This is a genomic window from Candidatus Zixiibacteriota bacterium (assembly GCA_018820315.1).
Taxonomy (GTDB): Bacteria; Zixibacteria; MSB-5A5; order JAABVY01; family JAHJOQ01; genus JAHJOQ01.
Genome location: JAHJOQ010000111.1, coordinates 1 through 57,671, shown reverse-complemented (window position 1 = coordinate 57,671; position 57,671 = coordinate 1). Strand labels below are relative to the sequence as shown.

General features: G+C 50.7%; 54 protein-coding genes (1 of these 54 running past the window's edge). 15 read left to right on the top strand and 39 right to left on the bottom strand.

Features of this window, described 5'->3' with window-relative positions; genetic code table 11:
* From KKH67_11335 to KKH67_11300, 8 genes are all read right to left on the bottom strand, one after another.
* A protein-coding gene (locus KKH67_11335; GenBank protein ID MBU1319772.1) for a cohesin domain-containing protein crosses the window boundary here: on the bottom strand, nucleotides 1-388 show its beginning. Its footprint begins 452 nt before the window's first position; the window shows 388 of its 840 coding nt (coding positions 1-388); the start codon lies at nucleotides 386-388; its stop codon lies beyond the left edge, outside the window.
* Entirely contained in the window at nucleotides 385-1,524 is a 1,140-nt protein-coding gene (locus KKH67_11330; GenBank protein MBU1319771.1) for a hypothetical protein, read from the bottom strand. The genes KKH67_11335 and KKH67_11330 overlap by 4 nt, the downstream gene beginning before the upstream one ends.
* 15 nt (nucleotides 1,525-1,539) lie before the next feature.
* On the bottom strand, nucleotides 1,540-2,850 hold the full coding sequence (locus tag KKH67_11325; GenBank protein MBU1319770.1) for a tetratricopeptide repeat protein: 1,311 nt from the start codon (nucleotides 2,848-2,850) through the stop codon (nucleotides 1,540-1,542).
* Nucleotides 2,851-2,859: 9 nt separating this feature from the next.
* A complete protein-coding gene (locus tag KKH67_11320) occupies nucleotides 2,860-3,885 on the bottom strand; it encodes a hypothetical protein (protein ID MBU1319769.1) in 1,026 nt (341 codons plus the stop codon).
* A gap of 89 nt (nucleotides 3,886-3,974) precedes the next feature.
* The gene (locus KKH67_11315) at nucleotides 3,975-5,801 is read right to left on the bottom strand and encodes a protein kinase (protein ID MBU1319768.1); all 1,827 of its coding nucleotides are present in this window, start codon (nucleotides 5,799-5,801) and stop codon (nucleotides 3,975-3,977) included.
* 120 nt (nucleotides 5,802-5,921) lie between these two features.
* Nucleotides 5,922-7,634 carry a hypothetical protein gene (locus KKH67_11310; protein MBU1319767.1) on the bottom strand — a complete coding sequence of 571 codons (1,713 nt, stop codon included), beginning with the start codon at nucleotides 7,632-7,634 and terminating at the stop codon, nucleotides 5,922-5,924.
* Between the two features lie 358 nt (nucleotides 7,635-7,992).
* Nucleotides 7,993-8,166 carry a hypothetical protein gene (locus KKH67_11305; protein ID MBU1319766.1) on the bottom strand — a complete coding sequence of 58 codons (174 nt, stop codon included), beginning with the start codon at nucleotides 8,164-8,166 and terminating at the stop codon, nucleotides 7,993-7,995.
* A gap of 75 nt (nucleotides 8,167-8,241) precedes the next feature.
* Nucleotides 8,242-8,595: a LuxR family transcriptional regulator gene (locus KKH67_11300; protein MBU1319765.1), complete on the bottom strand. Its 354-nt coding sequence runs from the start codon at nucleotides 8,593-8,595 to the stop codon at nucleotides 8,242-8,244.
* A 193-nt stretch (nucleotides 8,596-8,788) separates the two neighbouring features.
* Here KKH67_11300 and KKH67_11295 point away from each other — a divergent pair, with 193 nt between their 5' ends.
* A complete protein-coding gene (locus tag KKH67_11295; GenBank protein ID MBU1319764.1) occupies nucleotides 8,789-8,989 on the top strand; it encodes a hypothetical protein in 201 nt (66 codons plus the stop codon).
* 188 nt (nucleotides 8,990-9,177) lie between these two features.
* Here the strand turns inward: KKH67_11295 and KKH67_11290 are convergent, their stop codons facing one another.
* The 4 genes from KKH67_11290 to KKH67_11275 all read right to left on the bottom strand — a co-directional run bounded on the left by KKH67_11290 (nucleotide 9,178) and on the right by KKH67_11275 (nucleotide 15,237).
* A complete protein-coding gene (locus KKH67_11290) occupies nucleotides 9,178-9,756 on the bottom strand; it encodes a hypothetical protein (protein MBU1319763.1) in 579 nt (192 codons plus the stop codon).
* A gap of 267 nt (nucleotides 9,757-10,023) precedes the next feature.
* Nucleotides 10,024-12,591 (bottom strand): T9SS type A sorting domain-containing protein, encoded by a 2,568-nt coding sequence (locus KKH67_11285; GenBank protein ID MBU1319762.1) that lies wholly within the window; start codon nucleotides 12,589-12,591, stop codon nucleotides 10,024-10,026.
* Nucleotides 12,592-13,022: 431 nt separating this feature from the next.
* Nucleotides 13,023-13,760: a YceI family protein gene (locus KKH67_11280; GenBank protein ID MBU1319761.1), complete on the bottom strand. Its 738-nt coding sequence runs from the start codon at nucleotides 13,758-13,760 to the stop codon at nucleotides 13,023-13,025.
* A gap of 508 nt (nucleotides 13,761-14,268) precedes the next feature.
* Nucleotides 14,269-15,237, bottom strand: a complete 969-nt coding sequence (locus KKH67_11275; protein MBU1319760.1) for an ROK family protein — start codon at nucleotides 15,235-15,237, stop codon at nucleotides 14,269-14,271.
* 194 nt (nucleotides 15,238-15,431) lie between these two features.
* On the opposite strand from KKH67_11275, the gene KKH67_11270 reads away from it, so the two are divergent.
* The 4 genes from KKH67_11270 to KKH67_11255 all read left to right on the top strand — a co-directional run bounded on the left by KKH67_11270 (nucleotide 15,432) and on the right by KKH67_11255 (nucleotide 17,586).
* Nucleotides 15,432-15,755: a metalloregulator ArsR/SmtB family transcription factor gene (locus KKH67_11270; GenBank protein ID MBU1319759.1), complete on the top strand. Its 324-nt coding sequence runs from the start codon at nucleotides 15,432-15,434 to the stop codon at nucleotides 15,753-15,755.
* Between the two features lie 112 nt (nucleotides 15,756-15,867).
* The gene (locus KKH67_11265; protein MBU1319758.1) at nucleotides 15,868-16,734 is read left to right on the top strand and encodes a TPM domain-containing protein; all 867 of its coding nucleotides are present in this window, start codon (nucleotides 15,868-15,870) and stop codon (nucleotides 16,732-16,734) included.
* Between the two features lies 1 nt (nucleotide 16,735).
* Nucleotides 16,736-17,137, top strand: a complete 402-nt coding sequence (locus KKH67_11260; GenBank protein MBU1319757.1) for a TPM domain-containing protein — start codon at nucleotides 16,736-16,738, stop codon at nucleotides 17,135-17,137.
* A 74-nt stretch (nucleotides 17,138-17,211) separates the two neighbouring features.
* Nucleotides 17,212-17,586 (top strand): hypothetical protein, encoded by a 375-nt coding sequence (locus tag KKH67_11255; GenBank protein MBU1319756.1) that lies wholly within the window; start codon nucleotides 17,212-17,214, stop codon nucleotides 17,584-17,586.
* 148 nt (nucleotides 17,587-17,734) lie between these two features.
* Here the strand turns inward: KKH67_11255 and KKH67_11250 are convergent, their stop codons facing one another.
* The 6 genes from KKH67_11250 to prfB all read right to left on the bottom strand — a co-directional run bounded on the left by KKH67_11250 (nucleotide 17,735) and on the right by prfB (nucleotide 23,830).
* Complete coding sequence (locus KKH67_11250) at nucleotides 17,735-18,958, bottom strand: aminotransferase class I/II-fold pyridoxal phosphate-dependent enzyme (protein MBU1319755.1); 1,224 nt, start codon at nucleotides 18,956-18,958, stop codon at nucleotides 17,735-17,737.
* A gap of 161 nt (nucleotides 18,959-19,119) precedes the next feature.
* A complete protein-coding gene (locus tag KKH67_11245) occupies nucleotides 19,120-19,647 on the bottom strand; it encodes a hypothetical protein (GenBank protein MBU1319754.1) in 528 nt (175 codons plus the stop codon).
* A 321-nt stretch (nucleotides 19,648-19,968) separates the two neighbouring features.
* The gene (locus tag KKH67_11240; GenBank protein MBU1319753.1) at nucleotides 19,969-21,342 is read right to left on the bottom strand and encodes an FAD-binding protein; all 1,374 of its coding nucleotides are present in this window, start codon (nucleotides 21,340-21,342) and stop codon (nucleotides 19,969-19,971) included.
* A 21-nt stretch (nucleotides 21,343-21,363) separates the two neighbouring features.
* Nucleotides 21,364-21,633: an FmdB family transcriptional regulator gene (locus KKH67_11235; protein ID MBU1319752.1), complete on the bottom strand. Its 270-nt coding sequence runs from the start codon at nucleotides 21,631-21,633 to the stop codon at nucleotides 21,364-21,366.
* Between the two features lie 101 nt (nucleotides 21,634-21,734).
* The gene (gene pta / locus KKH67_11230) at nucleotides 21,735-22,730 is read right to left on the bottom strand and encodes a phosphate acetyltransferase (GenBank protein MBU1319751.1); all 996 of its coding nucleotides are present in this window, start codon (nucleotides 22,728-22,730) and stop codon (nucleotides 21,735-21,737) included.
* A gap of 17 nt (nucleotides 22,731-22,747) precedes the next feature.
* Nucleotides 22,748-23,830, bottom strand: a complete 1,083-nt coding sequence (gene prfB / locus KKH67_11225) for a peptide chain release factor 2 (protein ID MBU1319750.1) — start codon at nucleotides 23,828-23,830, stop codon at nucleotides 22,748-22,750.
* A 539-nt stretch (nucleotides 23,831-24,369) separates the two neighbouring features.
* Here prfB and KKH67_11220 point away from each other — a divergent pair.
* The 7 genes from KKH67_11220 (at nucleotide 24,370) to KKH67_11190 (ending at nucleotide 30,647) form a co-directional block, all read left to right on the top strand.
* Nucleotides 24,370-25,047, top strand: coding sequence for an outer membrane beta-barrel protein (locus KKH67_11220; GenBank protein ID MBU1319749.1), 678 nt, complete (start codon nucleotides 24,370-24,372; stop codon nucleotides 25,045-25,047).
* A 32-nt stretch (nucleotides 25,048-25,079) separates the two neighbouring features.
* Complete coding sequence (locus KKH67_11215; protein MBU1319748.1) at nucleotides 25,080-25,877, top strand: undecaprenyl-diphosphate phosphatase; 798 nt, start codon at nucleotides 25,080-25,082, stop codon at nucleotides 25,875-25,877.
* Nucleotides 25,874-26,896 carry a glycosyltransferase family 9 protein gene (locus KKH67_11210; protein ID MBU1319747.1) on the top strand — a complete coding sequence of 341 codons (1,023 nt, stop codon included), beginning with the start codon at nucleotides 25,874-25,876 and terminating at the stop codon, nucleotides 26,894-26,896. The genes KKH67_11215 and KKH67_11210 overlap by 4 nt, the downstream gene beginning before the upstream one ends.
* A complete protein-coding gene (locus tag KKH67_11205; protein MBU1319746.1) occupies nucleotides 26,889-27,473 on the top strand; it encodes an HAD-IIIA family hydrolase in 585 nt (194 codons plus the stop codon). The genes KKH67_11210 and KKH67_11205 overlap by 8 nt, the downstream gene beginning before the upstream one ends.
* A gap of 251 nt (nucleotides 27,474-27,724) precedes the next feature.
* Complete coding sequence (gene amrS, locus KKH67_11200; GenBank protein MBU1319745.1) at nucleotides 27,725-28,714, top strand: AmmeMemoRadiSam system radical SAM enzyme; 990 nt, start codon at nucleotides 27,725-27,727, stop codon at nucleotides 28,712-28,714.
* 31 nt (nucleotides 28,715-28,745) lie between these two features.
* Nucleotides 28,746-28,949 carry a hypothetical protein gene (locus KKH67_11195; GenBank protein ID MBU1319744.1) on the top strand — a complete coding sequence of 68 codons (204 nt, stop codon included), beginning with the start codon at nucleotides 28,746-28,748 and terminating at the stop codon, nucleotides 28,947-28,949.
* Between the two features lie 264 nt (nucleotides 28,950-29,213).
* Nucleotides 29,214-30,647 carry a tetratricopeptide repeat protein gene (locus KKH67_11190; protein ID MBU1319743.1) on the top strand — a complete coding sequence of 478 codons (1,434 nt, stop codon included), beginning with the start codon at nucleotides 29,214-29,216 and terminating at the stop codon, nucleotides 30,645-30,647.
* Between the two features lie 77 nt (nucleotides 30,648-30,724).
* Here KKH67_11190 and uvrC read toward each other — a convergent pair whose 3' ends face one another.
* The 4 genes from uvrC to KKH67_11170 all read right to left on the bottom strand — a co-directional run bounded on the left by uvrC (nucleotide 30,725) and on the right by KKH67_11170 (nucleotide 34,773).
* Complete coding sequence (gene uvrC, locus KKH67_11185) at nucleotides 30,725-32,548, bottom strand: excinuclease ABC subunit UvrC (GenBank protein MBU1319742.1); 1,824 nt, start codon at nucleotides 32,546-32,548, stop codon at nucleotides 30,725-30,727.
* Between the two features lie 2 nt (nucleotides 32,549-32,550).
* Entirely contained in the window at nucleotides 32,551-33,234 is a 684-nt protein-coding gene (locus KKH67_11180; protein ID MBU1319741.1) for a hypothetical protein, read from the bottom strand.
* A gap of 1 nt (nucleotide 33,235) precedes the next feature.
* On the bottom strand, nucleotides 33,236-33,763 hold the full coding sequence (locus KKH67_11175) for a C40 family peptidase (GenBank protein MBU1319740.1): 528 nt from the start codon (nucleotides 33,761-33,763) through the stop codon (nucleotides 33,236-33,238).
* 74 nt (nucleotides 33,764-33,837) lie between these two features.
* Nucleotides 33,838-34,773, bottom strand: coding sequence for a UbiA family prenyltransferase (locus KKH67_11170; protein MBU1319739.1), 936 nt, complete (start codon nucleotides 34,771-34,773; stop codon nucleotides 33,838-33,840).
* Between the two features lie 288 nt (nucleotides 34,774-35,061).
* On the opposite strand from KKH67_11170, the gene KKH67_11165 reads away from it, so the two are divergent.
* Both KKH67_11165 and KKH67_11160 read left to right on the top strand, forming a co-directional pair.
* The gene (locus KKH67_11165) at nucleotides 35,062-37,719 is read left to right on the top strand and encodes a DUF3857 and transglutaminase domain-containing protein (protein ID MBU1319738.1); all 2,658 of its coding nucleotides are present in this window, start codon (nucleotides 35,062-35,064) and stop codon (nucleotides 37,717-37,719) included.
* Between the two features lie 117 nt (nucleotides 37,720-37,836).
* On the top strand, nucleotides 37,837-38,964 hold the full coding sequence (locus tag KKH67_11160; GenBank protein MBU1319737.1) for a hypothetical protein: 1,128 nt from the start codon (nucleotides 37,837-37,839) through the stop codon (nucleotides 38,962-38,964).
* 28 nt (nucleotides 38,965-38,992) lie between these two features.
* Here the strand turns inward: KKH67_11160 and KKH67_11155 are convergent, their stop codons facing one another.
* From KKH67_11155 to KKH67_11110, 10 genes are all read right to left on the bottom strand, one after another.
* The gene (locus KKH67_11155) at nucleotides 38,993-39,817 is read right to left on the bottom strand and encodes a phosphatidate cytidylyltransferase (protein MBU1319736.1); all 825 of its coding nucleotides are present in this window, start codon (nucleotides 39,815-39,817) and stop codon (nucleotides 38,993-38,995) included.
* Between the two features lies 1 nt (nucleotide 39,818).
* Nucleotides 39,819-40,496: an isoprenyl transferase gene (locus tag KKH67_11150; protein MBU1319735.1), complete on the bottom strand. Its 678-nt coding sequence runs from the start codon at nucleotides 40,494-40,496 to the stop codon at nucleotides 39,819-39,821.
* A gap of 80 nt (nucleotides 40,497-40,576) precedes the next feature.
* Complete coding sequence (gene frr / locus KKH67_11145) at nucleotides 40,577-41,134, bottom strand: ribosome recycling factor (protein ID MBU1319734.1); 558 nt, start codon at nucleotides 41,132-41,134, stop codon at nucleotides 40,577-40,579.
* The gene (pyrH, locus tag KKH67_11140; protein MBU1319733.1) at nucleotides 41,131-41,859 is read right to left on the bottom strand and encodes a UMP kinase; all 729 of its coding nucleotides are present in this window, start codon (nucleotides 41,857-41,859) and stop codon (nucleotides 41,131-41,133) included. Before pyrH ends, frr begins: the two co-directional genes overlap by 4 nt.
* Nucleotides 41,860-42,453: a translation elongation factor Ts gene (tsf, locus tag KKH67_11135; protein MBU1319732.1), complete on the bottom strand. Its 594-nt coding sequence runs from the start codon at nucleotides 42,451-42,453 to the stop codon at nucleotides 41,860-41,862.
* Between the two features lie 17 nt (nucleotides 42,454-42,470).
* The gene (rpsB, locus tag KKH67_11130; GenBank protein ID MBU1319731.1) at nucleotides 42,471-43,256 is read right to left on the bottom strand and encodes a 30S ribosomal protein S2; all 786 of its coding nucleotides are present in this window, start codon (nucleotides 43,254-43,256) and stop codon (nucleotides 42,471-42,473) included.
* Between the two features lie 99 nt (nucleotides 43,257-43,355).
* Nucleotides 43,356-43,748: a 30S ribosomal protein S9 gene (gene rpsI / locus KKH67_11125; GenBank protein ID MBU1319730.1), complete on the bottom strand. Its 393-nt coding sequence runs from the start codon at nucleotides 43,746-43,748 to the stop codon at nucleotides 43,356-43,358.
* A gap of 32 nt (nucleotides 43,749-43,780) precedes the next feature.
* Complete coding sequence (gene rplM / locus KKH67_11120; GenBank protein MBU1319729.1) at nucleotides 43,781-44,215, bottom strand: 50S ribosomal protein L13; 435 nt, start codon at nucleotides 44,213-44,215, stop codon at nucleotides 43,781-43,783.
* Nucleotides 44,216-44,361: 146 nt separating this feature from the next.
* Nucleotides 44,362-45,366 carry an S-methyl-5-thioribose-1-phosphate isomerase gene (gene mtnA, locus KKH67_11115; GenBank protein MBU1319728.1) on the bottom strand — a complete coding sequence of 335 codons (1,005 nt, stop codon included), beginning with the start codon at nucleotides 45,364-45,366 and terminating at the stop codon, nucleotides 44,362-44,364.
* 6 nt (nucleotides 45,367-45,372) lie between these two features.
* A complete protein-coding gene (locus KKH67_11110) occupies nucleotides 45,373-45,789 on the bottom strand; it encodes a secondary thiamine-phosphate synthase enzyme YjbQ (protein MBU1319727.1) in 417 nt (138 codons plus the stop codon).
* Between the two features lie 207 nt (nucleotides 45,790-45,996).
* On the opposite strand from KKH67_11110, the gene KKH67_11105 reads away from it, so the two are divergent.
* Nucleotides 45,997-47,640 carry an OmpA family protein gene (locus KKH67_11105; GenBank protein ID MBU1319726.1) on the top strand — a complete coding sequence of 548 codons (1,644 nt, stop codon included), beginning with the start codon at nucleotides 45,997-45,999 and terminating at the stop codon, nucleotides 47,638-47,640.
* 403 nt (nucleotides 47,641-48,043) lie between these two features.
* Here KKH67_11105 and KKH67_11100 read toward each other — a convergent pair whose 3' ends face one another.
* The 7 genes from KKH67_11100 to KKH67_11070 form a co-directional block, all read right to left on the bottom strand.
* A complete protein-coding gene (locus tag KKH67_11100) occupies nucleotides 48,044-49,789 on the bottom strand; it encodes an AMP-dependent synthetase/ligase (protein ID MBU1319725.1) in 1,746 nt (581 codons plus the stop codon).
* A gap of 94 nt (nucleotides 49,790-49,883) precedes the next feature.
* On the bottom strand, nucleotides 49,884-52,028 hold the full coding sequence (locus KKH67_11095; GenBank protein MBU1319724.1) for an Ig-like domain-containing protein: 2,145 nt from the start codon (nucleotides 52,026-52,028) through the stop codon (nucleotides 49,884-49,886).
* A gap of 44 nt (nucleotides 52,029-52,072) precedes the next feature.
* Nucleotides 52,073-53,371 (bottom strand): hypothetical protein, encoded by a 1,299-nt coding sequence (locus KKH67_11090; GenBank protein ID MBU1319723.1) that lies wholly within the window; start codon nucleotides 53,369-53,371, stop codon nucleotides 52,073-52,075.
* Nucleotides 53,372-53,383: 12 nt separating this feature from the next.
* The gene (locus KKH67_11085) at nucleotides 53,384-54,868 is read right to left on the bottom strand and encodes an AMIN domain-containing protein (protein ID MBU1319722.1); all 1,485 of its coding nucleotides are present in this window, start codon (nucleotides 54,866-54,868) and stop codon (nucleotides 53,384-53,386) included.
* A gap of 8 nt (nucleotides 54,869-54,876) precedes the next feature.
* Nucleotides 54,877-55,485 carry a type 4a pilus biogenesis protein PilO gene (gene pilO, locus KKH67_11080; protein ID MBU1319721.1) on the bottom strand — a complete coding sequence of 203 codons (609 nt, stop codon included), beginning with the start codon at nucleotides 55,483-55,485 and terminating at the stop codon, nucleotides 54,877-54,879.
* A 15-nt stretch (nucleotides 55,486-55,500) separates the two neighbouring features.
* Nucleotides 55,501-56,208 carry a PilN domain-containing protein gene (locus tag KKH67_11075; protein ID MBU1319720.1) on the bottom strand — a complete coding sequence of 236 codons (708 nt, stop codon included), beginning with the start codon at nucleotides 56,206-56,208 and terminating at the stop codon, nucleotides 55,501-55,503.
* Nucleotides 56,209-56,212: 4 nt separating this feature from the next.
* The gene (locus KKH67_11070) at nucleotides 56,213-57,265 is read right to left on the bottom strand and encodes a pilus assembly protein PilM (GenBank protein MBU1319719.1); all 1,053 of its coding nucleotides are present in this window, start codon (nucleotides 57,263-57,265) and stop codon (nucleotides 56,213-56,215) included.
* Nucleotides 57,266-57,671 lie beyond the last annotated feature (406 nt).

Here is a 57,671-nt window from a genome sequence, read left to right as displayed (position 1 = left end):
TGACCGGCCTGAGCAATAGATGAACTCTCTGATCGAGTCCATGGCCGATATCGACAGTATCTGCACCTGAGTACAGAACCCGACCCTCGATATCAACCGCGTCCATTTCGAAGATTCTGTCGCTACCCGGAGGGACATCCAGCGCCATTGAGACAGCACCTTCGATAATCGGCAGACCGAACGCCATCGTGTCCAGATCAGCGGCGAAGATTCTGAGCCGCACTGTATCGACAAGCTGGTCGAGGCCTCCCGCCTTCGGGAGCACCATTTGCAGGGAGACTGTAACTCCATCCTCCTGTTTCGATGGAGACTCAGAACATGCCGCTACAATACAGGCAAGTGCTGCTAGCATCACCAGTATGCGCGCATTAGATACTATCCTCATCATAACGTCACTCTCACCGCAAGACCGATCTCGAGACCCGACAGATCGAGGTTCCCGTCGTCGGCCGAACCGCTAAATGACTTGAAACTCGCTGAAAGATCAACTTCATCCGTAACTGATTTCTCAAAGCCAGCGCCGAATCCGAAGATGTTTGCTTTGCCGGCGTATTCATCGTCACCCGATTCGAAGCCGTTAGCGGAAATGCTTTTGTAGTCTATGAGTACCGAAGCCTTGCCCGCCTTCCTCAGCCGATAGCCGAGAGCGGTAAATATTCTCAAGTCATTACCGTAGTTCTTGTGTTCGAATTCGAGCAGCTCTCCTGAGACAGTTCTTGAATCAGCCTGACGAAAGAGGAGTCGAACTCCGGCATCAGATTCGAACTGCTCATAGATAAAAGTCGTTCCAAATGCGACTTCCGTGATGCTGCCAATTTTGTAGACATCTATTCCGTCCTGTGTGCTGTTGCCGAAAGAACTGTAACGCAGATATGCGTACGCATTTCCGAAATCGTGGCTCACACCGAGATTTCCGCCGGCCACAAACTTGTCGCCCGGATCATAGCTATCGGAACCTCTTATCGGCGAATAAGACGAACTAAGCAGATAGCCGGCACCGACACCGAGAGTCAGTTTGCCGGTCTGCCTCGCGTATGCACTTTCGAGATACAGCCCAAATCCTTCGCCATAGTTCTTTGCAGGGAAATTCAGAAAATCGGTAGTCAGAACCTGCCCGAGACCCGATTGATCCAACTCGAGAGTCGCCTTGCCGGTCGGTATGTTCAGTCCTGCGCCCAGAAGAAGCCTGTCATCGAATAGTGAATGAAGTACAGAAATTCGCGTATCGTTTAGGCCGTTTATTGACACATCCGAACCGGACGAATCGCTCTGAGTACCCGCTGTAGCGGAAGAGACGTGAACTTCCCAGTCCTCGGCGATAGGTACAAAACCATAAACGGGAAAGTACCATTGGCTCACATCAAACTTATCGCCGGTGATGTCATTGTCGACAGTCCATGACTGATAGACGATCCTGGCTCTTGCTACCGGCGGAGAGCCAAAGACTATCTGAGCCGCAGCCTCTCCTGTGACGAAAATGAGTACCGCAGCGAGCAGCAATATCTTTCTTGTGAAGTGCGACATCCCTGTCCCTTACGATCACTCCGGATCAAACGATCCTGTGACCGTAACCTTTCCAATGATTGCCGGAGGAACAAACGGATTGTCACCCTCCTCCGGAATCGATTCATCAGCCTGGAATCCGAGCATTCCGTGTGCCACACGCAGCGCGTTTCCGGCCTCTGGTGAATGTGTTGTCTCCTGCCCAAGACCAAATATGTCCGGTTCGATGTCTCGCGCCGGCTCCACTTCGCCAGTGTAGTCATCGAGCCCCGTGACATTCTCCTTCGCTGAAGCAGCAGCTTGAAACTGAGGGTCTTCTGCCAGCGCAGCGTTATACTCGGCTTCCGCTAAGCGGTACATGCCCTGGTCGCCATATATCATGCCGCGAGAGTAGGACAGAAATGCCAGGAATGATGATGTCGGAAGAGAATCGAGTCGCAATTTCTCATCCTCGGTCGGCGTGTACCCCATCTCATCGAGTATGTTGTACAGCAGACTCTTCTCCATTGCGAAGAACTGCTCCAGCTTCCCGCCAACACCCTCCGGATACATCGCTATCCCCTTCGAGGTATTGATCAATCCCGCTTCGGCTTCAAGTTCGCTCGGCTCCGGCTGCTTGATCTCACCGGACACAACAGTCGCGGCGCCGATCAGCTTGCCGAGGCGCGGCGCATGCTCCTTGTCAGCTATATCCGATTCAGAGAATTCCAATTCCTTGCGAATCTCGTTGAGTCGCAATCTTTCGACCACCTTCAGACTCTGAACCTTTGCAAGGTCGGTTGTGAGCATCTCAGAAAGCCCTCGACCGAGAGCTGAATATTGGGGATCAACTGTCGTTGCATCAAAACCGAGTACTCCGATAGTGTTTTCAGGAATCGATGCCGCTTCAATCTGGTCCTCATTCTCAATAATCGCACGGACCTCGGCCTGCAATTTTCGATCGGACAGATATCGCACACGCTGCCGAATACGAGGTGACAAATCTGCATCCGATTGATACGACAAGTACGTCCGATAGACTTCGATTGCCTCGGTATCATTCCCGAGAATCTCTTGCGACAACCCGAGATAGAGGATGGAGACTCCATCATCCGGATCGAGCAGTGTGGCCTGCTTCAGAGCATCTACGGCATTCGCAAATTGATCCGAACGATAGTAAGCAATGCCCAGTTGACGCCAGATCACAGACTTGCCAGGTTCCTGCGCGACAGCATCCTCAAGAAGTCGTACTGCTTCGGCATAGTCTTTCTTCTCGAAGGCGCTTTCCCCTTTATGGTAGAGGTTTGCGCCGCAACCGGTGAATATGAGCAGTACGAATGTAAGGAATAACAGTATCAGCTTTCTCAATAAACCACCTCATCCCTGACTGGCAAATGGTTCAAGCCGCGACATCTTCTTCTCAGCTTCAACATAGCCTGGAGCAATCGCCAGAGCCTTTTGATATTGCTGGAGCGCCGCCATGTAGTCTTTCTTGTCCTCGTATGCAAGGCCACGCGAGTAGTGATACAGAGCATCGAAACTCGTGTCTTGACCCTTCATAATCTCTTTTGTCTCTGTTTCCGACGTTGCAATATCAAGATCCGCAAGAATCTTCACAACAAGATCCTTCTCGAGCTTCATCACATCTTTGGGCTTGCCTTCAATGAAGTCCGCCTTGATGATCTCGCCGGTCTCCACTTTCACGAGGCGAGCATCGATTCGAAACTGGTCATTGGAAAGCTTCATGAATCCACCCATCAGCAGGGTGTGAGCACCGACAAGCTTCCCGATTCTGACAGCCGTACTCTTGTCAACTAGATCGCTCTGCTGCAATTTCAGTTCATCGACCAGGAAATTGATTCTATCCCTCTCAACTACAGCCAGGTTCGAGACTTTCTTCACTTCATAGATCATCATCGAAGCAAGACCTTTGGAAAGAGCATCAAGGTCGTCATGGTCAACGATTGAGTTGTTGTCGAAATACATAATGGCGATGGTCTCGATCTTGCTCGTGCCCCCCTGCGCGTCGACAGGGATCGGCTTTCCCTCGCGGACCTTGTACCAGAGAGCCATTATTTGGGGAGGATACTCGTCGGGGTCAAGGTCAATTGCCGGATCGAGATCTATCAGTTTCTTGAGATAGGCCTCCGCCTGCTCGACATACCCCCTGCCAATCGACGCCAGACTCAGAATCTGCAAAGCGCGCGCTTCCTGGTTCTTGACAAGGCTGCCTGCGGTCAGCAAATCGGTCGTTTTGATTATGGCATCCTCGAAGTGGGCTGTCCGATACAGCCTGTAAGCCTCCTCAAGCTCCGCATCGGTTGCCGTCTGTGCGACGGCTAAGCCAGCGCCGAGACTGGCAAGAACCAGAAGTAGCAAATTCGCTAGAACATGCTTTCTCATCTCCATCCCTCCAGACTGTGATCAAACATTCAGATCTTAGGCAAAGTCAATCCACAACGCAACAAAAAAATGAACCTGAACTGCTCCCGTTACTTGCGCCTCAGCTTGAAATTAACCGTTGCATTATCACCTGCTTTGACATTTACGATCTTTGAGTCTCCGACAGTTTCGAATCCATCCTTCCGCGCCAGAATCAAGTGAGGTCCCTCGACGAGATCGATTGCTGTCGGAGTGCCACTTTCTATCGGCTTACCGTCCACCACAATCTCCGCCCAGGGCTGCTGATCAAGACCGATGAACTCTGCACCGATTGAGACTCGGCCGCTTGCTCCATTAAATCTATACGTTCTATACTGCGTATTATTATCAACATATATGTCTTCGAAGAAGCTCTTGTCCTGAAAATGCACCGAGACTCTATGCCAACCCTTCTTGATTCCACCGATTTCGAATGGATTATTGTCGAACTCGAGTGTCTTGCCGCCGAAGCCGATTGTCGGCTTGCTGCGATAGTCGTACGGAGAGACCTCTATCAGGAGTTTGCCTTTCCCCACAACAGGCGGAGGTGTGGGCCCCGGAGTTGTTGCGGATACAGATGCATACTCCTCGGAGACTCCGTCGGCACTGAATGAATGGGCTCGATAGAAGTAAGTTGTCCGCGCGCTCAGTCCCGTATCCTGCATGCTCACAACGTCAGTGCCCAAAGTTGCGATCAGCTCAACGACCGAGTCTGCTGCTGTACCCCGGAATATCCTGAATCCGACCTCATAGTTGGAGTTGTCAGTCCAGCTGAGGTCGATCTTATCAGTAGATATGGGTGTCGCCACCATTTCCGAAGGCGCGATCGGTAACTCGGCAACCGGCTGAATAGCCTCATCAATCGAGGTATCATGCTCCTCGCCGCCTGATAGAATGAATATGTAGACCAGGATCGCTATTGAGATCAACCCGATGCTGCCGAATAGAAGTGGTTTAACATGGCTCTTCCGCGCGGGCGTCGGAGATTCAGGCATGCTGACAGGTTCAGCCTGCCATACGGGAGTTACCGGCATTGTGTCGTCTGAATGAGATGCCCGTTCTGCTGCTACAGGAGTAGATGGTGCCCCCATTCCGAGTCCGGAGAGATCCCGAGCTATGGCTCCCATCGAATCATATCGGTCATCCGGCTTCTTCTCGAGCATCTTGAGCACGATTCGGTTCAACTCAGCAGGAATATCGCTCCGCAACTCTGATGGCGGGACTGGCGGCTGATCGAGATGAGCCCTCATTACGACAAATTCAGAATCATCAGCAAACGGCACTTTTCCGACCAGCATCTGGTAAAGTGTTATCCCAAGCGAGTAGATGTCGGTACGTTTATCCACTGGATTGCCTTCGACCTGCTCGGGAGACATGTAATGGATACTCCCGACTCCGGTGCCGGTCTTGGTCAGCTTTGAATCGCCGAGAATCTTCGCAATGCCAAAATCCGTGATCTTCACTCTGCGGGAAGTATCAAGCATGACATTAGATGGTTTTATGTCGCGATGGATTATTCCATTTTCATGAGCGTAACCGAACGCATCCACCATCTGAGTCGTGATCCGAATCGCATCATCAATCTCGAATGCGTGACCTGCCTTGAGCTCTTCGTCGAGGTCAGTGCCCTCAACATATTCCATCACGATGAAATGACGGTCTCCCTCGATCTCGAAATTGTGAATTATGACAATATTGGGATGGCTCAAGCGCGCCATCGCCTTAGCCTCTCGCCTGAACCATGCGGAAAGCCGCTCATTTGAGGCGTACTGAGGGTGGAGCACTTTCAGCGCGACTACGCGATCAATCATGGAATCCATCGCTTTGTAGAGGACGCCAAATCCGCCCTCGCCGCGCTTCTCGATCAATTCGTATTTGCCGATCTTGCCTTCAGACATAGTATACCACCTCGGCGAGAATGATATCGTGCATCTCACTTCAGTCAACAAAAAAGAGGGTGAAATGGTCCAGCCTGGGGCTAAGACTGTGCAGTGTGCGGAGGTGAATCGGAGTGGAACTTAGGGTTGTCCCTCACCACATGGCGGGGGACCGCCTGTAAATATGTATGCGATCAGATAGACCACATCGTCGATATCGATATATCCTGAGCAGTCTGCATCTGATGCCTCTACAGGTATCGACTCAGGACCACCACTGAAAATGTAGGCCAGCAGCCAGGTGACATCGTCGATATCGACTGCCTCCGAGCCATCTGCATCCCCGATCGGTCGGAAATAGAGATTATACTCGTATACGAAGGGACCGCTGTAGGAGCTGCCCTTCACGTACAGAATGAAGACCAATGACTGATAATTGTGAATGGTAACGCAGATCTTCTTTGAAGCTGCCTCAGATGCAGTAGCTCGTCTGAACAAGTAGACTCCGGCGGAATCCAGTGTGATCAACGCCATTCCCCACTGCGCGGAATAAGTAGTGTCCATTGAAAAAACAAGCAAACCGACGTGAGAAGAATCGTTGGTGACTTCAATGTAGTTGCTGCCCAGCGCGTAGGGCGCCGCGAGGCTCCAATTATCTAATGACGGCAGAACAGTGTGTCTTTTCAGTACTGCGATCTCAGGATAGTCCGAGGCATCCTCATAATAGAGTCCATTTGCTCGGCTGCCGGTCATGTAATTCCAGTGCAGGAAATCGCTGAACGAGTTGTAAAGCGTCGTGCCATCGGATTGCAGAACAATCTGCAGCACCGACATCAGCGATGACACCGGTTTCGCCATCGAGTCAAGGACAATCCTGGGAAAATCGATTCCGTAATTCTGTGTGAGATACTTCGGCCAGACAAACGATCCGTACATATGCTGAAAATCCGATTCATCCAAAAGGGATAGCTGCGGTACGGGCCAGAACTCATCGAAGTAGTTGTAGTTGTCATTGGTCGCGGGATATACCTCATCCTCCATCCATACAGCGGTACACTCCATCCACCAACTAGCCATAAACGCATCATAATAGAACTGAACTGCATGGTAGAGCTCATGCGCGATCGCCACCTTCATCGAACCCTTCTGATTGCCGTCAGCATCCTGATTCGGAGGGAAGTTCAGAAAGGTGTGGTGCAGTACTATGTGCGATGAATAATCATCCCAGGGCTCCGGTCCGGCGTTATCACCGTTCGTCACTCCATAAAACTGGAAATGATCGAAGTAGAGATCGTACAGGCTGTCACCGCCTAACGTGCCATCCGACGGCGGCGTGTGATAACCATAATTTGCTACTATCTGCCTCCAGGCCGAGTCAGCGTATGTCGCCATGTTCTCGATGAAATCCGGAACGGAACTGGAGTCGGCATCTTCGGTCGAAACCGGAGGACTGGCTCCTCCAGTGACAGTATCGTAGTGCAATCGGAAGAAGCCATCCGGTGACACGTATTGGAACTGCGTGTTCGGTCTGGTATCGAGCGCCGAAAGCATCATCTGAAGCTCAGGGGAAAATGTATCCCACTCTCTCTGGATCTCCGACATTACATGAGTGCCACACTTCGCGGGAACAGCGGTATCATCGACATATTGGGACGGCAACGACTCCGGACTGAGTACGGATTGCGCCAGACGAAGGTAGTACTGCTCTCGATCGAGCTTCCCACCCTCGTACTCATTCTGGAGCCGGGACAACACACCAGGCTGCGAAGCAGTAAGCATTACGGGAGAGATTAACAGCAGAAGACCGGCAAACGCCACGTTTGCCAGCAGCTTAATGTGATAAGTATCTGTCACTAATTCACCGTGTTGACTCTATGTGGTAGAAAACCCTTCAACATATTAATATACCAAGAATGTCCGAAATGTCAAGGCAAACTTGGGGTTACGGCGACTACAATCCCGACCGATGTGTCTTATCCAATAATGGCTTCAACATTGCGCTCTCGAGCAACATGAGTCCTCTATGTACTATTCGGCAACTCAACGGTCTGATTGACCGCATACACAAGAAAAGGTGCGATCCGGCTCATACAGAAATCACACGGCGACCGCCGATTGGAACTAGAAAGCCGCTGGCATTTGCTCAGACTCGACTGTGATCCTGCCGAGCTGCACATCAGGAACAAGCGCACAGAAAATCGCGAATGCTAAATCATCCATTCGCCATTTCTCGACTGCGGTAGGTCAGCATACCGCATTTGCCGGAGAGAATGTTGTTGACGGTGATGACGAAATCCCTTGCGGGCAAGGCCTGGAGGCTGAGGGGATGCCAGATCTTCTTGTCTACCGCATTTGTGTAATCGAGGTCTTTGCGAATCCCAAACATTTTACACCTCCCAGTCAACTTCACGATCGGCGGTGCGAGGGTACCGGAAGAGGCGTTGTGTCAGATGCGCGTAAATTATCCCTTTCTACTATTAGTTTTTTGACATACAGCTCTCGATGCTAACTTCTTCCGTAACATTTTAATAGCACGCCACTTATAAATATGAACAACCTGTTGGGCAACCCCAAGTATTGAGGATATCTCTCTCTCGGTCTTGCCCTTCAAAATCAGCCCGATTACCTCTCTCTGCCTCGGAGAAAGGGAGTTGCGAATATGCCATTTGAGCTTTGATCTGTACTTAGGCAGAATCTCCTCAATGGAGCTATCGCCTCCAGTATCGGCATACGCGGACTGCTCCACAGGAAGGCTCTCGAGTGCGAGTTTCTCGAAGATCGCCTCAGCGAAATGATGTTCAGACCGGTGTGTCATACAGATGCCGTGTCTCCTGCTTTAACGAAATCTACGAACTCAGACGAATCTGTCAATCAATTAACCCGTCATAATCCTTGACAAATCACGATTTATGGGTAAACTTGATAATGGTACTGTGAAATATCGCATCTATATTCGAACGCCGCCGCAAATGGGGAGATTTCGTCTTTGTACTACGGAGGAAGGCAACATGTCCCCCAAGCGCGAGCTAACACTATCCGAGTGGTTCGGTAAGAAGAGCTGGGTTCCCTGTCGGCTTCAGAGCATGGCACCGAATCAGTTTATCACTACAGTCAATAGAATCCTGCGTGGCCAGCAACGAATCGAATCCTACGACCGCAGTATCGACACTAAGGTGCAACCCGCGGATGAGCCAGGTTCGATTATTTGATAGATCGTGTCGCCGATGCAGTTGAACGAATAAGTTAGCACATCAAGGCTGTAACAAAGCCGCATAAGTGCAATTCACTGAATTGCCAGGTCCGGAATGGTCCTGGTGTTGCAGGTGAGTACGGTACTAATCCGGAATGCTTGACCGCAGCCTTTTCACGCAGTCATCCGACAGAGATTCTGCGATGCCTACCCTGGCTCGGACTCCCGATCCGGACGCTCCCTCAATTTCTTGAGGATCGCCACTATGTCTTCATCCCCTACGGAGAATCGTCTCATTAGAGTATTCTTGATATCCCTGACCGCCACTTTTCTCTCGTATGATGACAGATCCTTGGGAAGTGCAACAGACTTCTCCAGGTACGTCAGATAAATCTCATATTCGGCAGGTGTGATGATATCAGCCGATTCGACTGTGGCTGATGTGTCATTCCCTGAGACATTTGTGGCGCCGACATCTGCAGTATCTCCTCCAGCAATCGGATCCAGTTCAGGATACAATATGAGATTGAGCTGCGATTCAAGAGCATAGATCAGTACAGTGCTTTCATCGGCGAGGCTGTCATAGCGCCGCTGCAGTTCTGCACTGGTCTCTCTGGCCATCGACTGATATGTTGTGCGCAGGCTGTCCATAAGCTGCGTTTGGCTGATTCGCTGCTTTATCCTGATGTCCTCCGATTCGAGACGGCTGAGATAGCTCCTCGCATACGTGAATCCCAGAACTACAACAACCAACACAGCTATAAGAAGAATATACGCTTTTTTCATTATCCGCCTCCTTACCTGATCGAATACTATCTGCGGCAGAGGAGCATGTCAACAAAAACGGAGGAGACCGGTGCGGGCAGGAATCCTGACGGCGCGAGAACATCCGTGTGGCCGCGATCTGTGATCGCGGTTTACGGGATCGTGTCAGGATCTCCTCACTACCGCATCGCAAAACCTGTCATCGCGAGGAGCGAAGCGACGTGGCGATCTAAACAAAAAAGAGAGGTCTCTTCCGAGACCTCTCTTATATGAAGCTGATCTGATTCTTTACTTCATCAGAACCATCTTCTTGACATCGGTATACTGACCAACGGTAGCTTTGTAGAAGTAGATACCACTGGCAGCAGTGCCGGCATCCCACGTCACTATGACGCGACCACCAGCTGTGTATCCGGAGAAGCTCTCGATGAGCTGACCGGTTACGTTGTAGATGTCAAGTTTCCAGTCAGATTGACCTGGAACATCGATCGAGATTTCCGTAGAGGGGTTGAACGGGTTCGGGAAGTTCTGGTTGAGTGCGAAGTTACTCGGCAAGACTTTTGCCGAAGTATTCGTAGTCATAAGATTTCCGTAGTAGTCAGAGAAGTTGGTCTCTACGAGTTCGACGTTGCCATCTGAAGTAATGCTGATCAACTCGTTTGCACCGGCGTTGATTCTGCCGGAGCCGATATCATAGACCAGTACCCGGAGTTCGCCATCAACGACATCACTAAGGATGTTCATGCCATTGACAAGCGAGGTCACCGTAACGTTGCCATCCACACTGAATACGAAGTGCGCGGCACCGATATCAACACTCGACGACGTACCGACCGTCAAATCACTACCTACGCGCTCAACAATTACATCAACTGAAGTTGCGTATGGAGTGAGTTTCGGGTACGGAAGAGCGTCGCCTGTGATGACACGGGTCAGGTACACAAGGTCACCAACCGTCAGAATGCGACCGTCGGCATTCACGTCGGAAGCAGCAATCTGTCCTTCAATTGTGAGCGGATTAAATACGCCCAAGCCATAAATGAAGTAGTTGGTGTAGAGTACCGCGTCCGCGATCTCGTTGGCGACTTCGTTAAGGTTAAGGTCGCCGCGAGCATCGATAGAATCTGCACAGGCGATATCAACACCGCCGCCCCAGAAATCGATACCAACGAGCGGACCGAGCTTCGGACCATCGCCGTCAGGGTCAGCATCACAGTCGATTGCTGGGATTATTGACTGCCATCCGGCAACAAATTGATTCTCGGCTGGGTCGAGCAGATACGGTGGATCGTCATATCCGTACACATAGCGGGATACCCACAATGTATCACCGGATACGCCGGAGATAGTGTTGTCACCGCAGTCGAGCCAGTAGAAGCCGACCGGAACAAACATGCAGTCAAAAGTTCTGTCGTTCGTCACGTAGAACTTCAGAGTGGCAAGTACGATCGGACCCTGGCTGAAACAGCTCGGGTGATGCGGTCCATTGTTCATTTCAGCCATACCGACGATGCGAACGAGTCCTGAAGGGCAGGGGCCGCTGCATTGGCCGGCGCGATAGGTGAAGTACTCCCAATCGCAGTCATTGACGAGTGCTACGCCAATTGTGGCTTCCATGAATGTAAGAGCCGATGCATCGTAAGAGATCAAGAAGTCAAAACCGCCGATGAAGTCCGTAATGTCAGTGAGTGACACTTCTACTTCGGTATAATGACCCTGGTACTGATCATGTACCTTCTCAATCAAGACACGATATGTCGGCAAAACAGTGATTTCAAAAGTGCACTGTGCACTTTTGCAACCGTCGCTAACTTCTATGCAGATCTCCCAAGTGCCAACATATTCTGGAAGTTCCTCAGTCTGCCAGGACCAGTCACCATTGCCACTGTCCAGGTTGAACGTGCCCGGGAATACTCCGGGGCCGCTGATTCCGCACATTGTGTATTCCAGCGTAGCTGGGCACAAGTCAGGATCTTCGGCATCAACTGAACCGGAAGCCAAGTATCCCCACAACAGCGAGGTGATGCTTCCGTCCGTCGGGCAAGCAGTGAAGTGCGGGGCTACGTCGTCAACGAACAGATCGAAGTTGCATGCCGCCGTGGCGCCATGCTCGTCTGTTACGATGATTTGGAAGCTGTAGTTACCGCACATCTGGCTCACATTGATCTGATACATTCCGGTGTTGACGTTGATGCCGCCACCGGTACCAGTACCAAGTGAATATGTCAGCGTGGTTCCGCAATCGTCATCAGTGGCATCGAAGTTGTAGGAAATCGTGCCGGCTGCGCACGTCGTGCTTATCAACGTTGGGCAGTTCGTGAAGTACGGATCATTATTGATCACCGTATACGTGCCAGCGTTGACGGTCAGAGCTGTGAAGCTGCATCCGCTCACAAAACCGGGCACCGCACCATACACACCACAAGAACCTCCAACTATCGACGATTCGTCGATGGTGAATGTACCGAGGTCAGTACTGACGGTTACAACCAGCTTTGCGAGAACGTCGGTGCCGGCAGGTATTACATCGCCGCCACCAAGATTACAGCCATAGAAACGGAAAACGTCATCAGGAGAGCCATTGACCATAGATATGTCGGAATCGTCGCCGTAGTTCAAGATGACTTCGGTGAGTGTTCCAAAGGCTCCTCCAGTGGCGGTTGCTATCTCAGCTACCATGTCGAAACAACTGATAGCGTCGTCAGCAGTCACATTTACAGTCAGCGTATCCACGCAGTCGTGGATGAGCGTCTTGTTTACAAACGTGACTCCCGTCGCAGCAAAAGCGGAACCAGAGAAGATAAGAAGCATTAACGAGGCCAGCAAAGTAAGAACGCTTAGATTTTTTTGCTTCATTACAATGCTCCTTCGAATTTTAGTTTTCATCCGTTAAGTCCCAAGCAAAAGGTGGAATCTTAACTTTCGAGCTTTCCCCCTCGGGATAACGCCTTCCGGCGTTTAAAATGCCTACATGTCGCTAACAGTAGGTACGCCAAGTTTGTCCTATCTGGAATATGTAGGTAAATTTACGGGATGTTCATCAAAACACGAAGTTCTAATAAACTCAGATCTTTAAGAAGGCTTTTTTGTTACAGAACACTATGAATACAATTCCCTAGACAGTTCCAAGATAACGAATATGTTGATCTTGTCAAGGAAAATATTACGGAAAATGCGAAGAAATCACCAATGATCGAACTTCGCAAGGTTATGAAAAACAGCCCGACTAACGCCGGGCTGTCTCACTTTTCTATATCTCTAGTGGCTGTGTGTATTCGTATCCAGCCCTACTCCCCTTTAACTGCCTTGTCGGCAGGCTCCTCGACCGGCATCTCGACTGGCATCGCAGCAGGAGCATTCCTGTCTATAGGCTGAACGCCCGTCGCTCCAAAAGCATTGATCTCGACATGAATCCGGTCGTCCAGCATGAGAAAGGCAGTGTCCGGAATTTTGATGCCGTAATTAGACATTCTTATGTCGAAGTCTGCCTTCAGCTTGAGTATGTCGCCCGGCAGACGCGTAGCGGTCACCTTGTTTTCTTTGAAGTAGGTCAATGTAGCTTCGACATTCACGGTGTCGAGAACTCCACGAAGATTGAACTCTCCCCTGCCGCTCAGAATGACCTGGCCTTCATTATTAAGCACTTCAAAGTCTGTTTTCTTTATTGTCAACAACTTAAAGGTGGCTGTCGGGAAGCTATCAACCGCCAGATACTTGTCTGACAGCATATCGGCGTCTCTGTCGCGCACCCCGGTCGCAAGAGTCGAGAGATCGCACTCAAAATAGGCCTCCGTCTTCTCCGACAACGAATCAAGATTCAGAAACAGATGACCGTAGAGAGCGGATGTCCTGCCTATGACTGTCTCTAAAGGGGCATGAGATGAAAAAGTCACGATATTCCGCCCCACAGGATCGTCAAATACGAACCTGGCCTCTCTAACCTCAACTGTGTCAGCCTCCTGCGCGAAGCCCACTGCCGCAAAACAGATCGAAAGAATCAAAGCGCCCATCACAAACCGTTTCATTTTCTCTCCTCCCAACAACATATTACAAGCTTTTCCGAATCATCTACTGCACAACATTAATGACGTACAAAAAAATAACATTCCCTCCGCAAAGCAAGCGAAATATCCACTTTGTTGCTGCTGCACTTGGCTGGCTGCCGCCTTAGTCAGCCCCGACAAAACGGGTACAGAATATACATACATAGTAATGCATATATCAATGTGGGCCGACAGCCAGCCTCCCCTATCCAATCTCGTAGTTGCATTCCCCAGTCCACGACTCTCTGATAACCACTTGGAATAACCCGCCTTAGAATAACTGAGCGCTGGCGGTTCAAATGATATATGCCATATCATGCATATATATGGTTTGGAGATCGACACCGGAAGGATTGGCAAGCGTCCGGAAACCTGGCATTCTATGGGTTCCACAGGCGCAGCAATCGGCATAACACATTGGAGTTCAATGCGTGCAAGCTGAAACTCTGGCTAGTATATATGTGGCGTTATATTGACGTGTATGCATATATCATATCTGCTCGCCAAGCAGGGCGGCTCCGATGAATCCCGCCTTGTTGCCCAGCACCGCTCTTTCGACCCGTAGATTTCTGGCGCATGGTTCTATCGCCCGATCGAGAATCCCGCGCCTGACAATTTCGATATATTTGCTGCCACCCGCATCCGCAATCCCACCTCCGATTACAACCATCTCAGGGTTGAGAATTGTGACAATCGATGCTAACCCTGCCGCGAGGTAATCGGCCGACTTCCTGACTGCCGCCTCGGCGATTGGATCGGCACCCTCATTAAGGGCCTCGAAAATCGTCTCAATTGTGAGATTACCGATTTGCCGCAGTTCCGCCGCCAATATCGACTTTTCCCGGGCGTCCCGTGTCATACTCTCGGCGATCCTGATGAGATTCCCGGAGGCGGCGTATGCTTCCAGGCAGCCTGGCTTGCCACAGGCACACAGTTGACCATCGAGCACAATAGAGGCGTGACCGAATTCGGCTGCAGCGCCGGTAGCCCCGCGCACCAATTTGCTGTCTATGATTATACCCCCGCCGATGCCTGTCCCGACAGTAGCGGCGATTACCGAGCTGGTTCCCACAGCGGCTCCGAAAAGGTACTCCGCCAGCACCATTGCGTTGGCGTCGTTTTCCGCATGGATGGGCAGGCCGAGTTCGGATTCGAGATATTGACCTGGGCGGCATCCTTTCCATCCCGGGATATTCGGCGCCATGCCTGAGATTTCCCCGGTGGAGATGTCGACCGTTCCGGGAGTTCCCAGCCCAATGTGCCGCACGACCAAGCTCTTCTCGGAGGCTATCGAGAGTAGTTCGCGAGCGCAGTCTCTGATTCTCCGCAGGAGTTTCTCCGGGCCCTCTCCTGCTCTTGCGGGAGCTGTACTGAAGGCAAGAATCGATCCATCCTCAGCGCAAAGTCCATACTTGATGTTTGTGCCGCCAAGGTCTATGCCGGCGAATGCCTGATCCATGAGCTTGCCTTTCCCGGTAATGATGACGCGCCTAATTATGATCCCGTGGGTAGAATTGTCAAATCAAAACTTTCTGACCACGCGGAAATGAGCTGTTGCGATCCCGGAGTACATCAAAAACTCTTGCCAATTGCCCTGCGAAAATGCTTCTTGTGAATTGGAGGATATGTCGGCACGACATGGCAGGGAGAGTGATGGCGAGCAGAGTCACAAAAGATCAGAGCGATTCCGAGAAATGCGCAAGTGTGTTTCGTGCTCTGTCTGACGAGACGCGCCTGAGGATCCTTTTGATGCTGGAGGCTCGCCCTCGATCAGTAAATGAAATTGTCGATTTTTTCCTTCTCACTCAGCCGACAATATCCCGACACCTCTTCGTGCTTAAGAAGGCGGGGCTGGTAAATGTTGAGCGTCAGGGGCAGAAAAAGATATACTCTCTTAACGAATCTGCACTCAGAAACGATGCCTTCGACTACTTCCTGCAGTTCCACTGCTGTTCTTCCAGCAAGCGGAGAAAGTAACCGCTTGGCAATTTCTCTCCACAGGTGATTAATAATGACCGTCATTCCCTGTCTTTTTGTCTTGAAGATGCAGTCGTGCAGTGGTATAATCATCGGATAACGGGAGGCCTTCTTGAAGATTCTCGGGTTCGCATTTTGCATTGCTTGGCTGCTCGCGAGCCAGTCAGCTATCGCCGCGTATGACGGCCCGCTGGTGGTTGACGATGCGAACTTCCTTGACGGCGCCCAGCTTCTTGAGCTGACCTATGAAGTCAAGGCTGTCAATAGCAGCAATGACTTCTTTCTGGTCATTCTAACCACACCGTCACTCGACGGCCAGAAAATCGAGACATTTTCGAGGGCTATTCTCCAGGTCTGGAATATCGGTCACGAGGGTCGCAAGGATGGGATTCTGTTGCTGGTTGTGAAACAGGACACGACATTTCACTTCCAGGCGGGTACGGATGTAGAGAATCTACTCAGCGATGCGCATTTCGGTTATATCATAGATCTCATACTCAAGCCTGCTTTTGAGCGCAGAGACTTTCTGAACGGTCTGGTGCAGGCTGTGCGAACCCTGCCTACCGAAATAGAGAAACCGAATCGCCTCTTGTACCTGTGGCTTATACCGATTGCAATAGTGATGGTAATCCTTTATTCAAACACGCTCAATCGCAGACGACGTGCTTGTCCGCACTGCAAAGCGAGAGTCTCGCCTGTGGCGATACGATGTCCGAAATGCCTCGGAGATATCAGGTCGCTCCGTGATGATCCCTGCCCGTGCGGCTCTAAGAAATCATACGGGCACTGCTGTCTGGAAAAACACATCGAGGGACGCTGTTCGCATCGAATTCAATTCCTCAGGTATATCGACATTCGATTCCTGAAGTCGCGTTCGACTGGATTCGGCGGATTCACCGCAGGTGGAACGTGCGAACTACCGGCCTCGAAGCCGGAATCGAAAGACTTCGACGGAACCGGTGTTGTGGGAGGTTGGTGATTTGGAGCAGCTTTTTGCGGGAGATGATCTATCTGATATCGCCGGAATGGTGAAGCGATTTGAGCAGATGACAGGCTGCGAAATTGTTGTGCGCATCACGAACGACAAGATTATGCCGGAAAAAGCAGCAAGGGCAGAGTTCGTCAAGCTTGGTTTGGACAAAGCTGCCAACGGCGCTGGAATACTGCTCTATGTGAATCTCTTCCAGCACAAACTAATCCTCCTCGCGGGCGCGGGCATAACAGAGAAGCTTGGCGAAACATGGTTACAGCAACAGATCGACAGGCTGAGCGACAGATTCAGAAAATATCAATTCGGTTTCGGTATTCACGATACAGTCTCACGCATGGCCATAGACCTGAAGGAGCACTTCCCGCCATCAGACAAGGATGTTTCGCAGTAAGGCGTTTTATGTCGGGGTATGCCCATACCATTGAACAGTGAACGGTATGCACAAGAAGAAGGGTGGGCACCGCAATGACTAATGAAATACTACTCTATATTGGATCGACGATCATCATTCTCTGGGGGATCGGTCACCTTGTCCCGACGAAATCTATCGTCAGAGGATTCGGTGAATTAAGCGGCGACAACCGGAAAATTATCACAATGGAATGGATCGCCGAAGGTTATACCCTCTGCTTCATCGGTGTACTCGTCATGATACTCTCACTGACTTTCGGCACCGACAATCCGGCTGCAATACTTGCGTACAGGTTGTGCGGACTGATGCTTATTGTTCTCGCCGCGCTATCGATGTTCACTGGCGCGAGAACTTCGATTCTGCCGATGAAGCTCTGCCCGGCAGTGAAGATGGCAGCGGCGATTCTGTTCTTTATTGGTAGTCTGTAGGCAATGCGCGAATTGAGATCGCCACGTCGCTCCGCTCCTCGCGATGACGGATTTTGCAATGCGCATGGCTTATCAACAAGCCCCCCATGGGAATGACTTGCCGTCTGGGTACCGTTTGTCAACGGTTTGACAGTGATCTGCGATACGTCTACGCTGTCACGTTCTCATGATCGGCGACGTACTTCTTGAAGAAATCCGCCATGCTTGAGTACGCCTTCTTGAGGATATCCTCCGGCGGCAGGAACACCACCCGAAAATGCCTCGAGTCGGGCACCTGACCGAATCCGCTACCCGGAACAACAACAACGCCGGTCTCTTTGATCAGCTCTTTTACGAAGTGTTCGTCACTCTGATCGATATAGATCCTCGGGAAGGCATAAAACGCGCCTTCCGGCTTGACGCACGACATTCCCGGAATGTCGTTGAGCATGTCGGTCGTGATATCACGGCGGCGGCGCAGCTTATCGCGGACGATATCGAGATGCGACTGGTCACCTTCAAGAGCCGGCTTGATAGCATACTGTATGGGATGATTTGCGCAGAGTCTTGCCCGCAGAATCTTGTTGATCGCTTCGATGTAGTCCTTCATCACCGCACCATCACCACTCACAATCCCCCATCCGATTCTGAGTCCAGGTCCGAGATACGATTTCGAAAGGCCATTGAACGTGATGCAGGACACGTTCCTGTCGAGCGATGCCAGTGAGATATGCTTCTTGTCGTTGAGGATTAGTTTATCGTAAATCTCATCGCAAAAAATCACGAGATTGTGTTCTTTCACCAGCTTGATCAACCCACGCATCGTCTCCTCGCTGCAAACCGAACCGGTGGGGTTATTCGGATTGATCATCACAATCGCGCGTGTACGGCTGTTAATTTTGCTTGATATGTCGTCGAGATCAGGCTGCCAATCGTCATCTTCGTTCAAATAGTAAGCATTCTCGACCACTTTCAGCTTTGCCAACACGGCCTGATATAGAGGATAGCCGGGCGCTGGGGTCATGACATTGTCGCCCTCGTCAGCGAGAGCTGTCAGGCAGATTTCGATGGCTTCACTCGCCCCGGTTGTGACAAACAGGTCGAGAATATTGTCGATTCCCTTGCGGCGCGCTTCGCAATCGATTGCGTCGACTGCCTCCTGAATTCCGGATGACGGCGAGTAGCCATTGAAATTCGAGGTCAGTGCGCGGTGGATTGCTTCAACCATGTGCGGTGGAGTTACGAAATCATATTGGTTTGGATCGCCTATATTGAGGTACAGCATTTCCTTGCGTGTCTTCGCAACCTCTTTGGCAAGCACGACTATATCGCGAACCGCATATCTGATATCAGCTGTTCGGCTGGCCGGTTTTATACTTGACATCTTAGCCATCGTTTACTCCGGTTCAAGGTTCATCACAATCCGGATCGACCGCCAAATTACGGCGGTGTGTTCTCAGCAGGGCAAGAAAGCAGGATTTGATTGCGCCGTCAACCGTTTTCGCAGACTCTGCTGTTTGAATCGAAATAGCAGGAATCGTTTCGGACTGCGATCTATCCGATCATCGAATCGAGCGCTCGCGCGAATTCTTCCGGCTTCTGCGAGCCGATCATCAGTTTCTTGCCTGTGCGGAATATGAAGTAGATGCCTTTGTTGCCGCTGACGTTGTATGCCCATCCGCTCGGCCCGATCCGAATCCCCCATCCGCCGAAATCGCGAATTGGCCGGTAGGTCATGATGTTGTACTCCTCGATTTCGTCAAAGCGGAAGCGTTTGAAGCTGAAATGAAAAGGAATGAACCGCACATAGAGACCATCAGAACGCACCTCCGTGATCAGCCTCGTGGTGCGAAAGAGGACATACAGGGCAACGCCAAGTAGAATGTAAATCGGCCCGAGTATCAGCAGCAGTCTGTCCGACATCGGATTTGTACCCCATGGTTCTCCGAGCAAAAGCTGCTTGTACATGCCATAACCGAATATGCCTATCAATAGAATAGATGAGACAGTAATCAGTATCCATAGCCACGGCTGGTGAAACCGCTGCTCTTCTTTGAACGTAGCTGTACGATCAGTGCTCATGCGTCAACCTCAGAGACCGGCGTGAGTCTGTCTCGACACATCCATCTGTCCCCGTGTATATTACAGCCGAAAACAGGCCTAATTCAACATAAAAACGACGAGCTAAACCGATGGCGCCGAAATCAGCCGGAACGCGAGTTACGAGCCAACTTACATTTTTTTTGCCAACATAGTCACGAAAAGGCGAACTTCTCCAAAAACCGGGCGTATACAAAAGCAGAGTACATTATTCATCTGCTTCAAAGACATAATCTTCTATTTTTCCTCAGCGGCCGAATTAATCGGCCGCTTCCTCTTTTAATAGACGTTGTGACATTGCCTTCAGATAATTTTGCCGGGATTGATAATTCCCCTGGGATCGAATGACTGCTTGATGATTCTCAGCAGTTCTATGCCATCATCACCAAGCTCTTCCGACAGGTATTTCTTCTTGGTGAAGCCGATACCATGCTCGCCCGAGATTGTCCCGCCCAGTGCCAGAGTTGCGCGAAGAAGCTGTGCTTTTGCAGCCTCAATCGCCGAGCGAACCTCATCTGTCAATTCGGGAATGATGAAGCACACGTGAAGATTGCCATCTCCGGCGTGGCCGAAAGATCCGGTCTGCAAACCGTGCTTCGAGCCGATAGACTGAATCTCGGCCACCAGGTCGGCGAATTTCGAGATCGGTACGCAGACATCCTCGGATGTTTTCACCTTGGAGAGCGCTTTCACGACAGTGGACAGCTCTCGACGAATCTGCCAGAGGCTCTCGCGTTCGTTGTCATCGGTAGCCTGCCTCTGGATAATCGGATTGAATCGCCGTACCAGTGGCATCAGCGCTGCAACGTCTCGGCTCACATCATCGTCAGAACCGTCAAGTTCTATCAGCAGCATCGCGGTGGAATTCTGCATATCAGCCAGCTTCAGATGGGCAACAACGGGACCTATGGCGCCACGATCCATGAACTCCATCGCACATGGCAATATTCCCGATCGTCGAATCTCGGACACCGCTCTGGCAGCGTCGACTTCGTCTCTGAATGTATACAGGAATGTCATCCGCGATTCAGGCATCGGCAGGAGTCTTAATTGCGTGCTTGTCACAATTCCAAGCGTGCCCTCGGAACCAGTCAGAAGCGAAGTGAGATCGAGAGACTCAGATGTATCACTCATCGAGCCGGTGCGATGGATATTGCCCTCATAATCGACGTACTCCAATCCGAGAACATAATCCTTGGTAACACCATACTTGAGACAGCGAAGCCCACCGGCGCATTCTGCGAGGTTTCCGCCGAGTGTCGATTCTTTGTGCGACGCCGGATCGGGAGGATAGAATAGACCGTGCCTGTTCGCCGCCTGATCGAGATCGTACGTGATCACCCCGGTTTCTACAGTGGCAGATCGATTCTGAGCATTGATCTCAAGAATACGATTCAACTTTTCAAGCGAGACTACGACGCCCCCGTGAGTTGCCACCGCTCCGCCGGAGAATCCGGTCCCGGCACCGCGCGCTATGATTGAAAATGAATGTTCGGTTGCAAGCTGAACAAGTCTTGATACTTGCGAACTTGATCTGGGGAAAATGACAAGATCGGGAGTGTGATCGATCTCGGTGGCATCGTGCAGGTACTCGCCGAAGTCGTCGCTGTCAGAGTGCAATACGGCATCCGGAAATCCATCCTCCAGAATCCGAATGACATCACGATCAAGCGGCATATACTCTCCACAACGGGACTGTTACTTTTTGCTCTTTGAGTCTCCCGATTTAGGCGGCGTTGTGGACGATGTGGGGGCATTGTCCGCCCGAGCGGCCTTCTTGTAGCCTTCGGACCTGTAATCAGTGATATAGAATCCGGAGCCCTTGAATAGAAGCCCACCGCCGCCCGAAATCAGGCGCTCGATCAAGCCGCCACATTTTGGGCATTTTGTCAGGGCAGGATCAGCAATGCTCTGAAATTCCTCAAACTCGTAGGCGCAGGTTCTGCAGCGGTATTCATAAGTTGGCATATCAGTTTTCTCCGTCCAAATCAACACATATGTAATAGCACTCCGGCGGAGTAAGTTCCTCCAAAAAACAGCAGCCCAAGTCGGGATGACTCTCGCTCAAACTACAGCGTGCTCATTATCATCGCAATAGCTGTCACGTTTACGATATCTTCGGGTGAGCAGCCCCGCGAAAGGTCGTTCGCAGGCTTGGCAAGACCCTGAATGATCGGCCCGATAGCCTCAGCCTTTGCAAGGCGCTGCACTATCTTGTATGCGATGTTGCCTGCGTCGAGGTCAGGGAAAATCAGCACATTTGCCTTCCCTTCGACCGGTGAGCCGGGCGCTTTTGAGTTGGCGATCTTCGGTATTATAGCAGCATCGACCTGCAATTCGCCGTCAATCACCAGATTCGGATCGATCTCCTTGGCGATTCGGAGTCCCTCTCGCACTTTGGTCACATCTGCATGTTCCGCTGATCCTTTGGTAGAGAACGACAGCATCGCGACTTTTGGATCTTCCCCGACGAGGACCTTCATCGTGCGAGCAGTGGAAACAGCGACCGAACCGAGTTGAGCCGCAGACGGATTGGGGATCACTGCGCCATCAGCAAACAGAAAGACCTTATCGGTTTCACCCATGAACTCAGGCACGACCATCATGAAGCATGACGAAACCGATCTGATGCCTTCAGCCAGGCCTATCACCTGAATTCCCGCCCTGAGAACATCGCCGGTAGTGTGAACCGAGCCTGCCACCGAACCATCAGCCTCGCCTCGCTTCACCATCATGGCGCCAAAATAAAGCACCTGCTTCATTTGTTCTTTGGCCTGTTCGAGTGTGGTCCCTTTCGCCTTGCGCATATCGCAGAACTGCTCCGCATAATCATTAAGCTTATCAGAACTGCCCGGATCGATCACATTAACCTGATTCAAATTGAGACCATACTGCTTCGCGAGGGCTGCAACCTTCGATTCGCCTCCGAGCAGGGTCACTTTCGCGATTCCACTCTCGACAATCATCTTAGCCGCCTGCACTACTCGGGGCTCTTCACCCTCCGGCAGGACGACGTGTTTGTTCAAAGCTCGCGCCTTATTCTGAAGTTCTTCCAGGATGCTCATTATTCCTCCGCTTGCACTTACTTACTGAACATCAAATATGAGTTAATGAACTCAGAAAGATTCCCATCCATAACTGCGGTGACATTCGAAGTTTCATAATCGGTGCGATGGTCCTTTATCATATTGTAAGGGTGGAATACATACGACCGTATCTGGGAACCCCACTCAATTTTCTTCTTGGTTGCTTCGAGCTTCTGCTTCTTCGCCTCTTCCTTTTCCTTCTCCAACTGATAGAGACGAGCCTTCAACACTTTCATTGCCGACTCACGGTTCTTGAGCTGAGAACGTTCCGATTGGCACTGCACGACAATGCCGGTAGGTTCGTGAGTTATGCGCACCGCCGACGAGACTTTGTTAACGTGCTGCCCACCAGCTCCGGATGCTCTGTAAGTATCGATACGCAAATCGTCAGACTTGATTTCGATGTTGATATCACCTTCAACTTCAGGCAATACGAATACGGAACAGAAGGATGTGTGGCGGCGCTTGTTAGCGTCGAACGGCGAGATCCTTACCAGTCGGTGTACCCCCGATTCCCCTTTGAGATAGCCGTACGCATAATCGCCCTTGATCTCGATAGTGGCCGACTTGACTCCGGCCTCGTCACCGGCTTGAAAGTCGATGGTGTCGGTTTCGAAGCCGTTCTGCTCGGCCCAGCGCATATACATACGCAAAATCATGGACGCCCAGTCCATTGACTCCGTGCCTCCGGCGCCGGGATGTATGGTTAGCAGCGCGGAGCTGGGATCATCAGGATCGGAGAGGTATGTCTTGAACTCGAAAGCGTCAAGCCTCTTGGCAAATTTCTCGGCAGCAGCATCAAATTCCTGCTGGGCTTCAGCAGAATCTTCCTCCTCGACAAGTTCCATCAGGACTTCCATATCCTGCAGTTCTCTATCGAGGCCATCGATCTCTTCCAGGATATTCTTTTCGAGCTTGAGCTGTTTGAGGACTGACTGCGCATTTGAGGAGTCGTTCCAGAAACTCTCGTCGGTGGACTGCTTTTCGAGCTTGGCAATCTTCGACTCGCGCTGCTCTAAGTCAAAGATAACCCCGAATCTGTTCGAGTTTCTGCCTGTATTTCGAAAGATCGTGCTCAGTCTGCTGTGCCATACCGCCTCCAGTTACTTGACTTCGGCAATTAATACCCCCTGACGAAAAGGTCAATAGAAATCTGAGCCGTATCTGAGCGGCCAGCCCAAGTACTGAACGACACTCCGAGCTCAAAAGAACTGGATAAGATCAGGATCAGAATTGTTGATTGTCAGTTCTCATGCAGACGCACAGCCGGGAGATCCCGACGATATTGGGATTCCCAACTGGTAGGAATCTCAACCTCTTTCAGCCCATGCGATTGATCATCGCTATGATTCGAATATCACACAACATCACTATCCCTACTCCCCGTGACAGTTACGCCACAGTTAGTTGTTGACTTTGAAGCTGGGACAACCCATGATGGGCGAACAGGATTTGCGCTGTCAATCGCAACCTTGTACGTGTTGCTGTTTCGATCCAGGCTGAATCGGGTTAGGCAATTATCTTTGGATCAAACAGCTGCCTTACTACGTATGAGTTACAACAACGGTATGGAAGATGGAAAATAGGTTCGAAGCTGGTCAATTCTACGGGAGGTAAGATGAAGAACGGAACTCTTATAGTAATCATCGTGCTATTTGTTTCTATTCAAACCGCATATTGTGGTGAGCAGGATATGAACAGGGCCCTCGCCAACTCGGGAAACCGGTCACTAAACGTCGGCGGCGTTACGGGGCAGATTTCTACAGCGGAGGCGGTTCCTCCCGGTTCAATCGACCTGGGTGCGTACGTCGGAGCTTATGAAGACGCGAATACGATATTTGGCCGTTTCGCGATCGGAATCATGTCTAATGCTGATTTCGAGGTCAAGTCCGGCATACTCGATTCAGAAGGCGGAGATGATCCCAATTTCATGATTGGTGCGGGGATAAAATACCACTTCTACAACAAGGTAACTGGCGCTATGCCGGATATGGCACTCAACTGGGTGGCTGAGATTTACGATATCGGCGAAAATGCCACGCTGTGGCTGGCAGGCATGGGGTTGGTGGCTTCCTATCCGATCAGACTTAAGAACAATTCCAGCATTTCGCCATACGGAAGACTGCAACTGCGCATCGAGGGTGTATCGGACGGGGACGACGATAAATCTGACTTCGACATCGGTCTGAATCTGGGCGGACAGTACAAGCCGGGGGATCGCGTGCAGTTCTACCTGGAATTTCAGTTTGATGACCAGATCGGTCTTATAGCCGGAATCAATTTTGCGGTGTATTGATCGATGCGATACTCACTGGAGCGCCGAATAGAATGACATTTCTCGATGCGCTGCTTCTCGGCCTCGTCCAGGGGCTGAACGAGTTCCTCCCTGTCTCCTCTTCCGGTCATCTGGTACTGGTGGAGCATTTGTTGGGAGTCTCGTCCAATGACATATCATTTGAAGTCGCCACACATTTTGCGACTCTCCTCGCAGTAGTCGCGTTCTTCTTCCCGGTTCTGACGAGGATATTCCTCTCGCCGATCAAGATTATTGTCGGAATTCGCGACGAAATGACCACGCGTGATTTCAGCCAGTTCGTCATCATTTGTATCGCAACAATCCCGGCTATGGTGATAGGGTTGCTTTTCAAAGATCAGATTGAATCAGCCTTCTCGTCTGCCAGGATGGCTTCCGCCATGCTGTTAGTGACATCGGCTATATTGCTTTCGACACTTCTTGCAAAGCCGAAGGGCAAACATGTAACTCTCAAAAGCGGGTTCTTAATCGGCTGCGCGCAAGCGCTGGCGATACTTCCCGGGATCTCGCGATCCGGCAGCACGATTACGGCAGGATTATTCAGTGGTGTCAGCCGTCAGGAAGCATTCAGCTTCTCGTTCATACTCTCGATGCCTGCGATAATAGGTGCAACTCTGCTCACGGGAATCGATGCCATCGAAACAGGGCTCTCTTTTGGAATATCAAGCTATATCATAGCGATGGCGGTTGCGTTTGTATCGGGATACTTCGCCCTGCTCCTGCTGCAAAAGATGGTCATCAGCGGCAAGATATATCTCTTCGGTATCTACACTTTGATCGCCGGAATTCTCGGGATCGTATTCATCAAGTGAAACGTGTGCTCATCATACGGCTATCGCATCTTGGTGATGTGATACTCACTGAACCGGCAGTGAGATCGATAAGAGCTGCGTACCCTGACTCAGTTATAGACTATCTCACACGCGCAGAATATCGCGATGTTGTCAAACTGTTTGCCGGTGTGGACAACATCCACACTCTCGAAATTCCTGGTCGAGATCAATCACTCCTCGGTCTTGCAGCATCTATTAAGCGGCTTTGCAACGAGCGATATGATCTTGTGATCGATCTGCATAACAACATGAGAAGCTGGTGGATTAAATTCCAGCTCAATGCTAACAAGATCGTGACCTACTCCAAGAACTGGCGAGCCAGACAAAGAGCCGTGAAGAAAAAGATTCGCGATGAGCATCGACATACGGTAGATTTGTATCTATCAATACTTGAGAAGATACAGGTGGCTGCGGGCGCGCGGGTTCCGAGACTGGTATTGCCCTACGATGTCGAAAGAAATATAAATCAGTTATTGCAGGATAATGGTCTGGCGCCGCGTGGGTATGCCGTCTTCGCCGTCGGAGCATCTCATCCAACCAAACACTATCCAATACCACAATGGGTCGATATTGCCGAGAGAATTGTCCAGTTGATGAATCTGAGGATAGTCGTCGTCGAGAAAGATGAATTCGAATATCTCAATTTGTTCGACCACCTTGTCAAATCAGGTCAATTGTCTGTCTTAACAGGGCTCGCCATTCAGAGCCTGGCCGGTGTTCTTGCATCTGCCAAGTGTACTGTGTCGAACGATTCGGGCGTGATGCACCTGTCGGCTGCGGTAGGCGCTCCGACTGTCGGTTTGTTCGGACCGACCCACCCCGTTCTTGGATTCTCCCCTCTTGGCGTCAAGTGCAAAGCACTGACGGTCGATGAATACTGCTCGCCATGCTCCAAACATGGCGCAGATGACTGTTTACGGGAAGAGAGATTCTGTTTTACGAAGATGGACGCGGAGTTGATTCTCGACAGCATCAGAGAGGTTACCGGAATTGACTGACGACAATCAGAAAGTGATTCTCCTCGATCGTGACGGAACTCTGATCGAAGAGAAGGATTTTCTCACGGACGTAGACGATATCGAGATATTTCCGCACTCGAGCGAGGCTATCGGGATATTGCGCAAGCTTGGATATGTGATAGTCGTTGTCTCCAATCAATCGGGTGTCGCGCGTGGATACCTAACCGAGCAGCAAGTGATCGAGATAAATGAGGAGATATTTCGTCGCCTCGAAAAACAGGATGCCCGCCCTGACCTATTTTTCTACTGCCCGCACCACCCGGAGGCTACTGTAGCTGAATATCGTGTCGAATGCGACTGCCGCAAGCCAGCACCCGGCATGGTCAGGATGGCTGAAAAACTGCTGAACATTGATATTCGGACCTGCTTTTCAATTGGTGACAAACTCTCTGATGTCCAGCTCTGCCAGAATCTGGGTGGCAAAGGGATTCTCGTCTTAACAGGATACGGCAAGTCCGAATTGGAGAAATCTGAGTCGGCAGGTACTTGGCCTGATTACATTGCCGACAACCTTCTCGATGCTGCCCACTGGATACAGAAAATTCTTGAACACTGAATAGTTTTTGTTGAATCCCCTCTTCCAGACCGTATTCATACCGGCTAATATGGGCTTGTTGAAAAGTCCAAATATGCCCATCGTCGTCATCGCGAGGAGCGAGGCGACGTGGCGATCTCTATGTAAGGCAAAGCTATTGTGAAATGCGGAGATTGCCACGCTTCGTTCGCAATGACGTCATTTAGGGTTTCTCAACAAGCCTTAATATGAATCGATACCGATTGATGTACTGACCGGTGGTCCCGCGTCCGATGAAGCATGATGCACGACATTTTGAGGTTTTGCCCGATGGGCGAGTGCGCTGTCTGCTGTGCCCGGTGAGGTGCAAGATTCGCGACGGCAACGAGGGAATCTGTATGGGAAGAGTCAACGAGAATGGCAAGATGGTCGCCACCAACTACGGCGAAGTCGTTTCGGTCAACATTGATCCTATCGAAAAGAAACCGCTATATCATTTTCATCCGGGCGACCCGATTCTATCGGTAGGGCCGAACGGCTGCAATCTCTCCTGCAAGAATTGTCAGAACTGGTCTATATCGCAGGAGAAGCAAGCGACGTCATACATCCCTCCGGAACAACTTGTAGATATTTCGATAGAGCGACATTCCCCAGGAATCGCATACACATACAGTGAGCCGTTTATCTGGTTCGAGTATCTTTACGATGCAGCAGAAGCAGCTCACAAACGCGGACTCTATAATGTTTGCGTAACGAACGGCTACATCAATCCGGAGCCGTTGGCGGAGCTTTTGCCATATATCGATGCTGTAAATATCGATGTAAAATCGATTCGGCATGAGTTCTACCGGCGAGTTTGCAAAGGGAATCTTGACGTTGTCAAAGGGACAGTTGAAGCTTGTGTTCATGCAGGAATCCATGTCGAAATCACAAATCTACTGATCACAGGATTGAATGATTCCGAAGACGATGTTCGAGATCTGGTGCTGTGGATCGCAGGACTCGGCAGAAGTATTCCATTTCACATATCTCGATATTTCCCAGCCCATGAAATGGATATTGATGCCACACCGATGAAGTCTCTTGAGCAGGCTTATGAAATCGCTCATGAGCAGCTCGATTTCGTATACGTTGGAAATGCGCAGATAGCAGGAACTTCCGACACGGTCTGTCCTGTGTGTGGGAATCTTCTGATATCACGAACCGGATATTCGACGAGTGTCGTTGGATTAAAAGGAAATGAGTGCAACAAATGCAACTCTCATGTCAACATCATCACCTAAAACCATTACTTAAAGAAACGGGGAGGTAAACATGTCCGTTACTGAGAATCTGAAAGAAGATTTGAGGAAGATCATTGGTGGCAGAGTCGAAAGCGCTTTTGAGTTGAAGAACGGCCACGGCTTATTCTTGACTATCCAGACAGACGATAAGTCGATGGCGCTGGTAGTTGAAGAGAATGGATACTCAGAGGGGCAGCGCACTACCGAAGTCTATGTTATAGAATCGTTAGTATAAATTTCCGAGTTACGTAGTTGGGTTCGAGAATCGCCGGATGTAGATCCGGCGATTTTCTGTTGCCAATAGCTGATCTCAAACACAGTATCATTGCGGTTGAGTTATGTCCCTGTGAAATCGACTCTCTATGTCGGGAATTGCTGCACAAACCCGTTTGGAGAAAATTACTTGCCTTGCGTATGCAAGAACCGATATATTGGCAAGCAAATACATGTAATGACTACGATACAGGGGATATTGCGCACCGACTAGGCTATTGATTGAATGTGGAACTACTTTCCATACATAATTGGTTGTTTTGCAGGGGCGTTCGGACTTGCTGCAATCATCGTGGGCAAACGAGCTAAAGGGAAATCGGCGAGACGATGCGTATGGTGGTTAAGCATAATCGGAGCAATATGCACGGTTGTAGCTGCCGTCTGTGTGTATCCATCGGATGAACCTGCGGACCGGATCATTGCCGCTTTCGAGGAAAGCCAGAAGTGCGAAATGGACAGCCTGAAGGAATATATTAGCAAGTCCTTTTCTGATACAGAGTGCGATGAATGTCGAGAGAACGCACGAAGGCAGGCCGAGTGTCTTCAGGGAATTGTTGAAACAACATTAGATAGCGCCATTGTCGCAATAGGTGTTGAGAATTATGGAATGGCACTGACACTGCTCGAAGTAACTCGCGCAGCAGCTTTGAGCGACGCAGAGACTATGGCAGCCGTTCTGTTCTACAGTGGAGCCACTTATCATTCTATGGGAGATTACGCTAGGGCGCTCAGCTGCTACGATTCTGTCTTCGTGTTTGACAGGAATTATCCAAGCCTTTGGACCAACAGAAGCGTCACTCTGAGGAGATTACAGAGGTTCGAGGATGCTGTCGCGAGCTGCGATTCGGTGATTGCACGTAGAAGTGACGACCCCGTAGCTTGGTGCAATCGAGGAACGGCGCTCGACGATCTCGGAAAGTACGCAGAGGCGGTAGCCAGTTACGACAAGGCTATCCACATCGATAGAGAGTATCCAGAAGCGTGGAGCAATAGGGGCGCTGCGCTTGGTTTGCTGGGGCAATTCATGGCAGCGATCGCTAGCTGCGACACTGCCATTGAATTAAGAGAAGGATTTTCTGGTGCATGGCTCAACCGAGGGAGGGCACAGTCCGACATGGGAGATTTGAAGGGTGCTGTGTGTAGTTACGATTCGGCACTTCAGTACAACAGGAAGGCTGAGAAAGTGTGGAACAATCGGGGGGTAACACTCTCCAAGATGGGACGGTACTTGGATGCAGTAGCCAGCCTTGATTCAGCTATTGCACTTCGCCGCGACAATCCTGAGGCTTGGACAAATCGCGGAATAGCTTTGCAGAATCTCAGGAATTACGAGCAAGCTAACGCTTGCCATGATACCGCCATAGCTTACAATAGAGAATTTGCTCTTGCGTGGGCAAATAAAGGAGTAATTCACGAATATCTTGGAGAGTTTGCGACAGCATTGATGTACATCGATAGCGCAATCACGTATAAGAGATGTTTTCCAGGGGCGTGGCACAACCGCTCCATTATCCTAGCCAAAATGGCTTCCTTCGAAGAAGCATCAGCCAGTTGCGATAGCGCACTGAAGTACGTTTCGTGCGTCCGTTGCATGCCCCAATTGTACGATGCTATTAGCTTACAAAAGTTCAAGTTGGCAAATATATTGCATAACAAATGACAGTATTGTGCCACAGGATCGAACTTGAGGCGGCTGGCTAACTGACCGCCCTGCCGCAGACCGATAAAAAAGCCGCTCTACTTGCCTGCGAAATGTGCTTTGATGCGTTCGGCGTCTTTGATGCCGATGCCGGGGAGTTTGCTGATCTGCTCGACTGTCGCCTTACGAACCTGTGTCACGCTCTTAAAGTGCTTCAGCAACTTCTTCGCTTTGTTCGGCCCGATGCCCTCGATCTGTTCCAGCTCGGTCGCAATTGTCCTCTTGCCGCGAAGCTTCCTGTGATACTCGATAGCGAATCGATGAGCCTCGTTTCTCAGTCTCTGCAGTATTCGCAGACTCGGTGAGGACTTCGGAATGATGAGAGTATCCTTCTGATACGGCATCACGATCTCTTCGAGCCTTTTCGCGAGGCCGATCACCTTCACATCAAGATTGAGCTCGTTGAAAACTTCGAGCGCCGCGGATAACTGGCCCTTGCCGCCATCAATAACCAAGAGATCGGGACCATCCTTGGTCTCTTCTATCAGGCGAGTGTAGTACCGCGTGACAACCTCTCGCACCGACGCGAAATCGTCCTGCCCGACGACAGTCTTTATTTTGAAATGCCGGTACTGACTCTTTCTCGGCTTCCCGTTGACGAAGTACACGAGCGATCCGACCTTGTCGGTTTCACCAAGGTTCGAGATATCGATACATGCCATCGACATCGGAGTCTTCTCCAGCCTCAAATCCTGCTGCAGCTTGAGGAGCGTAGAGCCGACCCGCTTCTTGTATCCCTGCTTTTGGACGAGCAGTTCATCGAGCACGAGTTTAGCGTTCGCTGCTGCCATGTCGACGAGTTTGAGCTTCTCCCCCCGCTGCGGGATCATCAGCTTGAGCTGCTTGCCCAACCGTTCGGAGAGCCACTCGCGGACCAACTCGCCATCTTCTATCTCATTCGAGAGATAGACTTCCTCCGGCAGATTCGCAGCATGCATGTAATATTGCTTCACGAATGCGCCAGCCAGTTCGTTGCCGGTCGTCTCCGGCTCGATCTTCAGATAAAAATGCTGCTTACCAATCAGGATGCCTTCACGCACCTGAAGTATCACACATGCGGCATCGCGCGCCGATCTGGCAAAGGCGATGACATCGCGATCGACACTTCTATCCGCAGCGACTTTCTGCTTCTGCCGAACGCTTTCGATTGCGCGAATTTGATCGCGCACTTCCGCGGCGCCTTCGAAGTCCATCCCGGCAGAGAGCGCTATCATCTTCTCATTGAGCTCCTGAACAAGCTCTTCGGAGCGGCCGGACAGATACATGCAAGCGCGATCAATCTGTTTTCGATATTCATCAACCGAGATAAGATTCTCGCATGGACCGGGACAGCGCTTGATGCGATATTCGAGGCAGACCTTCTGCTCCCTGCCTCGCGGATGTGGAATTGTCAGGCTACAGGTACGAATCTTGAAAAGCCGCGTGATGAATCGTACCATGCGGCGCATCGCTGTGACGTTCGTGAATGGTCCGAAATATCTGGCTTTGTCTCTATAGAGTCTGCGTACTATCAGAATTCTGGGATACGGTTCGTCGGTCGTCACCTTGACATACGGATAACGCTTGTCATCCTTGAGATTCACATTATATCGCGGCTTATGTTGTTTGATCAGATTGCTTTCGAGAATCATCGCTTCCATTTCCGTGTCGGTCACGAGAAATTCGAAATCATGGATTTTCGATATCAGCGCGCGCGTTTTCGGATCAAGCACCTGGCCGTTCTGGAAATAGGTGCGCACGCGGTTATTGAGGATCTTCGCCTTTCCGATATAGATGATCTTTCCCGATTTGTCCTTCATCAAGTAGACACCGGGATTCCTGGGCAGGTTCTTCAGCTTAGTTGCGTAGGGTTTTTCCGGCATAGTCAATCAGTACTGACTGCAGATGAATACACAATATAGGCCGCCAACACAAAGAGCAGAGTTGGCAGCCAGAAGATGAACATCATTAATAGATGCGTTTTGTCAGGAAAAACAAGCAGATTCCTCAGAAGTTCTGCGAAGACAGCTCCGCAGGCATACATCATGAAGTAATATGTGAAAATGAGCAGTCCGCCAATCAATATCCCTCGTCTGTAGTCGTCCGGCTTCCGAACAATCTTGTATGTCAGGACGGTGATTAGGATGTAGAGCGCAATCGGGTGACTCAGAATCGGCATCCGACAATAGTTGACAATCTGGCTGACTCCCTTGTTATCGATCAGATTGGATTGCGGTGGAATCGCGATGTCGAGCTTTATCGCTGCAATCGCAAATAGAACTGCAGTTATCAGGAAGAAGATTGACGCCGCACCGAGATCAGCTCTGAGCAGTCGCCATAGACCGAGTCCATTGACGCACCTCTGCCTGACCATCACAAGCCAGACTGCCCAGGATGAAGCCATTACAGACACAATCATCAACCAGTCGAACATTGCAGATTCGGAGGAAACCGCGAAATTAGCAGTCACTGAAGGAGCAAGGAAATGCAACGATCCAAACAGGATGAATGCGACAGCATAGTTTGCTGCCAGAATCGATCCAACGGACTTGCGTGACGGCTCAGTCATATTACCCAATGACGCGACGTGCACCCACGAATGTCTCGCGGTAATACTGTTCAGACATCGATGAGATCACAACGCCACGGCTCTCTGATGAGTGAACGAACTTGCTGTCGCCGATGTATATCCCCACGTGCGATGCAAGTTTGCCGTTGAGGTTAAAGAACACAAGATCGCCCATTGCCAGGTCGCGGTAATCAATCCGCTGCAGACCGTCAAACAGCTTCCGTGTGTTCGGCGGCAGATGCAGCTTGTCGTAATCACGGTAAATTGCATAGACAAGGCCGGAGCAGTCTACACCGAGCTTCCCGTACCCGCCCTGCCTGTACGATGTCCCCAGATATGAGTCGATGATCTTCGTCATGCGATCGGTATCGACAGTTCCTGAATGCTCGGTGAGGTTACGACCGCCTGGATCTGTCGCGTCCGATCTTGTGCTGACGCGTGGTTTCTCAGGAGTTGGCGAGTACCGGACAGCAGGCTGACATCCGACAATAATCACCAACACCGCCGATAGAACAGCGAGTTTCTTCATACACATGCCTCCTCAACTTAAAATATTAGCCCGAGGCTGAAATCATGGCAACAAAAACTTTGGTTTCTGAAGGGTCAGCGCAGAGTTGGATAATCGAGGTCGAATCTCATCTTGTAGTAGGCGCGGGCAACCATGAATCCGATAAGGAGCAGAGCTAAATAGTACGGAAGATATATGCAAGCGAAGGCTGAGAGAGCAAGTATGGCGATTTTTGTCGAGAGAGTGATGTGTTCCAGTTTCTGTGATCTTGCCGCTCGAATGAAAAATGGCAGCGCAATCAGGCCGGATATCAGATAGGCATAGTCACCAGACATTTGAGCTAGAATGACCGACAGAATGACGAGAAACACAGATGCCTGCATGGTCGATTTCACTCCCCATCGCACACCGTGCGTAATCTTGCCAGCATCCTCATCACCCCTCCTGTCTGGAAGAGTCGTGTTCAGAAAAATCGCGCCGACTCCAAACAGGTACGGAGTAGATTTGAATGCGGCTTCAAGTGAGATACTGTCCAGGAATGCCCAGCCGATAATAAAAGGCAACATGCCGTGTCCGAAGGCGTTCGCCCAATAGCCGTGCGATGGTTTGCCCTTGAAATTCGTGCGCGGGTGAGAATAGAGTATACCGAGGATCAGCACCGCCGCGAACGCGTAACCAATGTGAACGCTGATATAGAATCCACCAGCAATCGCGACAGCATCCAGCACTACCGTGATCAGCAGAGCCTCTGTTGTCGAAATCATCCCTTCGGCGAGGAAAAACAATTTGCCATTCTTGCGGTCGGTTTCGATATCATGTATCTGATTATATGTGTAGACACCGGCGTAGAGACAGGTCGCAAGAAACATGAGCAGGATGAACGTCGGATCCAGACCATCCGCACCCGTCGAATAGAACGGCGACGCCCCCTCCCTTGCGTCCGCAGCTCGAACACCGAGTATCAGAATCGTCCAGACCGGCGGAAACAACACCGGTCGCGTAAAGAAGATATAGTCGAGCAGTTTCTTCATAGTGCCAATCTAGTCAAGGTGCACCAGTATTCCAGCTTCAGCCGGTTAGGCTAATATTGACAAAGTAGGCGCAATGTCAAGATGAAAGATCATACACCCGATCGCAGAACGCTCAGACTTATTCAGACGCATTTGTTGGCCACTTGGTTATAGCCCCAAGAGCGCATCAAAGCCTGCAGATCACGACAAGAAATGACTGGACACTGCATTCAATAGTCCTTATAGTACGCATGCAAGTGATCTGTATCCGATTATCATTGCTGACAACTGAGCGTTCCGGAGTACAGAATGAGTGCTATCGGCCCCGTACTGGCAGCAGTAGCCATCATCGCGATATTGAATGAAGTGGTAAAGGCGGCGAAGGACAGGAAAGAGCAGAATCAGTTCCGTGATGACAGGGCACCACAGATCCCCACATCCCCCCCGACCGTCGATATCAAGAGGCTTCCTTTGTTCAGACGATTTTCTGCCGCGGCTATCTCTCTAACCTCCTCCCGCATGCTTGAGCAATTCGAGTTCATGCAGCAGTTTCTTAACGGCAGCTCAGAGTTCGAGATTAGATTCTTCTCTCCTAGAGCACCTGTCAGGTTACGACTGTTCTTCTCGAAACCAGTCAACTGCACCATTGCCGGGATGCAGTTTCTGCTCGGAGATGAAGAGACTTGTGACTCGTACGGGGTTTCATACTATGACAAGCCGGACAAGATTGAGATGCGCATCACTCCTGGCAAGTCGGAACTTGTAGACAGGATCAAGGTGACTCTGCAGGAACCGATGTACGATGTGTATTATCAATTCAAAATACGAGTGGTTTCCAGGAATTATGAGGATGTCGGATTCTTTCATACCGGGCTGAACTTTTACAACGCCGGCGATTGGGCTGCGGCACTACGCAACTTCAAGGAGTACTGCAAATTTGCACCGGTGAACCCGCATGTACACTTCCTTATGGCTCAATCGTTCGATGCCCTTCAAAAATGCGATGAAGCTCAGGAATTCGCGGTTCGCTCAGCTGTGAACGGCTGCGCCGAAGACGGGCTTCCGCTCTTCAGAGTTCTATACGACAAGCAGCCCATGCTGAGTGAGGAAGAGATACGAGAACTGCGGAGCAAATATCGAGACTGGGATATTGAACCGCACTACGGCGTCGTGGCACTGAAGAAGGAGCAGCGAATACTGTTCGACATTGACGGGTGGTATTTGAAGAGGTTTCGAGAAGCTCTCTTAGTCCGCAGACAAGTAGCGGCACGAATGTTAACTGCGCTTAGTTTTGACTTCTCGAGCTCAGAACGTTTTCTGTCTACAAGGGTGCGGATTATCTCCGCGGATGACACTGCTCATGAGTTGTCGCCTGAGCAGTTTGCTGTTGGCGATAGTTCGGACAAGAACATCTATATTACTACTGAAAGTCGCCTCGCAGGAACGTGGCTACTGCCCCATCTCGCCGTAGGGGACATTGTTGAGATGTCGCACGTCATCTTGTGCAAGGAGGGAGCACCCGCGAAGGAAGGACAGCATACGGCAACCGTTATTGCCAATCTGAATCATGAATTTCATCCCACGCTTCTGGGACAAGTCGAATTCGCAGCTCCGGCTGACTGGTCCCTCTCATTTAGAATTGTCAACGAGTCGGATAACGTTGAGCGTGAAGATTCACTGGACAATTCACGGCAGAGAGTATGCTTCAACTCTCGGAATTACATCCCGGCGGGAAACATCGGCTTCCCGTATCAAGACAGCTTTCTGAACCCGATCATCGCCTGTGGGACCTCGGACGAAACCTGGGAAAATGTCGCATCGAGAATCATCCAGCACAACCTTGGATCTGACAATTCCGAGGACGAGTTACCGACTGTCCTGACGGAAATCATCGATGCAAGCGCAGACGAAGCCTCGGCCCTTGAACGGTCATTCTATTGGATTCGCGACGGTTTGAAGTATGGATCGATAGGCTCGGCACTCAAAAACATCGGAGCGACTGGACGAGCCAAGGCTATTGTTGAGGCTGGAATCGCTGACTGCAAAGACAAATCGTATCTGCTGAATCTTGTATGTAAGAGACTCGGATTGCCCTCCAATTACGTCTTTGTCTCTGGCGAGCGCGGCCTGATTTTTGAGGACTTGCCATCAGATCAATTCGATCATGTCTTCGTCAAAGTCCTGCTCAATGACAAGTGGATATATCTAGACGCGGCTGATCGGTACGCACCGTTCGCCTCCGCACCCTCCAGATATCAGGGTCTTAAGGGGCTCGAGGTGGGCGAGACATGTGAGATCAGGCTGATCGCGAATGATGATCCGGGCAGGAATCGCCTGCAGATAGTCGAGACTTTCCATTCTATTGAGGGAGAGTGGCTGTCGGGAAATCTAAGCCTTAAGGCAAGCGGTCACTCCGCGAGGCTCATCGATGAGCAATGCAAAATAAACTCATTGCAGATGCAGACAGCCACGCAGTCGGTGCAGAGCGTCTTGCGAGGACTGCTGCCATCGCTGATTCTCCTGTCGCACGAGAGAATGGCGCAGACATCACACTCAAATGTGTTTGAAATCTCCGGCACACACAGAAGATGCCAATTGTCAAAACTGAGACACCAGCTTGTGGGGACTCTTGACTGGCGCAATCCCACAATCCCCATCGGTGTCTGGAGAACATACGATCTCAGGACTCTCTTTGCCTTCTATGTCCCCGAGATCGTTTTCATCCAGACGGTCATCACCGGCGATTTGCTTTCTCGTTTGGAAGGATTTTCCGGCTGTGTGGCTTTAAAGAACGACATCTGCGAGGTTGATGGGCATTCAGTCAGAGAGAACGACAGCGTGAAAATAACCCGCGAAATCATGATCAAGACAGTTTTAGTCGAAGGCGAGGATGTCAGATTGATTCCGACTGTGCTCGAGACTATCGAAGAGGCTCTCCAACTAGCTTTGATCTTCAGACAGGAGTGAAGAAAGGCGCAATGTGATCTGCTTGACTTTCCAAATGCGTGAAGCTATCATGTGACAGAAGGTCCGATAAAACGTTATGGCAAAGCAGCCTGGAACAAGTATCAAACGGGAGGCCATATGTCACGCTGTAGAATTGGAGTCGTGTCCGCAACCATCATCTTGTCATGCGTCATGATGGTTCACAATTCACCTGTGCTCGCTCAGTCCAAAGTCGGTCAACCGAGCGAATCCTCACTGTACTGGATCGACTCCCCTCGTGCGATTGCAATGGGGCGGTGCTCTATCAATCTGGTCGACAATCAGTCGGCGCTTCACAATCCCGGAACCACAGCATTACTCCATTTTGATAAGTTCCTGTCAGTATCACTTCCAAGGGAAAACTCCGTATCTTCCTACCCCTACTATTCATCCAATATATCGACCTCAAGCATCAGCGCCGGTGCATCGACAAAATCGCTGAAACTCGATAGGGACAGTGACAGACTGACCGTGGCGGTTGGACTGTCCTACGTCAGATCAGAATTCGACTCGGGACCATACTTTTCTTATGGATATGAAGGCATTCCAATCGAGATCCATCAATGGTACCGGGATGCAGACTACTATACTGGCAGTGTGGCGGCTCAATTCTTCGTAAGAGTCGGCGTCGGCTACACGTATAGACAGATCAAGTATAGATCGACCTCTACAGGCAGATTTGGGAATTCGTCATCGGATGATTACGCCCATGATATCGGCGCGATTCTCGAGATTCCGATAGCCGACATCCTGAATTGGTACAACGATGGGTCCGTTCACGATCCTTCGTCAATTCGACTCGAATTGACACCCTCTGTGGCATATTTCGAAACAAGACATTCACACGAAGGGACCCTCGGCCTCGGAATCCGCAGTACACTGAGAAGCGTGAATGTAATGATGGGATCGCTGATCATCACATGGGAAAGAGACTCCTGGCGCGACATATTCAACAAATATACCGACAGAGTCGGAGGTGAAATCGGACTTCTCGGCATCGTGTATGTGCGCACCGGGCAGTGCTACGACACCATCAATACCTATGGACTCGGCCTCAGCCTGCATGGAGTGCTGGCATGGATGATGCAGATGCAATGGATTAAGCCCCGCAGTGCAACCTTCGCGCATTTCCTCAGCTCGGTTGATGTTACGATAGATTACGCCAAAGCCGAAGCCTACGATGACTATGATGACACGAAGTTCTTCAAAGTGGGATTCTCGTTCTAATGGCAGTATACGCAGTGATTCCTGCAGATTACCGATACACCAGTACCAGCAGCAGAAAATATAACGCCGGCATAGCGTAGAGGAGTGAGTCGAAGCGATCGAGCACACCGCCGTGTCCTGGGATTATGTTCGAGGAGTCTTTGACACCGAACCGGCGCTTGAAGATCGATTCTACAAGATCGCCGAGCTGCCCCACGAGAGAGATTGTGAAAGCCGCGATCAGAAGTTGATGGATGGGGATGTCTTTTAGAGCTAAGAACGAAAATGCCCATCCGGTGACAGTCCCGAAAATCATTCCGGCGGCGAATCCCTCCCAGCTTTTGTTTGGCGACACCATCGGCGACATTTTGTGCTTGCCGAGCGGCGTTCCGATGAAGTATGCCGCAGTGTCGCAGATCCATATGACCGCGAAAACAAACAGTATCCAGACACCCGCTTCTTTGTAGTCAGAGTATTTAAGCAGGTCGGTTTCGCGTACCAGTATGAAGAAATTGAACAGGCTGACATAGAACAGGCCGAATAGCGTGAAGACAATTCTGTTGCTCGCTGTCGCAACATCGCGCCTGAAGACAGCAGAGAATGTGACGATCAAGAATCCGGCGAGGAGCGAATACAGAAGTGCTGACTCGCCATAGTAGTAGACGAACCAATTGGTGGCTATGAGACAGATGAACACAAGGACGTGTGGGAAAAACTGAATCCGCGTCTGAGTCATTTTCATGAATTCCCAGAACCCGAGGGCGGTCAAAACCGAGACAAACGCGACCAGCATGAACCTGCCGTAGAGTACCAGATTAACGAGTATGGGAATTGCGATGAGAGCTACCAGAACACGTGCTGCAAGCTGCTTCATGTCAGTTCCGCGAAAGTTCGCCGAATCGCCGTTCGCGCGTCTGGTACTCAATGATGGCTTTGAAGAAATCGTCCTCGGTGAAGTCGGGCCAGAGAGTATCGGTCACATAAAGCTCGGTGTATGACGTCTGCCAGAGCAGGAAGTTCGAAAGACGTTTCTCGCCCGATGTGCGAATCAGAAGGTCAGGGTCGGGATGGCCGTTGGTATACAGATATGACGCAAACAGAGCCTCATCGATCTTTGTCGGGCTGACCTGACCCTTCTTGACATCCACAGCAATCTTCCTGACGGCATCGAGAATCTCGGTCCTCCCGCCGTAATTCAGCGCAAGATTCAACACTAAGCCGTCGTTCTTGCGGGTCGTCTTTATAGCGTGCTTGAGCGCATTTCTTCGGGTCACCGGAAGGCCTTCGATGTGTCCCATGGCAGTCAGCCGGACATTGTTTCTATTGAGTTCGTCGAGCTCGCTTCTCGTCTTATCATAGAGGAGTTTCATGATCGCAGAGACTTCGGACTTGGGGCGCTTCCAATTTTCGACAGAGAATGTGAACAGAGTGAGGACCTTGATGTTTATGCGTGCGGACGCCTTGACGATAGTCTTGACCGTCTCAACTCCCGCTTTGTGGCCGGAGCATCTCGGCTGTCCCCGCATCTTCGCCCACCGCCCGTTTCCATCCATGATAATGGCGACGTGCTCGGGAACATTGCCATTCTCGAAAATCTTCCTGATATAATTTGAGCGCGGCAATTCTAACCCTTCTACAGCTCCATAACCTCCGCTTCGCGCTTTGAGGTAAGGTGATCGACATTCTTGGTAAAATCGTCGATGAGTTTCTGAACATCCTGCAGACCATCATGCATCTGGTCTTCTGAAATCTTCTTTTCCTTCTCAGTCTTCTTCAACTCATCGTTGACATCACGCCGTATATTTCTCAAAGCAACCTTGGCCTCTTCTCCATACTTCTTGGCCAGCTTGACAAGCTCCCTTCGGCGCTCCTCGCTCAACGGAGGGATCGGAATTCGGAGGATCTGCCCTTCAACCTGCGGATTCAGGCCAAGATCGGAAGACTGAATGGTCTTAACAACTTCCGGCACCGCTGTCTTATCCCAGAGCTGCACAACCAGGAGCCTCGGTTCCGGAGCCGATATTGATGCCACCTGAGACATCGGAGTCATACTGCCGTAGTAGTTGACTTTGAGGTTCTCCACCAGCGATGGTGAGGCTTTTCCGGTTCGAATCGACGCCAACTGCTGTTTCACGGCGTCGATCGTCTTATTCATGCGATCTTCAGCCGCCTTGGTGATCGTCTTAATCATACCTGCTCCCCTGCTTGGACGATTGAACCAATTCTCTCGCCCTCTATCACTCGTCTGATATTGCCTTTGACGTGAAGATCAAATACGATTATCGGTATGTTGTTATCCATGCAAAGCGCGGTTGCTGTCGAATCCATGACTTTCAGACCTTTGTTGAGGACATCGCCATAGGATATCGTATCAAATCGTTTTGCATCTGGATTGGTCACCGGATCAGAGTCATAGACCCCATCGACCTTCGTCGCTTTCAATAGAACCTCCGCCTCAATTTCCATTGCTCGAAGCGCTGCAGCCGTGTCAGTAGTAAAATATGGATTTCCGGTTCCCGCCGCAAGAATAATGACTCTGCTCTTTTCAAGATGGCGGACAGCTCTGCGTCGGATGTAAGGCTCAGCGATAGCTTCCATATTGAAAGCTGTCATCACTCTGGTGTCGATGTTATTCTGCTCGAGACAATCCTGCAATGCCATTGAGTTGATAACCGTGGCGAGCATTCCCATGTAGTCGCCGGTGACGCGATCCACACCCCGCTCTGCAGCCGCGAGTCCCCGGTAGATGTTCCCACCACCGACGACAACGGAGAGCTCGACATCAAGCTGCCGCACGGAAGCAATCTCCCCTGCGACGAAATCGAGCATTGCGCTGTCGATGCCGAATTGGCGGTCGCCCATCAGCGCCTCGCCCGACAGCTTCAGAAGAACCCGTCTGAAGCGAGGGTTAGACATCTACTCACCCAATGCGAATCGTTTGAAACGTCTGATGACCAGGTTCTCGCCCAGTTTGCCGACAGCCTCGGTCAGAAGGTCAGACACGGACTTGTCCTGGTCGCGGATATATGGCTGATCAAGAAGGCAGACTTCCTGATAGTACTTCTCCAACCTGCCGGTCACGATCTTGTCGACTATCTGCTCAGGCTTGCCCTCATTCAAAGCCTGAGTCCGATAGATCTTGCGCTCCTCTTCGAGCGTCTCCTCATCCAACTCTTCCCGCGCAATCACTAGCGGGCTTGAGGCGGCAATCTGCATAGCGATGTTCTTGGAAAGCTCTTTGAAATCGTCAGTGCGAGCAACGAAATCGGTCTCGCAGTTCAGCTCGAGTAGCACACCGAGCTTGTCGCCGGGATGAATATAAGATATGATAGCGCCTTCTTTTGCCTGTCTGCTCGATTTTGAAGCCGCTTTCGCAATGCCTTTCTCGCGAAGAAGGCTCGTGGCTTTCTGCAAGTCACCGTCAGTCTCTGCCAATGCCTTCTTGCAATCCATCATGCCGGCACCGGTTTTCTCGCGAAGTTCTTTGACTAAACTGGCTGTTATCTGCATTGTCTATTCCTCGATGTTTACACCTCGTGTGCGGTCTCGCCACCATCAGCCAAGTCACGATGAGGCCGATGAGCGGCAGTGTCATCTCTACTCTCTGACATTGCCTCCGCCTGATCCTTGAGTCTACTCCGTGACTCCATCGCTATCCGCGATATCTCTTTCGTAATAATCCTGATCGACTTGATAGCATCGTCATTTCCCGCAATCGGGAAATCGATCGGATCAGGATCGGAGTTTGTATCAATAATCGCAACGATCGGAATGCCGAGCTTGGAAGCTTCGGCCACTGCGATGTGTTCCTTCTTGACATCGACTACGAAAACAAGGCCGGGCAGGACATTCATCTCTTTGATGCCGCCAAGTGCTTTCTCAAGCTTCGTGATTGCGCGTTCGTGTCCCGCCACCTCTTTCTTGGTCAGCTTTTCGAACGTTCCATCAGCCTTCATGTTTTCGAGGTCCTTGAACCTCTTGATATTCTTCTTGATAGTCTGAAAATTGGTCAGCATGCCGCCAAGCCATCGCTCGGTGACGAAGAACTGGTCACATCGCGCCGCCTCTTCCCTGATTACTACCTGAGCCTGCTTCTTTGTCCCGACAAAGAGAATCTTCTGATTCTTATCGAGAACCTCGCGAACCTTTTGACAGGCTCGATCGAGCGAAAGAAGAGTCTTCTTGAGATCGATGATGTAAATGCCATTCTTCGAGGTGAAGATGAATCGCTTCATCTTGGGATTCCAGCGTCTTGTCTGGTGCCCAAAATGAACGCCTGCTTCGAGAAGGTCCTTAATGGTGACTTGCAGCATGTGTGCTCCTGTTGGTTAAACTTCCACCTGCTTCATCTCCGAAGGGACACTTGCGCGACCACCCTCCGAATCCACAGATGTGCATCATTTATAGAGAGATTATCTCTTCGAGAATTGGAATCTCTTACGGGCCTTGACCATTCCGTACTTCTTACGCTCAACCTCTCGGGCGTCACGGGTCAGCAATCCTGCCTCTTTCAGCGGCTTCCTGAGCGTTTCGTCCATCTTCATTAGAGCACGTGCCAGAGCCAGTCTGACAGCTCCGGCCTGGCCTTTTTTCCCGCCACCCTGAGTTTTGCACTTGAATCCGACTTTACCCACGGTGCCGGTGACCTCAAGAGGAGTCTGGACATGATTGGAAAGGAGCCGCCGCTCCATGTAGATCTTGAAGTCAATCCCGTTGATGTTGCAAGCGGGATCGCCCGGCGTTAGCCAAAGACTCGCAACGGCGGCCTTGCGACGACCTGTTGCGTAATAAACCTGTGGTTGCATCTACTGCCTTTCTATATTCAGAAAGAAATAATTTACCTGCCAAGAGACAGAGGTTCCGGCTTCTGCGCCTGATGCGGATGCTCGGGACCGTCGTAAACAAAAAGCTTCTTCAGCATCTTTCTTCCGAGTCTGTTCTTGGGAATCATTCCCCAGACCGCTCTGCGAAAGAGTCTGTCAGGTGTTCTTTCAAGAAGTTGTCCGAAACTTCTCTCCTTAAGACCACCAGGATAGCCAGAATAATTGTAGTACTTCTTCTCAGTCCGTTTCCTTCCGGAGATCTCCACTTTCTTGGCATTGACAATTATCACGTAATCTCCGGTATCAATATGAGGAGTATACCAAGGCTTATTCTTGCCGGTCAAAATTCGAGATATCTTAACAATGTGGCGACCAAAGTTCTTGCCATCTACATCTACGACGAACCACTTCTTCTCAATATCAGCCACTTTAGGAATATAAGTCTTCATCCGTTCTCCTCAATCAGAGCCAAAATTTCTCAAGCAATTATTATATGGATAAATTCTGTTTTGTCAAGTCCCGAGTGACAAAGTTTTTTCGTCTAAGCAATTGAATTATTCAGACCTGTGACAGACAGACCCTCAGAATTCAGCACTCACGTCAGATGCTCACCGGGGCTAAACACTCCTTTTTCGGAAATGATCCCGGTGATTAGCTCAGCGGGCGTTATGTCAAATGCCGGCGCATATACTCTGATTCCGCGCGGTGAAGTCACGTACGATCCAATATGAGTGATTTCCGCCGAATCTCTTTCCTCAATAATAATACCGCTCCCATCAGGCGTCCCAGCATCGAATGTCGAGCTCGGCGCCGCAACATAAAACGGTATGCCATATTTACTTGCAGCGATTGCTACGCTCAGGGTTCCGATCTTGTTAGCGACATCGCCGTTTTTCGCGATTCGGTCTGCGCCGACGATTACCATGTCAATTCTGCCTTGACTCATCAAATATGCCGCTGCTGAGTCACAGAGAAGCGTGGCATCGATTCCATGCCGCATTAGCTCCCAAATAGTCAGACGGGCTCCCTGGAGCAGCGGACGAGTCTCGTCTGCGTATACCGTGACTTTCTTACCACTCCCGTGAGCTACAAAAATCGGAGCAAGAGCAGTCCCCATGCCTGCTGTCGCCAAAGCGCCTGCGTTGCAATGAGTTAAGATGGAGAAGCCGTCCTGGATCAGGTCATTACCATGATCACCTATCGCCTCACACATCCTCAAGTCATTGTCGTATATCTGATTAGCTCCTTGGAGAAGCATCTGCACCACTTCGCTGGATTTCTCTACGCAGGTGGAAGAAAGAGTTTCACTCTGCCGATCGACCGCCCACATGAGATTTACCGCCGTCGGGCGAGCGGCGCGAATCTCCTCGAACATCAGTGCCAGCTTTGCAGGGTCAGATTCGTTCCGAGCTGCAAGCACGGTAGCATAGGCCGCAGCGACTCCAATAGCAGGCGCTCCTCGTACGCGCAGACTCTTTATCGCTTCGATCACATCTCGATAGTCTGTGATTTTCAGATACTTCTCTTCAGATGGCAGGAGGGTCTGATCGAGCAGAGACAGATAATCGTCCATCCATTTCACCGAGTAGTAGTCTATCATTCCCCGCTATTCCCCAATCACCTGCACGACGATCTCGCGTTGCCGCGACCGATTGTCGAAATCGAGCAGAACAATCTGCTGCCATGTACCCAGTATCAACTTCCCGGAAACCACCGGCACGGTGAGCGATGGTCCGACCAACGCAGCGCGAAGATGCGAGAAGCCGTTTCCGTCCCCCCATGTCTCATCATGGTGATATGTCTTGTTCCTGGGAATGATCTTCTCGAAAAACTCCGGCAAATCCTTCTGCAAGCCCGGTTCGAACTCGATTGTAGTTATACCGGCGGTCGATCCCGGCACGAATACCGTCACTATACCGGACGATATTCCCGACTTATTGACACTCTCAGACACCTGCTGGGTCAGATCGAGAATGTCCCCGTCACCTTTGGTATCTACTCTTATCCCGTAAGTCTCGGTCATAGCGGTCTCAATTAAGCTGCGACATGCAGATTTGCAAGCGCTTTCTGACGCCTTGCGGATTCACTCATCATTTGCTATGCGGCTATCGCGCCCGAAAGCAAAGAGGTTGACATGGAACTTGGCCATTCGTACATTCCTGAGTCGCAGTACTAATGGAGAAATCAACTTCATGTTCAGGTAACGGATGCAAGACACAGGGAGTGAGTGATGCAGAGACTTTCTATTATTCGAATTGTAGTAATTGCTGTCGCCATGCTGCTAATGATGACGGTACTAGCCAGCGGCGGCGATGCGGACAAAGCCAGCGTCTCAGTTGGCAAAATAGTGAGTAAAGCTGACAAGTGCAGCAGTGGAACAGCCGCTGATATTGGCACGATGCTGATGAATACTCTTATCGAGAGTGGCAGGTTCGTCGAGAGAGACAACTCAGACGTAGTGATAAGCGGTGAAGTCAAGGAATTCGATCCGCATGTCAAACAAGGTGGGGCTCTCGGATCCCTCAAGAAGAAGGCGCTCGGTACTGCCGGTGCTGAAGGTCGCAGTGCGAAACTGAAATGGGAGTTGACGCTGACTGATGTTGCATCCGGCAAAGAAATCAAGAAGTTGAAGATCGATGCCAAATCGACCGACTGGTCTGTCAACGCTGCCAAGTCAGAACTTTCTGGCGAAATCGGTGCGCTGGGACAGGTTGAGCAGTACTCCGGCGAGCCGATGGAAGACGCTATCAAGGAGCTTATAAGCAACACAGTCAATGAGATCAAGAAGGAACTCCCCGGCGAATATTTCAGATACACAGGCGAAGAAATGGCTGCCACTTCTGAAGACACACCGAAAACAGCATCAGCGGGAGACTCAGAGACTGGCACGCCCGCCGCGCCAGGTGCCGCAGCTGAAGACATGAAACTCTACACCAAGTATGATTTCGTACCGGGAGATCGAGTCATATTCTATGACGATATGAAGAGTGACGAAGAAGGTGAGTTCCCTTGGCGCTGGAATTTAAAGCAAGGTGTTTTTGAGGTTGTTAAGCTTGGCAAAGAGTTCTGGATCATGGCAACCGACAATGGTACTGTCAGTCCCAAGATTCCGAAGGGACATCTTCCAGAGAAATACACGGTCGAGCTTGAATTCTACGACAATGGTACTGACAAGTCTGGAAACTACTTCTACATTCGCTGGGTCGATGGAGCCGGAAAGATAGTTGGCGAATTTGGAATCGTTTCCGGCAACGATACATGGCTCAATCTTCAGGGTCACTCGTTGGCGAGTAAAGTATTACCACAGCGCATCGGAAAGGGTGTAAATACCATGAGGATCATGGCTACCTCCCGCTCGATGAAGTGCTACATCAATGAAGAGCGCGTGGCGAACGTCCCGAAGGTCGAAGGATTCTCACCGGAGGGTTTCGAGCTCTACTTGCGGCCGTACCGTGATCTGGAAAATCCGACTCTGTTTAGAGGATTCAGATTTGCCGAGGGGGGCAAGAGCATGCGTGAGCAGCTCGATGAGACAGGCAAGATCGTTACACACGGCATCCTCTTCGATTCCGGCAAACATACGATAAAGGCAGAGTCATATAAGACGCTCAAAGAAATCGGCGAACTCCTGATCGACGATCCGACTCTGAAGCTGAGCATCGAAGGGCATACAGATAGCGATGGCGCGGATGATTACAACATGACGCTCTCGAATGATCGCGCACAGTCTGTGAAGAGTTATCTTACGAGCAGTTTTGGAATCGACGGCTCTCGTCTAGAAAGCAAGGGTTGGGGTGAGACAAAGCCGATCGACACCAACGACTCCCCCGAAGGCAAGGCCAACAACCGGAGAGTGGAGTTGGTGAAGATATAGCGCGGGGAACTGTGGAGATAGGCGGAACGGCTTCGAGACGTCCCTATCTGCCCGAGCCTGACTAGAAGCGCGGCAGTTTAACATTGCATCTCCTCTGTCAAAACTTGAAATTGAGTCTTCGAAGTATAGATCATTACAGGCGCCGTCAGGAACCCTTTCCTGACGGCTCTATTCATGGCGGGAAGGAAGGGACTCCTTCTCGCGCGTTGAGCTGTGCATGATCCCAACAGCCCGAAGGGCTGTCATTCCGATGCACATCGGAATCCAGTCTTGACGTCTTCTGGATACCGACTTTCGTCGGCATGACAACGCCTCCGGCGTTGTATACGAAAGATGTCAAAACCACAGGGGTTTGACCTACATTTTGAGGGGACTTGGTGGAACACGTTCCACCTTACGGCGGCTACACTCTTTGCATCCGCACCAGATTGCCATCGGCGTCAATCTTGAGTGAGCGCATGATTTTGCGTGTAGATGTCTTCGGGAGCTCTTCAGTGCGGATATAGAACTTCTTGATCCTCTTGAAATCGGCGAGACTCATACTGACAGATCTCACCTCCGACGATATTATCTCTTCAACCAAGGGCGCCGCCGCTTGTCCCGTCGAGTTTGCATCCTGAGAGATAAACTCCTGATCGGGAACGATTACCGCTATCACATCCTCGACATTCGAACCTGGCGCTTTCCTGCCAAGCACAAGCGACTCGAGTATGTAGTCCGACAGATTCAGCCGCGCCTCAATCTCTTCGGGATATATGTTCTTTCCCGCAGCCGACACGATGACATTCTTGGACCGTCCCGTTATGTGGAAATACCCATCTTCATCGACATGACCGATGTCGCCGGTGAAGAACCAGCCATCCCTGAGGACTTCATCGGTCGCAACCTGATTATTGTAATAGCCGAGCATCACCATCGGCCCTTTTGCAACTATCTCTCCGTTACCATAGGCATCCGGATTGTCAATTCGCATTTCCACGCCGGTAAGCGGCGGACCGATAGAGTCAATCTTGTTCTTCTCTTCGGGAGTGATCGAGAGCGCAGGCGATGTCTCAGACAGACCATATCCCTGCAACGTCACAATGCCAAGAGCATTGAAAAACTGGCCGACTTCGAACGGCAGCGCCGCTCCACCAGAAACAAACATTCGAATGCTGTCAATCCCGGCTCTCTTTCTTGTCGATCTGAAGAGGGATCGCCCCCAGTAAGAATACCGTTTCAGACCGATAGCAGACAATCTGAAGAGAACTTTAAACATGAGGCGTCTCAGCGTAGAGATCTTGCTGACTTTCCGTTGAAAGCCGAGATACATTTTCTCGAATATCAGTGGTACACTGCACATGATCGATATTCTGTTGTCGCGCAGATCCTCGAGCAGTTCGGAAGACTTGTAGCTTCGGGCATATACGATCTTGCAGCCTTTTGACATTGGTGTCAGGAAGCCGCACGTGCATTCAAGTGTATGGTGCAGTGGAAGTACCGAGAGAAAGACATCCTCCGGAACAAAATGCAGGGTGTTATGCACAGCGATTATATCTGAGACAATATTCCTGTTGGATAGCATCACGCCTTTCGGCTTGCCTGTCGTACCTGATGTGTAGATCAGCACAGCGAGATCGTCGGGATCGACGGTGGGGAACTTGATTGTCCGCCCTTTCCCTTTGGTGATCAGATCGGCTACCGTGGAAGCACCGTAACTCCGCCCCGTATCAAACGCGATAATGGTCTCCAGCGAGTTGACCTGTTGCCTGATTTTCTTGAGTGTCTCGACTGCCTTTCCATAGCAGATTATTCCCGAGGCGCCGCAATCCGCGAGCATTGACGCCAGTTCATCCGTTTTCAATCCGGAATCAAGCGGCACAACAACCGCGCCGATTCGAAGAATCGAAAGATAACTGATGCACCAGTCGGATGAGTTTCGCTCGCCGAGAAGTCCGACGCGATCACCCTTCGACAATCCGCTGAGAATGAGCCCCATGGCAAGATTATCTACGGCAGTCCTCGTTTCGGAATATGTGATAGTCTTGCCGGAAGCATCCTTGAACAGAACTCTGTCGGAGTAGCTTTCGCTTGATTCATCCAGAAGGTCACAGATGAGTCTCCAGCGTTTATGCTGCGTGCTGATCGACGCGGGTTGCTTTTCGTTCATGCAGCTAAACTACGGATACATATGATAAACAGCAACCAAAAAAGGGCCGCCCTGAGAAGGGCGGCCCTGCTACGTATCCTCGGGAAATCAAATTCTAATTATCGTATTCGATCTTGATCTTCTGAGTGATTATCAGACCGCCGCGTGGATCGGCATCAGTTACAGTGATATAGGCATTGCCGATAGCGCCGGGAGCCGTGTACGTGAATCCGACAGCTTCACCATACTCATTCGTATAGATCGGGCCGGGGGTAATCGTTCCAGTCGAAGCAACCGCAGTGATTGCGTGGCCACTGAGGGGATTGCCAGAGCGGTCCTTAATCAGGACTGATAGTGGTTCGGACGATCCGGGAGCCACCTTAGATGCAATCTTGACTTCAGAATTATCGGTGTAGGAATAACCGGTACGCAGTTCGACAGTCACCGAATGCGAAATACCGGCACCATCTCCGACGGTCGCAGTCAAGACTCCGTTCGCTCCAATTCCATCATCAGGTACTGAGTACGAATAATCCTTGGTCAGAACCGCACTCGTCAGTTCACCCACTGCGACACTCGCATTACAGCCATTGGATGTTCCTGAACCTACAGCACTTCCCTCTGGCCAGAAATCATATTTAATACTCTGCCCATTCACAACGAAATTGTCATTGGCATCAAGTACCGTCACATAGAAGTTGCCGGCGTCTCTTCCATCAGCAGAAAGCCACTGAGGGTAGCTGTATATGTTTATATATGCCGGCAGCCCACTGACAATCAGGAATGTGCTGTCTTTGACCCTTCCGCCGTCTGTCTCGGCCGTGATCCATGCGCGTCCGTCCAGACATTCGTTCGTCGATCGGAATACAGACTGAGCTATGCCGTCTACAGTCAGAGACAGTGCATCGATCATACCGATTGTATTGGTAAAGAAGTGCACCACTGTGCTATCCATGACAGGGTTGTCGTACATGTCTTCAACCAACACTATTACATCTGCTGTAACATTTATCCATCCGCATCCTCGAACATTGCAGGGAGCAACGCCAACCGACAGATGATCCGGAGGTCCGGCGTTCACATCGACGAGGACAGCATCTGAATAGACAGTGCCGACTTTCGCCTGGGATGTGATCGTACCGGAAACGGTTCCGGAAAGCAGAGTGACCATTGCAGCACCTAGCACATTGGTATATGCAATTACCGGTCCGGTTCCCTCATTCTGGATACTCTCTCCTCCGTTCGGTCCGGAGACTATAAAGAACTCCACACCGATATCCTGCTGAACCGGGTTGCCGAATCTGTCATAGCAATATGCGATGAGATTCGTGGACTCGATTCCGCCGGTAGCCTTTACCTGCATCTCTGGATAAGCGGCTGACAGCTTAATGTATGCCACATCCTCGCTCGGACGTAACGACAGGGCAAATTCACCATAGATCGAGTTAGATCCTTCGCCGATGGTGGCGCGGATAAACACGAGTCCTGATGTGGTTCCTGCCGTGTAGGTGAAGATCGCCGTGCTGTCGGAGGTTGTCACCGCCGCCGGGACAACACCGATTCGGTCCCAAATTTCATTTTCATTTGCATCCCATTCGACGTTATCGACATTTTCTGTGAAATATCCGTTTCCGTCGACATCTTCGAATCGCTCACCGGCACACAGTTTTACAACAGTGCCGTTTTCTGCAGGCTCTCCAGGCCCGGTATGCACTACAAGCAGTATCTCAACTTCGTTCTCTCCGTCGGCAAGCACGAAACCTTCGGGAGCAAAGAACTCAAACGTGTAATCAGGTGTATCGTCTCCGGGGGTGCCACCGCTGATCTCGACAGTCTTTGACTTCGCTGTCAGTTTGTCTTCTGCGATCTGGGCGAAGATCGTGACTGGCCCCGGGTTAACCGGGTAGTAGCTTGTGCTGAAAGAACCGTCAAGCCGGGTCGTGTCGACAGCTTTCGAGAAATACCCCTGGCCGACTGGTTCAGCATAGTAGTACACAGTAATCCCGGTTGCCGGATTCGAGAGTGAATCACGAACCCAACCGCTGACGACAACGGAGTGATTCTGGTAAATCGTGTCACCAACCTCATACATGAAGTTTGTGATACGCAGGTTGCCGTCGAAGTTGATGACCTGGTCGTCGTTGCCGTCGCCTCCAACGAGGCTGTCATCACCGCATCCGGCGAGCGTGAGCATCAACACGGCCGCGAAGAGCCAGATCCATCGGGATAACGCCCTCCTATTCAAAGTCTTCTGGAACATATTCTATCGCTCCTTCTACAGATAGCTGAGTTCGTTATTTAAAACTACGGCCCCTCGTTTGATGCAAGGCTGTTGTCCACAATCGTCGGAGTTACGAATATAATGAGATCGCGGTTTTCCACGACTTTCTTTTTGTATTTGAACAAGTAGCCGATAATCGGAATATCCTTTACGATCGGCACACCCGATTCGTTCTCAAGGACATCCTGTGTAGTCAGGCCACCGATAACCGCAGTCTGACCGTTTTCCACAACGACGTTTGTTTCGGCGTTGTTGGTATTGATGATCAGACCATTCGGATCGAACTCATAGGTGGATCGCTCCGGCTTCAGATGCATCAATATTCTGTTCTCAGATGTGATGTGCGGCGTCACTCTCAGGATAGTACCGATCTCTTCATAGACTATGACGACGTTTCCCGATCCATCGAACTGCTTGACCGGGATTTTTTGTCCCATCTGGATGCGGGCTTCTTTGTTGTCAACAGTCGTGATCTCCGGGTGAGCGAGGATCTTGCCTCTGCCGTCAGAAATCAGTGCAGCGATCTTGGCCTGGAAATCCCAGCCATCCTGAATTGTCCCGAATGTGAACTCGGAAATGGGGTCAGGGACTTGATCGGCGCCAAAGAGCTTCTCAGAGTGTTCGTACTTGTCTCCGTCTGATTCAACCTTGAAACCACTGAATTCCCAGTTGATACCGACTTCTTCCAGCGCACTCGATGACACTTCCACAAGCTGCGCCGAAATCTTGATCTGCGAAGTCTCGCGATCAAGTTCTTTAACGAAAGCTTCCAGCTTGGTCAGGTTCTCGGGAATATCCTGGACTATCAGCGAATTCGTGCGAGCGTCGATCTCGACGCCGCCTCGGGCAGTCAGAAGAGACTTGAGCGGAACTACAAGATCAGCCGCAGCAGCATTGTCAACGTCGATAATCCTGCTTTCCAACGGAACGATACTGTTCTGGTCAGCGTGATGCTGTTGAAGTGACTTTGATTCGGTCATCCATTCTTCGGTCCGAAGAACGCGAATGTACCCGTCCTCCTGAACTGCCGTCAGTCCGAAGTTTTTCATTACGATATCGAGTGCCTGCTTCCAGGTGACATCCTTGAGACTCAGATTGACGGTCGCTTCGACCGATGGCGCAGTCACCATATTGACCTGACCGTAATCAGCAAGGTGGTCTATGACCGACCTTATTTCGGCATTCTGAAAATTGAGCGATTTGATCGGCTTGTTAGGATCTGTAACCGATCCCTGACCAATCAGAGAGACTGAGCCTAAGAGCAGCAGAAGTGCTCCGGTCAGGATCGCCAATGAAGTCGTTCTCACAATTCTTAAGCGCATCATATCCTCACTTTAGTTTTCCGTTTCTATCTTAAGAGCGACTGTGCGACTCCAGCCGTATTCTTGTATCTGGAAAATGATTTTCTTTTCACCGATCTGAACAACATAACCGTTTCTGACCGGATCGCCGTCTTTCAGGATGTAACCATATCCTTCGACGTCCTCGAGAAGCGCACTCGAGCCGTCATCTCCCTGCAGCACTCCAACGAGACGAAGCGTTTCGACATCCGGGATCTCGCCCGGCTCGCGGCCGTGGGCTCTGTCGATGAGTTGTGCAAACGGATCGCGACTTCCCCAGGACGAGTACTGAACAACTTTCCGTTTCGGGAAGCGTTCTGCAAGGGTACCCTTTGTCTTGGTTGGTTTGTCCGGATTGATCCTGTATTGCTCAGAATCGGACTTACCCCGATCTGACGGCTTGGCCGGTGTCGGCATCGCAGGACTCGAATCGCCCGAATCCATATCCTCGTTCATTCCGGGAGTCTGAGGCTTCATGCTCGCTGCAGAATCGGTGAAACCACTCTGCTTTGAGTTATTCTTCTTCTCCTCGATGACTTTCGGCGTGGGAGTATCATCTGCTTCATTTTGCGCCGCGGGCCTATTATCGTCAGTCTGCGCCAGCAGCACCAATGGCTCTGCGGGCACCTGCCACGGAGTTGGCTCAACCGGCGTTGGCTTATGAACTGAAATATTCTTATTCGGTTTGTCGGCTTCTGATGCGACCGGCTCCTTCTTATCGAGTGCGACTACCGGCTCTTCGGATGTCTGCGTGGTTGTGATCGGCAGATCAGCCTCTGGCAATCCCTTCATGACATTCGTTGCCATTACCGGATCATCGCTCTTAGGAGATTTCTTCGTTTTTGTAGTTGCTGTGGGTTCAGCCTGTGCAGGGATCTTGGGGCCGCTGTCAGGCGAACCAGACACCTTGCTGCTGACCAGCACCGGACTTGATTTCTGATCCTTGCCGGGATCGGCCTTCGAAGTCCCTTTCGTATTGCTGCCCTCTCCCAGCGCCAGTTGGATCTTCTCCGCTTCAGACAGGGGTTGTGCGCACCAGAAAGGGAACTCGCTGTCATCGGGGGTCGCTATCACCAGTGTTACAGTATTCTGCGATTCACTGATTTTGTACGTGACATGCCCTCTGACATCGAGCACTATGCGTACGATTTTTTCCGGATTTACCGAGAACTGACTCGTCCGGATACTGGTTACCGTCTGGCTCGGCAGATCATCGAAGTTGTAGTGCGGCAACATGTGCCGGGCGTCATTAAGATCGAGCACAACTCGGTACGGTTTACCGGCACCGGGCTCTACGATCGAATGCTCGAATTCGACGGCGTCTGAGACATAGACCGTTACTTCGGTGAACTTCCCTTGCTTCTTCAGACTAATATTATCGACGGTGACGGCTGCTGATAGAACTGCCGGAACCGCCAGGAGTAGTCCTACTATTGCAAGCTTCGAGAACACTGACTGCTTATTCGTAATTGAAAACATACTTGCACCTACTGGTTGATTCCGCTCAGTTTATCTTCCGGACGAACGAAGTAGGTCGACAGAACCAGCTTCGCTTCCAGGCTTCTTGTGTCGTGCATGGCTCTCTTGTCTCGCGATTGTTCCAAAGATGTCTCTGGAATGCCATCAATCTCGACATGGCTGACATTCGTAATGAATGGGAAATTGGCAACACTCGCCAGGAATTCACCCAGCTCGTGATAAGTCCCGGTGAACTTCAACTCGTAGTCAGAGACCGAGTAATAAGGCGCATCTTCAATCGTTAAAGGAGACAATTCCAGCAATCTCGATTGAGTCAGCGCGGCTGCCGAATGCAATTGGACGAGGAACTTCGGAACTTGTCTCTCATCTGGCAGCAGAAGTTCAATTGCCTGGTAACGCTCCTTGAGATCATCATATTCGGTGCGAAGCCCGTCAAGGCTCTTAGCCTTCATCTCGACGGCTTTAAGATCCGTCATGATCGACTCATACTGGCCTCGTTTCATGGCCAGTTGCTCATCGTTCGTCGAATATACTCGGGAATACCAGAAATAAGTTACCAGGAAAAACCCCATTATCACCAGGGCTATTTTCTGTGTTTTGGGATCCTTAAGGTCCATCTATTCCTCCGTTGGCTACTTCTCGGCAATGGTGGGAACCCAGACGTCCTCTATGGGAGCGGACTTGTCGAGTGCCCGTTGGAATACAAGATCGCAGCCAACCTTAAATCTGTAGGCGTTGATCCCTGTCACATCTTCCTGCTTGGCAAAGGAAAGATTTATATTCTCAAAATAGTCTGACTTGGTCAGTCCAACGAGAAATGACGCTATGCTGCTCAGTGTGAAAGCATAGCCTTCCATTTCTGTCGGGACAGGTTTTGCAAAAACGAACTCAGCTACCTGCGGAATGGTGTCCGCGGCCTGCTGACCGGGAACCTGCTTCGCTCTAGCCGCCTTCGCCTTCGTATCTTCACGAATCTCTGCGACTCTTGTCAGCCACAGGAAATCGGGGACCCGTTGATTGAGATCCTGGAGGACATCTACCCAGACCGCTCTGTGCCTGTCGAGACGTTCAATTGATTCCATACGAGTCAGAATCTTCTCTTTGAGGTCTGTCAGACCGTCAATCAGTCGAATGTCTTCCTGGAGGCGCATCCTCTGACTGTTGGCCAGGGCTATCTTTTCATCAAGCGAAGAGAGTTGATAATGCTGATAGAAAGTAACAAGCGCAAAGAGCAAGACTATGCTGGCAACTCCTGCCGCAACATAGATTGACTTCTTCTCCAGGTGGAACGTTCTCGCCCGCTTGCGATATTCTTTTGGAAGAAGATTGATCTCTATCATAGTGCTACTTCACCTTTCTGGCTGCCAGTCCGATCGGCACGGTCAGCAGAGGAGCAATTCTTTCCGGCTGAATGAAGCTGAACATTTCCGGATCGTATTCGATGTTCCTGAGAGGATTCGCAATCTCGATCGGGACATTCAGCGTCGACTGGATAAACTCCGGCAGATACGGAATCAACGCACCGCCTCCGGAGAGGATGATCCAATCTATTGTGTTGACTTTCGCCAAGGACTTGAAATATGAAAACGCCACTTCTATACCCGAGAGCATTTCTTCGGCAGATGTTACGATCGTCGCCTTCAGCATATCCTGGTCTATGGACGATTCCATTTCACCTTTGATAGCCTTGGCTGTCAATTCCTGATTGAGTCGAAACTCTCTCTGAATTGTGTCAAAAATCGTTCTTCCACCAGCCGATATGTCGCGGGTCGAATGATATTTTCCATCTTTGACAAAGGTAATATTGGTGATATCATAACCGACGTTTACCAACGCCGTCACTCTCTCCGGGTCGATATCATAATTGATTTCATACGCGTTGAGGATGGCGAATGCGTCAGTGTCGACCAGAACCGGCTTCAATCCGGCATCCTGGATTACCTGAAGATATGCGCTGAGAAACTCGTTCCTTGCAGCTACAAGAAGCACATCCATCTTGTTTGTTTCTTCATTAATGTCGATGATGTGATAGTCCATCGTCACATCTTCGACATCGAATGGTGCCCGCTGCTCCGCCTCGAAGTAAATAGCCTGCTCAGCTTCCGCCCCGGTTTTCTTGTCAATTGTTATCTTGTCGGTGAGCACACCATGTCCAGAGATGCTCAGCACAACCTCTTTGATTCTGGGGTCAGTCTGTTCTACCAGATTCTGAATGTTGAAGATAACTGTGTCGCGGTCCTTGATTTCTTCAGACACGATCGCCTCGACCGGCAGCTCGCGAATCCCCATAGAACGGACCGCAAAGCTCCCGCCACGATTCTCCATCTGCACGAGCTTGATTGACGAGGCGCCTATGTCAAGACCGGTCGTGACCTTGTTCCTGGATCCTAATAGCATGTTGTTAACTCGTGTTGGTTTTTATTATCAGAACCAGACTACGAAAGTCTGGCTATTGGTTCGATACCATACGCGCTGTTAAAAACTCTTTTCACACCACAGTCTTATTATCGTCCCACCTCACCAAAAATTGACTCCAGTTCATAAAAAAACCGATGCGGATTGCCTGTTCAGATCCTGAACAAAGAAAGCCCCCCCGACAGCGGGGGGGCGACCCAAACAGGAAAGGAGGAAGGAATGGGCTTAGTTTTCAACGTAATCGATAGCGACTCTCCCTGTTGCAGCGAGCACAGATATGCTTAACATTTGGTATAACTCATCCGAATACTGCGACGCCATGATGTAACCTGATTCTGATGCTCGACCATTCGGGAAGAAGCAAACTGCACCGCTGGTGAAAGATGCC

Bases quoted from the DNA above. Each gene is read 5' to 3' on its own strand.
- KKH67_11330 (MBU1319771.1), bottom strand. From the start codon at position 1,524: ATGTCGCACTTCACAAGAAAGATATTGCTGCTCGCTGCGGTACTCATT.
- KKH67_11320 (MBU1319769.1), bottom strand. From the start codon at position 3,885: ATGAGAAAGCATGTTCTAGCGAATTTGCTACTTCTGGTTCTTGCCAGT.
- KKH67_11315 (MBU1319768.1), bottom strand. From the start codon at position 5,801: ATGTCTGAAGGCAAGATCGGCAAATACGAATTGATCGAGAAGCGCGGC.
- KKH67_11305 (MBU1319766.1), bottom strand. From the start codon at position 8,166: ATGTTTGGGATTCGCAAAGACCTCGATTACACAAATGCGGTAGACAAG.
- KKH67_11300 (MBU1319765.1), bottom strand. From the start codon at position 8,595: ATGACACACCGGTCTGAACATCATTTCGCTGAGGCGATCTTCGAGAAA.
- KKH67_11295 (MBU1319764.1), top strand. From the start codon at position 8,789: ATGTCCCCCAAGCGCGAGCTAACACTATCCGAGTGGTTCGGTAAGAAG.
- KKH67_11290 (MBU1319763.1), bottom strand. From the start codon at position 9,756: ATGAAAAAAGCGTATATTCTTCTTATAGCTGTGTTGGTTGTTGTAGTT.
- KKH67_11285 (MBU1319762.1), bottom strand. From the start codon at position 12,591: ATGAAGCAAAAAAATCTAAGCGTTCTTACTTTGCTGGCCTCGTTAATG.
- KKH67_11280 (MBU1319761.1), bottom strand. From the start codon at position 13,760: ATGAAACGGTTTGTGATGGGCGCTTTGATTCTTTCGATCTGTTTTGCG.
- KKH67_11275 (MBU1319760.1), bottom strand. From the start codon at position 15,237: ATGGATCAGGCATTCGCCGGCATAGACCTTGGCGGCACAAACATCAAG.
- KKH67_11270 (MBU1319759.1), top strand. From the start codon at position 15,432: ATGGCGAGCAGAGTCACAAAAGATCAGAGCGATTCCGAGAAATGCGCA.
- KKH67_11255 (MBU1319756.1), top strand. From the start codon at position 17,212: ATGACTAATGAAATACTACTCTATATTGGATCGACGATCATCATTCTC.
- KKH67_11250 (MBU1319755.1), bottom strand. From the start codon at position 18,958: ATGGCTAAGATGTCAAGTATAAAACCGGCCAGCCGAACAGCTGATATC.
- KKH67_11245 (MBU1319754.1), bottom strand. From the start codon at position 19,647: ATGAGCACTGATCGTACAGCTACGTTCAAAGAAGAGCAGCGGTTTCAC.
- KKH67_11240 (MBU1319753.1), bottom strand. From the start codon at position 21,342: ATGCCGCTTGATCGTGATGTCATTCGGATTCTGGAGGATGGATTTCCG.
- KKH67_11235 (MBU1319752.1), bottom strand. From the start codon at position 21,633: ATGCCAACTTATGAATACCGCTGCAGAACCTGCGCCTACGAGTTTGAG.
- pta (MBU1319751.1), bottom strand. From the start codon at position 22,730: ATGAGCATCCTGGAAGAACTTCAGAATAAGGCGCGAGCTTTGAACAAA.
- KKH67_11220 (MBU1319749.1), top strand. From the start codon at position 24,370: ATGAAGAACGGAACTCTTATAGTAATCATCGTGCTATTTGTTTCTATT.
- KKH67_11215 (MBU1319748.1), top strand. From the start codon at position 25,080: ATGACATTTCTCGATGCGCTGCTTCTCGGCCTCGTCCAGGGGCTGAAC.
- amrS (MBU1319745.1), top strand. From the start codon at position 27,725: ATGAAGCATGATGCACGACATTTTGAGGTTTTGCCCGATGGGCGAGTG.
- KKH67_11195 (MBU1319744.1), top strand. From the start codon at position 28,746: ATGTCCGTTACTGAGAATCTGAAAGAAGATTTGAGGAAGATCATTGGT.
- KKH67_11190 (MBU1319743.1), top strand. From the start codon at position 29,214: ATGTGGAACTACTTTCCATACATAATTGGTTGTTTTGCAGGGGCGTTC.
- uvrC (MBU1319742.1), bottom strand. From the start codon at position 32,548: ATGCCGGAAAAACCCTACGCAACTAAGCTGAAGAACCTGCCCAGGAAT.
- KKH67_11180 (MBU1319741.1), bottom strand. From the start codon at position 33,234: ATGACTGAGCCGTCACGCAAGTCCGTTGGATCGATTCTGGCAGCAAAC.
- KKH67_11175 (MBU1319740.1), bottom strand. From the start codon at position 33,763: ATGAAGAAACTCGCTGTTCTATCGGCGGTGTTGGTGATTATTGTCGGA.
- KKH67_11170 (MBU1319739.1), bottom strand. From the start codon at position 34,773: ATGAAGAAACTGCTCGACTATATCTTCTTTACGCGACCGGTGTTGTTT.
- KKH67_11165 (MBU1319738.1), top strand. From the start codon at position 35,062: ATGAGTGCTATCGGCCCCGTACTGGCAGCAGTAGCCATCATCGCGATA.
- KKH67_11160 (MBU1319737.1), top strand. From the start codon at position 37,837: ATGTCACGCTGTAGAATTGGAGTCGTGTCCGCAACCATCATCTTGTCA.
- KKH67_11155 (MBU1319736.1), bottom strand. From the start codon at position 39,817: ATGAAGCAGCTTGCAGCACGTGTTCTGGTAGCTCTCATCGCAATTCCC.
- KKH67_11150 (MBU1319735.1), bottom strand. From the start codon at position 40,496: ATGGATGGAAACGGGCGGTGGGCGAAGATGCGGGGACAGCCGAGATGC.
- frr (MBU1319734.1), bottom strand. From the start codon at position 41,134: ATGATTAAGACGATCACCAAGGCGGCTGAAGATCGCATGAATAAGACG.
- pyrH (MBU1319733.1), bottom strand. From the start codon at position 41,859: ATGTCTAACCCTCGCTTCAGACGGGTTCTTCTGAAGCTGTCGGGCGAG.
- tsf (MBU1319732.1), bottom strand. From the start codon at position 42,453: ATGCAGATAACAGCCAGTTTAGTCAAAGAACTTCGCGAGAAAACCGGT.
- rpsB (MBU1319731.1), bottom strand. From the start codon at position 43,256: ATGCTGCAAGTCACCATTAAGGACCTTCTCGAAGCAGGCGTTCATTTT.
- rpsI (MBU1319730.1), bottom strand. From the start codon at position 43,748: ATGCAACCACAGGTTTATTACGCAACAGGTCGTCGCAAGGCCGCCGTT.
- rplM (MBU1319729.1), bottom strand. From the start codon at position 44,215: ATGAAGACTTATATTCCTAAAGTGGCTGATATTGAGAAGAAGTGGTTC.
- mtnA (MBU1319728.1), bottom strand. From the start codon at position 45,366: ATGATAGACTACTACTCGGTGAAATGGATGGACGATTATCTGTCTCTG.
- KKH67_11110 (MBU1319727.1), bottom strand. From the start codon at position 45,789: ATGACCGAGACTTACGGGATAAGAGTAGATACCAAAGGTGACGGGGAC.
- KKH67_11105 (MBU1319726.1), top strand. From the start codon at position 45,997: ATGCAGAGACTTTCTATTATTCGAATTGTAGTAATTGCTGTCGCCATG.
- KKH67_11100 (MBU1319725.1), bottom strand. From the start codon at position 49,789: ATGAACGAAAAGCAACCCGCGTCGATCAGCACGCAGCATAAACGCTGG.
- KKH67_11095 (MBU1319724.1), bottom strand. From the start codon at position 52,028: ATGTTCCAGAAGACTTTGAATAGGAGGGCGTTATCCCGATGGATCTGG.
- KKH67_11090 (MBU1319723.1), bottom strand. From the start codon at position 53,371: ATGCGCTTAAGAATTGTGAGAACGACTTCATTGGCGATCCTGACCGGA.
- KKH67_11085 (MBU1319722.1), bottom strand. From the start codon at position 54,868: ATGTTTTCAATTACGAATAAGCAGTCAGTGTTCTCGAAGCTTGCAATA.
- pilO (MBU1319721.1), bottom strand. From the start codon at position 55,485: ATGGACCTTAAGGATCCCAAAACACAGAAAATAGCCCTGGTGATAATG.
- KKH67_11075 (MBU1319720.1), bottom strand. From the start codon at position 56,208: ATGATAGAGATCAATCTTCTTCCAAAAGAATATCGCAAGCGGGCGAGA.
- KKH67_11070 (MBU1319719.1), bottom strand. From the start codon at position 57,265: ATGCTATTAGGATCCAGGAACAAGGTCACGACCGGTCTTGACATAGGC.